At 45.2% G+C, this 57,671-nt stretch carries 37 protein-coding genes and 1 pseudogene; 35 read left to right on the forward strand and 3 right to left on the reverse strand.

Annotated elements, in window-relative coordinates; all coding sequences use genetic code 11:
- Nucleotides 1-2 precede the first annotated feature (2 nt).
- Entirely contained in the window at nucleotides 3-1,433 is a 1,431-nt protein-coding gene (locus tag BO26_RS02825; protein WP_072023204.1) for an MFS transporter, read from the reverse strand.
- A gap of 619 nt (nucleotides 1,434-2,052) precedes the next feature.
- Between BO26_RS02825 and BO26_RS02830 the strand changes: the two genes are divergently transcribed.
- The 8 genes from BO26_RS02830 (at nucleotide 2,053) to BO26_RS02865 (ending at nucleotide 14,680) form a co-directional block, all read left to right on the forward strand.
- Nucleotides 2,053-5,412, forward strand: coding sequence for a non-ribosomal peptide synthetase (locus BO26_RS02830; protein WP_036768587.1), 3,360 nt, complete (start codon nucleotides 2,053-2,055; stop codon nucleotides 5,410-5,412).
- 11 nt (nucleotides 5,413-5,423) lie between these two features.
- Nucleotides 5,424-7,055, forward strand: a complete 1,632-nt coding sequence (locus BO26_RS02835; RefSeq protein ID WP_036768589.1) for a GMC family oxidoreductase — start codon at nucleotides 5,424-5,426, stop codon at nucleotides 7,053-7,055.
- Nucleotides 7,055-7,798 carry a thioesterase II family protein gene (locus BO26_RS02840; protein WP_036768590.1) on the forward strand — a complete coding sequence of 248 codons (744 nt, stop codon included), beginning with the start codon at nucleotides 7,055-7,057 and terminating at the stop codon, nucleotides 7,796-7,798. The genes BO26_RS02835 and BO26_RS02840 overlap by 1 nt, the downstream gene beginning before the upstream one ends.
- Before the next feature lie 24 nt (nucleotides 7,799-7,822).
- Nucleotides 7,823-8,953, forward strand: a complete 1,131-nt coding sequence (locus BO26_RS02845) for an acyl-CoA dehydrogenase family protein (protein ID WP_036768592.1) — start codon at nucleotides 7,823-7,825, stop codon at nucleotides 8,951-8,953.
- Between the two features lie 31 nt (nucleotides 8,954-8,984).
- Nucleotides 8,985-9,854 carry a GNAT family N-acetyltransferase gene (locus tag BO26_RS02850; RefSeq protein ID WP_036768594.1) on the forward strand — a complete coding sequence of 290 codons (870 nt, stop codon included), beginning with the start codon at nucleotides 8,985-8,987 and terminating at the stop codon, nucleotides 9,852-9,854.
- 50 nt (nucleotides 9,855-9,904) lie between these two features.
- Entirely contained in the window at nucleotides 9,905-10,369 is a 465-nt protein-coding gene (locus tag BO26_RS02855) for a group II truncated hemoglobin (protein ID WP_036768595.1), read from the forward strand.
- A gap of 116 nt (nucleotides 10,370-10,485) precedes the next feature.
- Nucleotides 10,486-11,037, forward strand: coding sequence for a flavoprotein (locus BO26_RS02860; RefSeq protein WP_036768597.1), 552 nt, complete (start codon nucleotides 10,486-10,488; stop codon nucleotides 11,035-11,037).
- Between the two features lie 457 nt (nucleotides 11,038-11,494).
- On the forward strand, nucleotides 11,495-14,680 hold the full coding sequence (locus BO26_RS02865) for an AMP-binding protein (RefSeq protein ID WP_036768599.1): 3,186 nt from the start codon (nucleotides 11,495-11,497) through the stop codon (nucleotides 14,678-14,680).
- 519 nt (nucleotides 14,681-15,199) lie between these two features.
- On the opposite strand, the gene BO26_RS02870 is transcribed toward BO26_RS02865, so the two are convergent.
- Together BO26_RS02870 and BO26_RS02875 are read right to left on the reverse strand one after the other, a co-directional pair.
- Nucleotides 15,200-15,601: a M15 family metallopeptidase gene (locus tag BO26_RS02870; RefSeq protein ID WP_036768600.1), complete on the reverse strand. Its 402-nt coding sequence runs from the start codon at nucleotides 15,599-15,601 to the stop codon at nucleotides 15,200-15,202.
- On the reverse strand, nucleotides 15,598-15,906 hold the full coding sequence (locus tag BO26_RS02875; protein ID WP_036768602.1) for a phage holin family protein: 309 nt from the start codon (nucleotides 15,904-15,906) through the stop codon (nucleotides 15,598-15,600). Before BO26_RS02875 ends, BO26_RS02870 begins: the two co-directional genes overlap by 4 nt.
- Before the next feature lie 375 nt (nucleotides 15,907-16,281).
- Between BO26_RS02875 and BO26_RS02880 the strand changes: the two genes are divergently transcribed.
- The 27 genes and pseudogenes from BO26_RS02880 to BO26_RS03010 all read left to right on the forward strand — a co-directional run bounded on the left by BO26_RS02880 (nucleotide 16,282) and on the right by BO26_RS03010 (nucleotide 57,508).
- Nucleotides 16,282-16,731 (forward strand): phage tail protein, encoded by a 450-nt coding sequence (locus BO26_RS02880; RefSeq protein WP_036768603.1) that lies wholly within the window; start codon nucleotides 16,282-16,284, stop codon nucleotides 16,729-16,731.
- Nucleotides 16,732-16,770: 39 nt separating this feature from the next.
- Nucleotides 16,771-17,835, forward strand: a complete 1,065-nt coding sequence (locus BO26_RS02885; RefSeq protein WP_036768605.1) for a phage tail sheath family protein — start codon at nucleotides 16,771-16,773, stop codon at nucleotides 17,833-17,835.
- Nucleotides 17,836-17,858: 23 nt separating this feature from the next.
- Nucleotides 17,859-19,190: a phage tail sheath family protein gene (locus tag BO26_RS02890; RefSeq protein WP_036768606.1), complete on the forward strand. Its 1,332-nt coding sequence runs from the start codon at nucleotides 17,859-17,861 to the stop codon at nucleotides 19,188-19,190.
- A 70-nt stretch (nucleotides 19,191-19,260) separates the two neighbouring features.
- Complete coding sequence (locus BO26_RS02895; RefSeq protein ID WP_036768670.1) at nucleotides 19,261-20,469, forward strand: phage tail sheath C-terminal domain-containing protein; 1,209 nt, start codon at nucleotides 19,261-19,263, stop codon at nucleotides 20,467-20,469.
- Between the two features lie 15 nt (nucleotides 20,470-20,484).
- Nucleotides 20,485-20,943 (forward strand): phage tail protein, encoded by a 459-nt coding sequence (locus BO26_RS02900; protein WP_036768608.1) that lies wholly within the window; start codon nucleotides 20,485-20,487, stop codon nucleotides 20,941-20,943.
- A complete protein-coding gene (locus BO26_RS02905; RefSeq protein ID WP_015835467.1) occupies nucleotides 20,940-21,122 on the forward strand; it encodes a DUF5908 family protein in 183 nt (60 codons plus the stop codon). Before BO26_RS02900 ends, BO26_RS02905 begins: the two co-directional genes overlap by 4 nt.
- A complete protein-coding gene (locus tag BO26_RS02910) occupies nucleotides 21,119-21,808 on the forward strand; it encodes a CIS tube protein (protein ID WP_036768609.1) in 690 nt (229 codons plus the stop codon). Before BO26_RS02905 ends, BO26_RS02910 begins: the two co-directional genes overlap by 4 nt.
- Nucleotides 21,805-23,421: a phage baseplate assembly protein V gene (locus tag BO26_RS02915; RefSeq protein WP_036768611.1), complete on the forward strand. Its 1,617-nt coding sequence runs from the start codon at nucleotides 21,805-21,807 to the stop codon at nucleotides 23,419-23,421. Before BO26_RS02910 ends, BO26_RS02915 begins: the two co-directional genes overlap by 4 nt.
- 13 nt (nucleotides 23,422-23,434) lie before the next feature.
- On the forward strand, nucleotides 23,435-23,857 hold the full coding sequence (locus tag BO26_RS02920; RefSeq protein WP_036768612.1) for a GPW/gp25 family protein: 423 nt from the start codon (nucleotides 23,435-23,437) through the stop codon (nucleotides 23,855-23,857).
- Nucleotides 23,854-24,279 (forward strand): hypothetical protein, encoded by a 426-nt coding sequence (locus BO26_RS02925; RefSeq protein ID WP_036768614.1) that lies wholly within the window; start codon nucleotides 23,854-23,856, stop codon nucleotides 24,277-24,279. Before BO26_RS02920 ends, BO26_RS02925 begins: the two co-directional genes overlap by 4 nt.
- A gap of 91 nt (nucleotides 24,280-24,370) precedes the next feature.
- On the forward strand, nucleotides 24,371-26,527 hold the full coding sequence (locus tag BO26_RS02930; RefSeq protein ID WP_036768615.1) for a baseplate J/gp47 family protein: 2,157 nt from the start codon (nucleotides 24,371-24,373) through the stop codon (nucleotides 26,525-26,527).
- Between the two features lie 23 nt (nucleotides 26,528-26,550).
- Nucleotides 26,551-29,883, forward strand: coding sequence for a hypothetical protein (locus BO26_RS02935; RefSeq protein ID WP_036768616.1), 3,333 nt, complete (start codon nucleotides 26,551-26,553; stop codon nucleotides 29,881-29,883).
- A gap of 106 nt (nucleotides 29,884-29,989) precedes the next feature.
- Nucleotides 29,990-31,201: a tail fiber protein gene (locus BO26_RS02940; RefSeq protein WP_036768618.1), complete on the forward strand. Its 1,212-nt coding sequence runs from the start codon at nucleotides 29,990-29,992 to the stop codon at nucleotides 31,199-31,201.
- A 43-nt stretch (nucleotides 31,202-31,244) separates the two neighbouring features.
- Nucleotides 31,245-32,825, forward strand: coding sequence for a contractile injection system tape measure protein (locus BO26_RS02945; RefSeq protein ID WP_036768619.1), 1,581 nt, complete (start codon nucleotides 31,245-31,247; stop codon nucleotides 32,823-32,825).
- Nucleotides 32,826-32,861: 36 nt separating this feature from the next.
- Nucleotides 32,862-34,958 carry an ATP-binding protein gene (locus tag BO26_RS02950; protein ID WP_036768621.1) on the forward strand — a complete coding sequence of 699 codons (2,097 nt, stop codon included), beginning with the start codon at nucleotides 32,862-32,864 and terminating at the stop codon, nucleotides 34,956-34,958.
- A 158-nt stretch (nucleotides 34,959-35,116) separates the two neighbouring features.
- Nucleotides 35,117-35,998, forward strand: a complete 882-nt coding sequence (locus tag BO26_RS02955; protein WP_036768623.1) for a Pvc16 family protein — start codon at nucleotides 35,117-35,119, stop codon at nucleotides 35,996-35,998.
- 1,293 nt (nucleotides 35,999-37,291) lie between these two features.
- A complete protein-coding gene (locus BO26_RS02960; RefSeq protein ID WP_051690848.1) occupies nucleotides 37,292-37,555 on the forward strand; it encodes a hypothetical protein in 264 nt (87 codons plus the stop codon).
- A 96-nt stretch (nucleotides 37,556-37,651) separates the two neighbouring features.
- Nucleotides 37,652-37,948 carry a helix-turn-helix domain-containing protein gene (locus BO26_RS02965; protein ID WP_036768626.1) on the forward strand — a complete coding sequence of 99 codons (297 nt, stop codon included), beginning with the start codon at nucleotides 37,652-37,654 and terminating at the stop codon, nucleotides 37,946-37,948.
- Between the two features lie 381 nt (nucleotides 37,949-38,329).
- Complete coding sequence (locus BO26_RS02970; RefSeq protein WP_036768627.1) at nucleotides 38,330-39,415, forward strand: TcdA/TcdB catalytic glycosyltransferase domain-containing protein; 1,086 nt, start codon at nucleotides 38,330-38,332, stop codon at nucleotides 39,413-39,415.
- 418 nt (nucleotides 39,416-39,833) lie between these two features.
- A pseudogene (locus tag BO26_RS02975) lies at nucleotides 39,834-40,263 on the forward strand (lysozyme).
- A 140-nt stretch (nucleotides 40,264-40,403) separates the two neighbouring features.
- Nucleotides 40,404-40,871, forward strand: coding sequence for a lysis protein (locus BO26_RS23015; protein ID WP_051690849.1), 468 nt, complete (start codon nucleotides 40,404-40,406; stop codon nucleotides 40,869-40,871).
- Between the two features lie 511 nt (nucleotides 40,872-41,382).
- Nucleotides 41,383-41,814 (forward strand): lysozyme, encoded by a 432-nt coding sequence (locus BO26_RS02985; RefSeq protein WP_036768629.1) that lies wholly within the window; start codon nucleotides 41,383-41,385, stop codon nucleotides 41,812-41,814.
- A gap of 142 nt (nucleotides 41,815-41,956) precedes the next feature.
- Nucleotides 41,957-49,597 (forward strand): Tc toxin subunit A-related protein, encoded by a 7,641-nt coding sequence (locus tag BO26_RS02990; protein WP_036768631.1) that lies wholly within the window; start codon nucleotides 41,957-41,959, stop codon nucleotides 49,595-49,597.
- A gap of 54 nt (nucleotides 49,598-49,651) precedes the next feature.
- Entirely contained in the window at nucleotides 49,652-53,941 is a 4,290-nt protein-coding gene (locus BO26_RS02995) for a SpvB/TcaC N-terminal domain-containing protein (protein WP_036768633.1), read from the forward strand.
- A gap of 71 nt (nucleotides 53,942-54,012) precedes the next feature.
- A complete protein-coding gene (locus tag BO26_RS03000; protein ID WP_036768634.1) occupies nucleotides 54,013-54,291 on the forward strand; it encodes a lysis system spanin subunit in 279 nt (92 codons plus the stop codon).
- A gap of 25 nt (nucleotides 54,292-54,316) precedes the next feature.
- A complete protein-coding gene (rz1, locus tag BO26_RS23020) occupies nucleotides 54,317-54,514 on the forward strand; it encodes a lysis system o-spanin lipoprotein Rz1 (RefSeq protein ID WP_236637241.1) in 198 nt (65 codons plus the stop codon).
- Nucleotides 54,515-54,565: 51 nt separating this feature from the next.
- Nucleotides 54,566-57,508 (forward strand): RHS repeat-associated core domain-containing protein, encoded by a 2,943-nt coding sequence (locus tag BO26_RS03010; protein WP_081861824.1) that lies wholly within the window; start codon nucleotides 54,566-54,568, stop codon nucleotides 57,506-57,508.
- The last annotated feature ends 163 nt before the right edge of the window (nucleotides 57,509-57,671 follow it).

Raw genomic sequence — 57,671 nt, forward strand, 5'->3', positions numbered from 1 at the left:
TTTCATTTTCTTAGGTAAAACAGTGCGCCAAGAGCGGCTAGTAAATAAGCCCCACCGGCGGTACCAAATGCCCAGGCATATCCATTGATAACATCGACTCTGCTAGCTGCAACGGCCATTAATGTTGCCAGTCCCACTGTTGGTCCTAACTCCATTGAGGTATTCATCACACCGCCTGCAAGCCCTGCCTGTCTTAAGGGAACATTAGCCGTAGAAAGTACGGCGCTGCCGGAAAACACCAAGGATGCGCCAGCAGGCAGTATAAACAGTCCAGGAAGCAAGCCCATCGTATAGGTGGTTTTGTCATCGATCATTGCCAGTAAAAATAGCCCGGCGGCACCAATCAGTAAGCCAGCTATTGTGATATGAAATGCACCATAGCGCATTACCAGAGGTCCTGCGGCGCGATTTATGATTAGAAGACCGAGAGTGTAGGGAATAAAAGCCATAGAAGTGGCGAATGATGACCAGCCGCGGAATTGTTGTAGATACAGAGAAAGTAAAAATGTGATCAATCCCATTCCAGCCGCAGCCATCAGAATACCTACCAGGCCGGTAATACGCATAGGGTCGCGGATAAAGTTTAAGGGTAACAGAGGAGAAGTTGCCCGTTTTTCAGCAATCAAGAAGGAAATAATCAATAGAACACCGACGATTACTGGTACCGATACCTGCGGTGTTAGCCAGGAATATTCTCCACTCATAATAAGGCCGAAGCTGAATATTGAAATACCGCTGGTTGCCAGTAACGCGCCCAATAAATCCAGATCTGGTGAATCGGTACTGTTGAGTGATGTAGGCTTCATCATTTTACGAACCAGTATTAGGCCGATGAAAGCAACTAAAACTGGAACGATAAACATCCAGCGCCAGGATAGCCATGTGGTGATCACACCGGAAGATAGAAACCCGATGGCACCGCCCAGAACGGATACTCCCCCCCAGGTTGCCATTGCTTGGTTGAACTGATTGGGGGCGTGGTAAAGTTGGCGTAATAGCGCCATCAACGCTGGAGCGGTGAGAGCAGCGCCAATACCTTGGATAAAACGGATAGTAACTAATGCCCAGTAAGTTGGGGCAAACATACCGGCCAGAGACGCAAGGCCAAATATTAGCAGACCAAGGGTGAACATTTTTCTGCCGCTATAACGGTCAGTCAGTCGTCCTCCAAACAACAATAGGCCACTGAAGGGAAGACCATAGGCGGCGCTAACCAATACCAATTCAGCTTGAAATAACTTGAACTCAAGACCAATAGCGGGCATGGGCACGCCGATCATCACGATCGTAAAAATCAATGTTGCTTGTATTACGGCAAGGATAGTAAATACTCGGGAGCTGTTGGTTGATATTTGGTCGTTGATTGTCGATTGAACGTCGATTTTTTCAAGTTCGGTCAATTTTTTGCTCTTTATCACGATACCTTCACTCATTTCCGCTTCCTATGTCATTCAATTGAATAATTGAATGATATTCCCGTTGTTTTTACTTTGTCAAGATGAATAACTAAGTGGAATGATTTACATTATTTTTTGTGGGTTTTCATTACAATAAGTACTACGTAGATCAAGCTATATATTGGGAATCATATTGATAATAGAATTTAATTAGTTATTGTGAATCATTCTGCTGGTTATATCTTCATTAGCGATAGGGATATATGGTTGTATTATTTAATTAATTTTGATGAAAAACCTTATATTCATGCTTTAAACGAGAGGTTATTATTATTGCATGAGATTGCTGACTTTCTATACCCAATAGATTTCAGGATGGATCGCGACGGCAAGGGAGCGAATCCCCGGGAGCATAGATAACGATGTGACCGGGGTGAGTGAGAGCAGCCAACAAAGAGGCAACTTGAAAGATAACAGGTATATATTAATTAGCCATGGAGTTAACTTGGTGATTGTTTTACTTAACTTAAAGTATCTTTAATACAAATCTTCCTTTAAAAATTACGGTTCTGGTTTTTTGTTCTGCTCAATGTGTGGCTATTTTTCACATTATTGAATTTTTAGTGATTACTTAATATTTTCACAGGGGTCCATTATGTATATAGTGCAGAAATCTGCAGATAAAATTGGTTTAAATAATTTAGTGATAGAAGAGAGTTATATTACTGAGCATACTGAAAATGCGACTAGTCAATATGCTATAAAAATACATGATCTTCTCAATGGGAAATTACCTGTTGATGATTTACTGCCTTTTAATATAGAGGATAAAAGAGAAGTATCTGAGCCATTTTCACTTACTGACATCCAATATGCTTATCTGATTGGTCGTAATGCCGGTATGACTTTGGGGGGGATTGCAACCCACTACTATTTTGAAACTGAAATATTTAACCCTGATCTGCAAAAGCTCGATGAAGCATTGAATCAGACAATTGCTTTTCATCCTATGCTTAGCGCTGAGCTGACTGACAGTGGCAGACAAAGGGTGTCGCTTACCCCTAAACGTTATGAGATCGCCATAACTGACTGTGCTTCAATGAATGAGAAGGCACAGCAAGATTTTATTAAACAGACGCGAAATGAAATGGAAACTCATCTTCGTTCTTTAGAAACGTCTCCTCCGTTCGATATTAGAGCTACATTATTAAATAATAATGTGGTTCGTTTGCATCTGTGTTTTGAATTGATGTTTCTTGATCTGCATAGCGTAAAAATATTGATGAAAGATTGGTGGGGGTTTTATAAAAATGCCAAAGCATTAAATGAATTACCTGAGTTTGGTTTTGCTGATTATATCTATGCGGAAAAAAAACTCATGCATAGCGAACAGGGCATTAGAGATAAAGACTATTGGATTAGAAAATTAGATAATATGCCTGCTGCGCCAGAATTACCGCTTCAGCAGTCACCGGAGTTCATTAAGAAACCGATATTCAAAACGATTTCTCATAAAATCACTTTTGAATTGTTGAGTAAACTCCGCCAGATCGCTACAGCGCAAGGCATTACTATGGAAACGCTGTTTCTAGGGGCTTATGTAGAAACGTTACGGCAGTGGTCACGTCATCAGACTTTTACTTTGACATTAACTCAACATATCCGACGCCCACATTTTTCCCTTGTTCAATCGTGTGTTGGGAATTTTCTGCAGTCAAGTTTGCTCTGTGTTGACGACAACAAATCGGATTCTTTTATCAATCGGCTGACTATGCTGCAAACAGAGCTGTTCATGAATCGATGGCACTCTTCGTTTAACGGTATCCAGGTGCTGAGAGAACTGAATCGTCGTGGTAGCAATGGACGCGCACTTTCCATGCCGATTGTGTTTAGTAATACGCTTGATGTCGAGCTGCGAGATATTGTCACCGATTATACCTGGGAGGGTACTGCACCGGTGATTTACAGTAGTACACAGACGCCAGGGGTTTGGCTTGAGAATCAGCTATTGAATGTCAACGGCAACTTAGTCATGAACTGGAATTATGTTGATGGCTTGTTCCCACAAGGCATGCTGGAAATGATGTTTGATGCTTCTGTAACGCTTTTGGAGCAGTGTGCTGATAACCCGGAAATCTGGGACCAAAAAGGCTCGATGGTTGTTCTGTCACCACATGATTTATGGGAAAGGCAAGTAGCGAACGCTACTGCGAATGATGCTCCACCAGAGTTATTGCAAAATCTTATCCTGAATAGTGCACGTCAATTCCCGCACAAAACGGCAATTATCCAGGGGGAACGTCAGGTTAGCTATGGTGAGCTAGTCACTAGCGCTAATAACGTGGCTGATCGACTGAGAGCGTCTGTGTCGATTAAACCCGGCGACATTATCGCTGTCTCACTTCCGCAGGGACCGGAAATGATTGCTGCGATTCTGGGGGTATTAATCGCCGGAGCTGCTTACGTTTCTATCGATCCGACGTTGCCGAGGCAGCGTAAATCGCGATTGATAGAACGCTGTTCAGCCAAGGCGATGGTTACTCATGCTTGTGCTGATGAGTCAGATTGGCTGGTGAGAATCAATGTGGATATTGATAGCCGCGCCCCTGTGAGATTTCCTGAACCGGTCGCGTTTCAAACGTTGGATGATCTGGCTTATGTAATCTTTACCTCTGGCTCCACAGGTGAACCGAAGGGAGTGATGATTACCCACCGTAATGCGTCTAATACAGTTTTGGATATTAATCGTCGTTTTGGTGTAAGCGAAGATGACGGGGTTTTTTCCATTGCGCCAGCAGGTTTTGATCTTTCCGTTTATGACTATTTTGGCGTATTGGGTACAGGTGGCAAGATACTGTTTCCTTCAGAAGAGGAAGTTAACGATCCTAAAGCCTGGGCCAGACAAATAATTAAACACCAAATAACGCTCTGGAACAGTGTGCCGGCGCCGGTCAAGGCACTGATTGAACATGCTGGGCCTCAACTCTCCACCAGCGCCTTGCGTTTGGTTTTGATGAGTGGCGACTGGATACCCGTTAATTTGCCGGACCAGATCAAAGCAGCAATAGACGGTATTGAGGTGGTGAGTCTTGGTGGGGCAACCGAAGGTTCGATTTGGTCAATTTTTTATCCCATCCAGGAGGTTGATGCGAATTGGAAAAGTATTCCCTATGGCAAACCGCTCGCTAACCAGAGATTCCACGTACTCAATAACTGGCTTGAACCTTGCCCTAAATGGGTAACTGGTGAACTTTTTATTGCCGGAGAGGGTGTTGCACAAGGCTATCTCTGCGACGAGGAAAAAACCCGCGAGCGTTTTATTATCCATCCTGTCACTGGTGAACGGTTGTATAAAACGGGTGATTTAGGACGCTATATTGATCAGGGATTAATTGAAATTCTTGGGAGGGAAGATAGCCAGATAAAAATTAACGGATATCGTATTGAACTGGGAGAAATTGAAGCCTGTTTGCTATCACATCAACAGGCTAACCATGTGGTAATCAATGCGGCAATCCATCCGAAAACTGGCCAGAAGCAGTTGGCTGCGTATATCGTTGCAGCAAAAGGAAGTAACGATAGCGATAACGGGTTATTAGAGAATGAATTGCGGGGGATTGCTCAAGACAATCTTCCTTCCTACATGGTACCTACCTGGTTTGTATTACTGGATAGCATGCCACTGACCACCAACGGAAAAATTGATCGTAAAGCTTTACCAAATCCTTGGGGTGAAGCGGTAGCCGAAAAAAGTAAAAGTTTACCGTCCAATGATATTGAATCCCGTTTATTCGATGTCTGGCATAAGCAATTGAAACATAACGATTTTGATGTCAATGACGGCTTTTTTGATATCGGTGGAGATTCATTACATGCAGTTGGTATTCTCAGTGCTGTGCGTGAATCCTTTAATGTCAGCCCGACAAGCGAGCAGGACATGATTGAAAGTTTATTTATGAATGCTTCTGTTCGTGATTTTTCAAAGATTCTTGCCACTGTGTCGGATAATGGTTAGGAGCAGCATGTATGAGTAATCATTCTACTGCAGCCCATACGCCTATTCAGTTTGATTTTATCGTCGTAGGGGGTGGAACATCCGGTTGCGTTATGGCATCGCGTCTTTCAGAGAACGGTAAATATTCGGTCATGCTGATTGAAGCTGGACAGGATTCCGATGTGGGCTGGCCTGACAGCCCATTGTTGGATGCTTCGCGGTTGGTTCTGGCAGGATATAATTGGCAGTACGAAGCAAATGTTCATGGTGCAGACAGATTCTCACGATTTGTTCAGGCTGATGATATCTCTCCCGTAGGGAGAGATAGACGTAAACAATTCGGTTACAGCTTAGGGAAAGTGATGGGGGGATCGTCGGCCATTAATGGCGCCGTTGCATTAAGAGCTTTTCCCAGTGACTTCGAATGTTGGGTAAAAATGGGCTGTGAGAAATGGTCGTGGCAGGATGTTTTGCCGTGGTACAAATTTCTTGAAAATGATTGTGATCGACAGAACCCTTCATTGCATGGTCACAATGGTCCGTTGAGATTGCGTAGGCCGGGTGATGCTGAAATTCTGCCTTTAGAAAAGGCTTTTTCTGTGGCGTGCCAAGATCACGGCATTCCTTTTGTGGATGATCTGAATGAAGGAGAGGGGCCTGCGGTTGGCGCTGTTCCAGCCAATGTGGTGCAGGGTGCGGAACGGTTTGATCTTTATCGAGCCTACCTTTCCACTGCCCGGGAGCGGAAAAACTTACATATTCTCACCAATGTGATGGTTGAAAGAGTGCTGTTTTCCGCCAGCAGGGCGACAGGTGTCGAAGTGATTGAAAATGGGGAACAGACAACTTATCAGGCTGAACAGGTCGTGCTCTGTGCTGGGGCTGTGGGATCAGCTGCTATATTGCAACGTTCTGGCGTCGGAGATGGAAGATTGTTGCATAAGCTGGATATCCCAGTAGTTGCTGATCTTCCTGCTGTTGGTAAGAGCTTGTCTGATCATGCCTCTGTTGTGTTATGGGCATTACCGAGAATAGAAAACAGCATTACAGAAACGCCGTGGCGTCAAACCGCTGCGCGTCTCAGTAGTGGCTATGATGCACAGATTGATGTGCAGCTGGGGTTGATGAACAACGTCGCCAGCCGGACGGTTCCAGGCTTTCAGAATCGTACTGACTACCCACGTTTGGTCGGTGCTTCGGTAATGCTAATGCGTCCAAACGCAAAAGGACGGGTATTTATTCAATCCAAGAGCAGTCAACAGCTACCCTTGATTGACCTTCCTTTATCAAAAGATCCTGAAGACATTGCTCGTTTGGTCGGTGGTGTACGGAAGATGTGGCAACTGATAAATCATCCTGAGGTAGTCAGCTATCTGGATGGTATCCAGTTCTGGTCAAATGCGATGATAAACAACGATGATGTTATGTATAACGCTGTCAAAAATCTGGTTAGCCCCGGTTGGCACGCATCTGGCACTATTCGCATGGGAAGTGAAAATGACCCGGATACAGCCGCAGACGAAAAGGGAAACCTTCATGGGTTAAGCCATATCACCGTGGCGGATGCCTCACTTTTCCCGGTGATCCCTTCTTTACCCACTAACCTGACCACCGTGATGGTGGCGGAGCGCATAGCTTCCTTTTTACTAGAGAGAAATGTGTGATGACAACAATGCCTAAACGAATTATTTATGCTTTTCCACATGCAGGGGCCAGTGCTAGCGTTTATCGAGGTTGGGAAGATCGTCTGAAGGAAGATGGTGAGCTTCTGTTCAAACCGATTGAAATACCTGGACGCGATTCTTTAAGCAGGGAAAAGGTTATTGATGATCTTCATCAACTGTCGGAGCGGATCTGTGAGGAAATTTGCGCGGATTTTGCTCATAGGCAGAAAAGTGGAGTCACTGAATGGGCAACGTTTGGCCATAGCTTTGGCGGAGTATTGAGTTTTATCGTCAGCGCTACTCTGGCGGATAAATATGATATGCGGCCTCTGTTTTCTGTGATTTCAGGCTCCATAGCGCCAAGTGTGCAACCGAATGATGACCGGCATTTGTGGACGGATGAGCAGATCATTTCCAAAATGCGAGCAGATAACGGAACGCCAGAGGCTATTCTTAATGAACCTTCTTTTGCACGTCGGCTTGTTACTCAGCTTCGGACAGATTATATCCTGCGACGTCAGTTCCTGGCATTTTCTGACAGAAAGGTAAAACACCCTTTGATCATGGTTTCGGCGGATAACGACGAGCACGTCAGCGACGAAATGCAACTGGAGTGGCAAAACCATACTACTTCAACTACTCGATTAATATCTATTGTGGGGGGCCATTTTGCTGTCTATAGCCATTTTGACGAGATGAAGGCCCTTTTTCTCCAAACCCGTGATGAATACAAGTGTCATTAATGGTGGAGTCTGCCAGAGGAAAAAATGGAAAATAATGATTTAGCGCTGTTCCGGCAATCCTGCCGTGATTTTTTGCAACGTGAAGCAAAACCCTATCTGACAGAATGGGAAAAAAACGGGCTGATTAGCCGGGACTTTTGGCGTCATGCAGGTAAAGCAGGTTTATTGGGGTTGGGAGTTGCTAGAAAATTTGGTGGCGCACAGCAACCTGACTTTCATTATGCTTCTGTACTGACAGAGGAATTAATCCGTGCCGAGATGACGGCTCCGGTAATTATCTCTCATAATGATGTGATTGCCAGCTATATAGATAGCCATGGAACAGATGATCAGCGTGATCGTTGGTTACCAAAGCTGTGTAGTGGTGAGCTTATTGCAGCGATTGCGGTCACGGAACCTAATGGAGGATCTGACTCGGCAGATCTTGAAACTATAGCGGTAAAACAAGGGCAGCATTATGTTGTCAATGGCCATAAACGTTATATCACCAACGGTATCAATGCCGATCTTATTTTAACAGCGGTTAAGACTTCTGAAGCCCAACGGGGGCAGGGTATCAGTTTGATTATTATTGAGCGCGGTACAGCTGGTTTTGAACGTGGTCCGTTACTGAAAAAAATTGGCTGGCATGCTAGTGATACCGCTGATCTCTATTTTTCCGATTGCCACGTACCTTGTGAAAACCTCATTGGCCGTGAAAATATGGGGAATTTATATTTTATGGGCGGTATGCCACGTGAAAGGTTAAGTATTGCTACTGTGGCTGTTTCTACAGCAGAGTATTTGCTGGAAAAAACATTGGAGTGGGCAAAAAGCCGTAAAGCCTTTGGGCAACCAGTGGGATCATTTCAATATAATAGGTTTGATTTAGCTGAATTAGATACGGAAGTGAAGATCGCCAGACTTTATTTGAATGATGCCATAACTAAATTTAATCAAAAAAGTCTCAATATTATTGATGCTGCCAGAATTAAATTGTGGACCACTGAATTGCAAATAAAAGTAGCGGATCGTTGCCTGCAACTTCATGGTGGTGCAGGATATATGAGTGACTCCTTTATTGGAAAATCCTGGGCAAATAGTCGTGTACAAACTATTTATGGTGGTACCAGCGAAATTCTTAAAGAGTTTATTAGTAAATCGATGGGTTTGTGAGTATTACGTTTTAATCTGACCGCGAGAAAATATGAATACGATAAGTGAACTATCTGAAAATAATTTTCAGGTAAAGATTGCTACACCTGAAATATGGTTGCCTGCCATCGATATGGCCCGCCGGGAGTGTTGGGATTTGGGGAGGGAAGATGTCCAAAGATTTTTTAATGTTGATGCAGACGGCTTCTATATCGGCTATTTGAATGGACAACCTGTGTCATCGGTGTCTGTGGTGAATTACGCTCAAAATTACTCGCATCTCGGTCATTATATTGTTAACTCTGCTTTTCGTGGCAAAGGGCTGGGGCTTAATACATGGCGTGTGGCGATTGAACATGCTGAAGGGCGTTGTATTGGGTTGGATGGTATGCCGGCCCAGGAGAAAAATTATCAAAAATGGGGTTTTGTAACGCATTATCAGACGTTGAGAGTTTTGGGAACAGCCAGTAAACAAATGATCAATTTCCAGAATATTGAAACAGTGAATCAAGAAAATATTTTGGCGGTGGTAGAGTATGACTCTCGTTTTATGGGCTATTCACGCCTGAATTTACTCTCGACTTGGTTTTTTGGCGACGGTAGAAAAGGTTTTATTATTACCGGACAAAACGGCATCGAGGGTTTAATTGGTTTGCGACCTTCCGATGAGGGGTATCGTATCGGACCTTTTTATGCTGGAAATAAACAGGACATGAGAATTCTGATGTCAGTGGCGCTGAATGAAATACATGAGAATACGAAAGTAACATTAGATATTCCTGAATATGCTCATGATGCAATAGCTCTTGTCAATTCCTTAGGATTTAAACCACTTTTTTATACGTGCAGGATGTATCGCGGGGATCCGCCTGTTCATTATCATCCAGAGATTAATGCATTGGCTTCTCTGGAATTGGGCTAAACAACATTAATTCATTTGAATCGTAGCTGATTAAGCTTAATGGAGAAATTATGTCTGACAGTACACCAACATTATTTGAATGGATGGGGGGCAGGGAAGTGCTGATGAAATTAATGACAACCTTTTACGCTAAAGTTGAAAAGGATGAATTATTAGCACCCATGTTTTCCCGTATGTCATCCGATCATCCAGAACATGTGGCAATTTGGCTGGAGGAGGTGTTAGGGGGCGAACCGAATTATACGGCTCATAGGGGCGGTTTTAAGGGCATGATTTCTAAACACCGGGGTAGAAATATTCAGCCTGAACAGCGTAAGCGTTGGGTGGATTTAATGATGGAATGTGCTGATGAAGTTAATCTTCCTTCTGATCCAGAATTTCGCTCTGCTTTTGCGGCTTATATTGAGTGGGGATCTCGTCGTGCGCAGGCCAACTCGCAACCTAAAGCTCCATGCTCCAAACGTGAAACGATTAAAAAATGGGGATGGGGAGAAGCGCCTCCCGGAACACTTTAATTATTGATGTTAATACTTAAGTGAAAGTGAAAGTGAAAGTGAAAGTGAAAGTGAAGGCTTTGGCTTTTACTTTCACAATGACGACGGCTAAATATTTTTGCCCTGTGGAATATATAATGGTGAAAAAAAGAATTTTAATAGGCGCCTGTGGCTCGGTAGATATCACTTATCTTCCGGAATATTTGAAGGCCATTAAGGCGAATATTGACTGTTCATTAACGGTATTAATGACCAAACAGGCAACTCAATTTATCCCGGCTGAAACCCTGAGATTGTGGTCTGATCGTATTATCGCGGATGAAAATCCGGCTGATTGGCCAACAGATAAACCCTCAAAAATTGTTGCCGATCACGACATTATGGCGGTGATACCCGCAACGGCTAATACCCTGGCTTCAGTAGCACAGGGGGCGGCTCCTAATCGCCTAACGACGGTGATTCTTGCAGCAGATTTCCCAGTCTTGTTTTTTCCTGCTATGGGGGCGGTAATGTGGAAGAAATCTGCTGTGTGTAGAAATGTTCGTCAAATTTGCGAGGATAATTATGAGGTTATTCAACCTGTATGGCATGAAAACTACGATGCTGCGCTGCAACAGATAGTCGGTCACCCTTCCTTGCCCCCAGTTAGCGAAGTTGTGGAGTTGTTGAGAGCCAGATTAGCGGGGTAAATTCAGGGCAACATTTATAATAAAGCGCTTGCCTATTGTTGGAGCCAGCGCATTCAGATCTTCTACGACTGTTTTTATGACAACTGATGCCTTCCGTTCACACCGGGCGTCAGTTTGTTGCAGCTCATTCCTCTGCCTGTACTGAAAGGGGAGTCTTTCCCTCCAGGATTACCTGAAATAACACCCAGCGAAAATAGAATAACAGTTTTTCAGTAATGGTTTGCATTTGCAGGTTGTAGAGAAATATACGATGCTGAATTATTTTCGGGAAATATCATTTCCCCAATAATTAGTATCATCAACAAGTAATAGCATTTTTAATAGCAATTGCTAAGTAAAATTTAAGACGAACTATAATAGAAATTGGAGCAGATGGTTTGTGATCTGCTGATCATAGAATGAAAGGCTGAATGGGTTAAAAGGGGCACTAATTATTTTTTTAGGAGTAGTATCGTAAATGTATAAAGAAAATAAATTAATTAATGGAATATTTGTTCACGAAAACTTTGTGGAAGTTATTCAGGAAAGCGGAAATACGCCAATTGATGGATACAAAAACGTAGAATTTCAATGCATTAATAAGAAAAAATTAGATGATGAAGGTTATATTGATTTATTGTCCAGAGTTGATAGTAACGTTAGAAATGGAGTTAAAAATTACGATAAGGTATTTAAATTATTGAAAGAAATTTCTAAGTATTATGAAAGCCTGGATTGTAAAATTAATGGTGATGGTAAAAGTAAAATATCCTTATTTATTTCTTACCTGAGACAAGGTAACGATAAATTTGATAATTTCCTTGTTGAGTTGGATAAACAAAATAAGTTGATGTTGGTAATATGCTCTTACTTATTTATATCTCACAAAATAGTCTGTTTACCTGAAAATGACAACTCAAAAAACATAATAATCAATATTACAGACGACCTTACATTGTCACAGGTAGAGGTAGTGCAGCATTCGATGGAAATACTATTTGAAATCATTTCATTGAAACGAAGTAATAAATTGCTTGCTCATGTTGCTTATGACAGACTCGTGGAGGATGATTTCGCATATATACGTCCTGAAATACCAAATAAAAAAGTGTTGGCATGCAATCATAAGCAAAAAATTACGTGTTTCGTTTATCCTAATGTTATAACAGATATAAAAAAGTGGGATGTAAACCTGATGGTTTTTAGTGAAAATGAGCTGGTAGAAATATGGCATTATCTTTGCGAAATATTATCTCCATTTTTTCTATGTAGTTATAATATTGTGAAAACTTGCACGCAGGTTGATGTAATTGTGTTGCCGACCTTCTATGAAAAACTGATGAATGGAGGAAAACAATATTCTGAGGCATTGCTAAATTGTGAAGGGAAATATATTGATAAAGCAGAAGCGTTTGTAGTGCCTCCCGTGATAGAAAACATTCTTGGCAGGAGCGAATTAGAAAATAAATTGAAAAAAATTTTTTCTTGGTGGGATTCATTTTTAGTTATACAAATAAAGGAAATTTTAACGCAAATATCTCGAAACATTCAAAATGGTGCTAATCGTATTAAAATTACTGCGTTAGGTGAGGATCGTGTGGTAAGTTATGTGCTACCGTTAATGGAGCAATATGATTGTTTTGACTTGGTGGTAGGACAGAAGGCATATTGTGCAAATATTGTAATCATTTTGCCGGGAGAAAAGTTGTGGGATATCAGAGAATTTGATCAAGTTTCAATATTGGTTGATATGCAAGGAAATGTACTTAACAAATATCATCTTATTTGTCAGAGAGCTAATTTGTTAATTATAAACGATGTTTATTTTGAAATACATGAGGAAGATTGTCGTCGTGCTATTTCCAAACTGTCCTGTTCGATTATTTACGAATCGATTTTATTATCGATGATTATTGAGAAGTTTTTCGATGTTTCCAATGATTTACTATTAAACAATAAGATAATTAATGATATCGAAACATATCTTGCTTTAAAAGATAATTGTAATTCCATCTTAATTAGTCAATATGGACCCGTAGTACCATATGAAATTGAAAATATTCTATATCTTCATGGCGTATTAACCAGACCTTACGGAGATGGTCTCGATAATTATTTCGGGGCTATTCAAGCCAGAGCCGCACTAAAAACGCTCAAGGGGGATAGAATTAATCTGTGTAATTTTATTTTCAAACCAGGTAGAGGAATAGCGTTGCTTGATCCTAATACGGGTGAACATCTGACTTACGATCAGCTCAATCAGAATACAAAGAAATATTCTCAAAAATTCGATGCTCTTGGGTTGAATATTGGTGACGTTGTGGCATTAGCCGCGGTTGATAGCTTTCAAAGTATAATAATTATGTTGGCATGTTTTTGGCGGGGGTTGGTCTTTTGTCCAATAAATTATTTTGTTTCGGCAGAAAATATAGAGAAAATGCTGCATGCAGCGAATCCGTTTGTATTGATATGCGATGAAACTGCTCATCAGGATGTAAACTTACGAGCTTTTTTCAATGGTCTTATCATTAATTTTCATGAATTTACATCAGGTTTTGTAGGTGAGAGCAATAACATAACCGATGAAGCTGTTTTATTGCCTGAAGAACACCCGGCTGTAATATTGTTTACATCTGGATCAACAGGCTCGCCAAGGGCATTAATACATGAGCATAAAGATTTTGTGCTATGCAATATGAATTATACTCCTGTTGTTGTTGGCTTACGTGAAGGGGAATGCGTATATACTCCATCGAGAATATTTTTTGCGTATGGTTTGAATGGCATATTGATTTCGCTTTTTTCGGGGGCATCACATGTAATTGCGGCTCCTCTGGCTAAGGGAAAAAGTTATACCGAAATTCTCAAACGCTTTTCAGTGAATGTTTTTTTTACTGTACCTATGGTATTAAAAATGATTTTGCTGAATGAAATTAAAAATAATGACTTACCTAATCTAAGACTTTGTATTTCTTCTGGTGAGATTTTACCAGAAGCTCTTTATATTGAAGCAAAGCAAAAGATGGGAACAGATATTATTGATGGCATAGGCACGACAGAAGTGCTTTCTACCTTTATTTCAAATCGTGATGGTTATAGTCGTCCGGGTTCTAGTGGGGTGTTGGTTCCCGGCTTTGTGGTTAAATTGGTAAATAGTGATGGAAGAATATGTAGCGTCGGTGAGGTTGGGGTATTGTGGGTGAAAGGAAATACCTTAGCTAAAGGGTATATAAATGATGCTAAAGGTGAAAACTCGAATTCCTTTGTCGATGGCTGGTTTAATACTCGAGATCTATATTTCGTGGATGCAGAAGGTTTTTACTATCATGTTGGGAGATCAGGAGCGACGTTAAAAATAAATGGCTGTTGGTTTTCACCACAAGTTCTTGAACAGGTTTTAATGAAGCATCCTCAGGTAAAAGAAAGTGCTGTATGGTTTAGTAAAGATGAATTTGAACTTATAAGACCTTATGCATTAATCGTTCTGGCTGAAGAAGTCTCTGATTTACCAAAGCTATGGTCTGAGCTGAAGGAATATGCACGTAGTAAATTAGGCAAATCTCACTACCCTCACTTTTTCTGTTCTGTCAATGCACTTCCTAAGACAAGTAGTGGGAAGTTGATTAGATACGCTTTATCAGATCTTGCCTGGAAAAATGGCTAAGATTTTTTTTCTCTTGATACGATATTATATCTTTAAATTCAGTAGTCTTAACGGTATGAACTTCTTCTGTGAATAACAGGGCGGGATATCCGTATTTCGTCATTGTTTTCTATTTTCATGACGATGTAGTATTAATCTAACCTATGGATTTCAGGATGCATCGCGATGGTAAGGGAGCGAATCCCCGGGAGCATAGATAAACTCTGTGACCGGGGTGAGAGCAGCCAACAAAGAGGCAACTTGAAAGATGACGGGTATATAAATTCCATCTATTTGACGTGAACGATCTCAATAACAAATGACCTGCTCACGGGCTTAGTCAAGATTATCAATAACGTTCAGGTGGTCTGCATTGGAAATTATCATTGAGAAGTTGAATTCTTATATCACTGATGGGATCAAGGGCAAACTAAGAACCTGTCATTTGCCCTGTTTATTGGAGAAGCACTTCTGCATTACAGCTAGCCTTCCACGAGTAAAAGGAGAAACATGAGGATCTGACCAGAATTGAAAAGTTTTTCATGGGTAATATTGGCGAGGCAATTCAAAATGTGGGCCGTCTTTTAGTGACTTCCAGTCTCCACCCCAAATAATAGGAATATGCAAACGCTGGGCAGCTTGCTTGACAGTTGTTGCAAGTTCGATAAAGGCTTGCCAATTATCCCAGGGAATAATGCCATTGATTAATGGCGCTATATCTACAGCGTGTCCGGTTAAATGGCGGCTGTTCAATGTTTGGCTATGCCCATCAGCAAACATTTGCCGTTGGCGTTCGGCTGTTCTTCGCCCCTCAATAACACAAAAATCGGTATGGGAAAGCTGTAGAGCTAAACGGGTAACCTTCACCAGATCAGGATGCACACCAAGTAAATTCTGTTCACTTCTTTTGCTGAAAAAGTAGGAGGTATTATTGGTACTCATTTTTTGTCTCCAACATTGAAAAATCTTTTCCATAGATAACTAATCCCGGTGCTTCCCATCGTTCCAAACAGTCCGGAAATAACGAAAGTCATGTAAAGGCTGACGCCGCTCTCAAAGCTGAGAAATCCACCAAGAAATCCCGTAAAACTGGATACAATCATTTGACTTGTTGCTTCTTTACAATCCCAACGTATCTTGTCCTTTTTCATATCAATAATGTATCGGACAACCCCGCCCCATGTAGAAAATGTACCTATAATTATCCAAATAATTACATCTTCATCATTCGGTATTTTAAATGACATATAGCCTCCTTCCGAATAGCTTTAATAGTGATATTGATTAAGCAGTATTTCCCATCATTAAGATCTTATTTATCTTTTAAGTATCACATCATGTCTGATAACAGATTGATGTTTATTAGGATCGGCATAATAGCTTTGCCTTTGCTTCTCTGTAAATAAAGTTGCATAAAAGGCAATTTGCATCATTGCAATGTACTTATTCTGGCTTTTTCGGCACGATAAATTATTGATGTAAGTTTTATATTATGAGTAAAAAAATCGGAATGATATTCCTGTCATTTTGTGGCGGTAGCGTTACTCAAACATTATTAACTTCCATCATATATTGATTAATTGTAATCAATCAAGCTATTTTTATTTAAAAAAGGGGTTGTTATGTCCACAAGTACATCTCAAATCGCGGTTGAATATCCTATTCCTGTTTATCGTTTTATCGTTTCTATCGGGGATGATCAAATTCCATTTAATAGTGTTTCAGGATTAGATATTAACTATGACACTATCGAATATCGAGATGGTATCGGTAATTGGTTCAAAATGCCGGGCCAGAGACAGCTTGTTAATATTACTTTGCGTAAGGGTGTCTTCCCGGGGAAAACAGAATTATTTGACTGGGTTAACTCTATTCAACTTAATCAGGTCGAGAAAAAGGATATCACCATCAGTTTAACCAACGATGCAGGTACTGAATTATTGATGACCTGGAATGTTTCTAATGCTTTTCCCACCTCATTGACTTCACCTTCATTTGATGCCACCAGTAATGATATTGCAGTACAGGAAATTACTCTGACAGCAGACAGGGTGATTATGCAGGCTGTTTGAAGCATTGATATTTAATCGTCTCATATAAGGGAACTTTTTATGACAACCGATACTAGTTATCCTGGCGTTTATATTGAAGAATTAAATAGCCTGGCTTTGTCAGTTTCAAATAGCGCCACAGCGGTTCCTGTTTTTGCTGTGGGTGATCGAACAAATATCAGCGAAGATAATGCAATCCGTATTAATTCGTGGATGGATTATCTTAATCTTATTGGTGATTTTGATAATGAAGATAAATTAGATGTTTCTGTGCGTGCTTATTTTGCTAATGGAGGTGGGTATTGTTATCTCGTCAAAACAACGAGTTTAGAAAAAATTATCCCAACCCTGGATGATGTAACCTTACTGGTTGCTGCAGGCGAAGATATTAAAACGACAACAGATGTTTTATGTCAGCCAGGAAAAGGGTTATTTGCTGTCTTGGATGGCCCTGCAACAGAGTTGACTATCAATGGTGCAGAAGAGGCAAAACAAGCCTATACCGCCACACCATTCGCTGCAGTTTATTACCCCTGGTTGAAAGCGGATTGGGCTAAAGCAGATATTCCACCCAGTGCAGTTATGGCGGGAGTCTACGCATCTGTTGATTTATCCCGTGGTGTGTGGAAAGCGCCTGCCAATGTTGCGTTGAAAGGGGGCCTGGAACCTAAATTTTTAGTCACGGATGCATTGCAGGGTGTGTATAACACTGATCGCGCTATCAATATGATTCGCAATTTCAGTAACACCGGCACTACGGTTTGGGGAGCAAGGACCCTGGAAGATAGTGACAATTGGCGCTATGTCCCTGTACGACGCTTGTTTAATTCTGTGGAGCGGGATATCAAGCGTGCCATGAGCTTTGCTATGTTCGAGCCTAATAATCAGCCTACCTGGGAACGGGTACGGGCGGCGATTAGCAACTACCTTTATAGCCTGTGGCAACAGGGGGGATTAGCTGGCAGCAAAGAGGAAGATGCCTATTTTGTGCAGATTGGCAAAGGAATCACGATGACACAGGAGCAGATTGATGCGGGGCAAATGATTGTTAAAGTCGGTTTGGCCGCTGTACGGCCTGCGGAATTTATCATTCTCCAGTTTACGCAAGATGTAGAACAGCGTTAATCGTATGATTATGAGGAGTTATCATGTCTGCTATTCTGAAAGCGCCTGGTGTTTATATTGAAGAGGATGCCTCCCTGGCGTTGTCTGTCAGTAACAGCGCGACTGCCGTGCCTGTTTTTATCGGAAAATTTACTCCGACAGTAGTTGATTCAGCCCAAGTCTGTACCCGTATCAGCAACTGGCTTGAATTCACTTCCTCTTTTTCCCTGGCTCCAACAGTTGAGATTATTGTCCAATCTAACACTGAACCTGAACCTGAACCTGAATCTAAATCTGAAACTTACTATATTGGGACAATCAATTTATCTCCAGCGGTGGAAGCATTGCGGCTCTATTTTCAAAATGGTGGAGGAGCTTGCTATATCTACCCATTAAATGATGCTGAAGATGAATTGGTTTTGGCGGCCATACCCGAAGTCATTGAACAGAAAGGTGATATTACTCTGTTGGTTTGCCCGGAAATCGATCTGGATTATAAAACCAAGATCTATGGTGCGGTGAGCTCACTGTTGAGTGATGACAAAGTGGGCTATTTTCTGATTGCGGACAGCAATGATGGAGAATCTGTGTCAGGAGTAGGGAATAGCGCTAAGGCCGCCGCCTACTATCCCCAGTTGGAAACTAACCTAAAATTTTCCACGTTGCCTGAGGATAAGGCCATTCGTATCAGTGGCTATGAGGTTGATAAGGAAACGGGTAAGCCAACGAATTTGGACGAGCTTAGGACGATCAATGAAGGGTTGGCACAGGAGATTGATGAAAGGTTGCTCCAGGAGAAACAACGCGCTGTCATCATTCCGCCAAGTGCTGCCATTGCGGGTATTTATTGCCAAACGGATAATCGTCGCGGTGTCTGGAAAGCGCCAGCCAACGTTGCGCTCACAGGGATCGGGAGTCTGCTTGATAAGGTAGATGACGCACGGCAGGGAGATATGAATGACAAGGGCATCAATGTCATCCGTTCGTTTACCGACCGTGGTTTTATGGTCTGGGGAGCCCGTACTTGTGTGGAAGCTGCCAACATCAGTTGGCGTTATATTCCTGTCCGTCGTCTATTCAATTCCGTTGAGCGAGATATCCGCCAGGCGCTGCGTGCTGTATTGTTTGAAACTAATAGCCAGCCTACTTGGGTACGCGCTAAGGCTGCCGTTGATCAATATCTTTATACCCTTTGGCAGAAAAATGCATTGATGGGCGCTCGCCCGGAAGAGGCTTATTTTGTGCAAATTGGTCAGGATATCACCATGTCCGAGGCTGATATTAAACAGGGTAAGATGATTATGACTGTCGGTTTGGCAGCAGTGCGGCCAGCTGAATTCATCATTCTGCAATTTACGCAGGATGTTGTTCAGTAATCTCCATAACTAAACGCCAGGCACTGTATTGACAGTGCCTACTCTAACCATCTTGGAGGAGGTGACGATGATGGAGAGACTCCAACCGGGTGTGACTTTAACAGAAAGTATAATCACAATGGGTCAGCAGGAAATACCCAGTGCTGTGCCGGTGTTTATTGGTTACACCGCTCGTTATCCGGAACAATCGGAAGCAGCAGTCCGTATCGACAGTTTGGCCGAGTATACCAGCCTGTTTGGTGACGACCATGTGCTGATGTTTGCTGTCAGACACTATTTTGATAATGGCGGGCAACAGGCATTTGTTTTACCCCTGAAGGACAATATGCCATCAGTGGAGATGACCACAGCTGAAGCGGAAAGTCTGATAGCAGCATTGCGCTCTGCTACGGTTAGCGAAGCCATTGGTGGGCAGAGTCAGATTACACTGATTTTGGTACCGGATATGGCTCGGCTTAATGACAGTGATATTGATGACTCCTCAACCAAAATAAGTCTGTGGTCTCAAGGCTGGGGAGCACTGTTGCAACTGAGTCAGGTCAGGCCCAATCTCTTTGTGTTGTTGGATGCGCCGGATAATGTTGACCAGGCACAGCAGTGTATGACAAAGCTGTCATCGGATTATCGTCAGTGGGGGGCGGCATATTGGCCTCGTCTGGAAACGACTTATCAGGAAAATCAATCTATTTCCCGGAGTGTTGTGCTGTCACCCACCGCCGCAGTCGCGGCGGTAATTCAACGTACGGATAACGACGTGGGTGTTTGGAAAGCACCGGCCAATATTGCCTTATCCCAGGTTATTCGACCGGTTAAATCTTATCTTCAGGGAAGTGTACTGTTTAACAGCAGCGGCACTTCGCTCAACGTGATTCGCAGTTTCCCTGGTAAGGGCATACGGGTATGGGGATGCCGCACTCTGGAAAACACGGATAGCACACCGTGGCGCTATCTGCAAACACGTCGGCTGGTTTCTTATGTGACAGCGCATTTGACTCAATTGGCTCGCATGTATGTCTTTGAGCCAAATAATGAACTTACTTGGATGAAGTTAAAAGGACAAAGTTACAACTGGTTACGGCAATTATGGTTGCAGGGTGGCTTGTATGGTTCACAGGAAGATGAGGCATTTAACATTCTGTTAGGTGTAAACGAGACGATGACTGAGGATGATGTTCGTGCAGGAAAAATGATCATGAAAGTTGAGTTGGCCGTGTTGTTTCCTGCCGAATTTATTGAGATCAGTTTGGTGTTTAATACCCAAACAGAGGCGCTGTCTTAAGAAGGAAAAAGCACAATGAACGATTATTACACACCCGTGGTATCCCATCGTTTTATGGCGAGTTTTATTTTTAACCGCATTCCCGATCCGCTGGATATTCGTTTTCAGCGCATCTCTGGCCTTAGTCGGGAACTACAGGTGACTCAGTACAGTGAGGGGGGAGAAAATGCCCGTAATAACTATTTAGCTGAGAAAATCCAACACGGTACGCTGACTTTGGAACGGGGCGTGATGACGGTCTCGCCATTGACCTGGATGTTTGATCAGGTATTGAGTGGTGAAAAAATCGCTTATGCCGATGTGGTGGTGATGCTGTTGAATGAAAATTCACTGCCATTGTCCAGTTGGACGTTGAGCAATGCGTTGCCGGTACGCTGGCAAACCAGCGATTTTGACGCTAACAGTAACGCCATATTGGTGAATACCCTTGAATTGCGTTACCAGGATATGCGTTGGCTTGGAGTCAAAATATGACAGTAGAAATCAGAGAGTTACTTATTCAGGCAAAGGTAGTGCCATCAACACGACCGACTGAATCAGAACGGCAAAACCATTCTTTGATACAGGAAAGTCTGGATGAGGCGACTTGGGTTGAAACGATAAAACGCGAAGTGTTGGCCGCATTACGCGATGAGGAAGGGTGGCGTCCATGAGTCTGATTGAACGTGGTTTAGCTAAGCTGACAATTAATGCTTATAAGGATAGGGAAGGGAAAATACGGGCAGGAACGTTGCAGGCCATGTATAACCCTGACTCCTTGCAACTGGATTACCAAACGGATTATCAGCAATCCCAGGCGATTAATAGCGAAAAGCAAAGTAGCATTTATGTACAGGCCAAACCCGCAGGGTTATCACTTGAATTGATTTTTGATGCCACGATGCCGGGTAACAAAACCCCCATTGAAGAACAGCTCATGCAGCTCAAACAACTGTGCAGTGTGGATGCAACCAGTAACGAGACGCGCTTCCTGCAAGTTAAATGGGGCAAAATGCGTTGGGAAAGTCGGGGTTACTTTGCTGGCAGGGCCAAGAGTTTGTCTGTGAATTACACCTTGTTTGATCGTGATGCGACTCCCTTGCGGGTGCGGGTAATACTGACATTGGTAGCTGATGAAAGTCTGGTGTTGCAGGAGACTGAACAAAATCTGCAATCTCCGTCAAAAATCGCATTACGCATACAGGATGGGGTATCTCTGGCTCTGATGGCAGCCAGTACGGCATCAACACTGTCAGGTGGTGTAGATTATCTGACGCTGGCCTGGCAAAACGGCCTGGATAATCTCAATGGATTTGTCCCGGGTGAAATATTGCAGGCTGCCAGGGGAGACGAATCATGAGCCACCAACTGAAAATTGTTGCAGATGGTAAGGCACTATCAATTTTGGCCGCAGTGGATGTGGACACCTGTTATCGGGTTAACAGCATACCTTCTGCGACGCTGAAACTGAGTGTACCGGACAGACCACTCTCGTCTTTCAGCCAGACGGATGTTCAGACAGAACTGGCCCATTGTCAGGTAGGGAAAACCCTGCGTCTGGAATTGATTGATGGTAGCAAAAAATGGGTGCTGTTTAATGGTCTTATTACCCGTAAGGCCCTGCGTATTAAGAATAAGCAATTATTGCTCACTCTGGTCGTCAAGCATCGGTTGCAACTGATGGTGGATACCCAGCATTCACAGCTGTTTAAAGACAAAAGTGAAAAAGCGATCTTAAGCGCTTTATTGAATCAAGCCGGAATTAATGCTCGTTTTGGACAGATAGCGGCGTTAGATCAAAAGCATGAACAGATGGTGCAATTTCGTTGTTCAGACTGGCATTTTCTGTTGTGCCGACTGTCGGCAACAGGTGCATGGTTGTTACCTGCTATAGAGGACGTTCAGTTTGTTCAACCTGATGCCCTGAAATCAAACTCAGCCTATACCTTGAAGAGCCGGGGGGATGAGAATAAAGACATCGTTGTCAAGGATGCTTACTGGCAGTTTGACAATCAGATCAACCCCGCTTTGCTGGAAGTCAGTGGTTGGGATATTAATAAGCAGCAGGTGCAGTCAGGTGGTCGCTACGGAAAAGTCTCGGTGGGTAAGCAGGCACTCTCTCCTGATGGATTAGCATCCCTTAATAAAGCGGGTTGGGACATTTGTTATAGCAGTCCGTTAACAACCCAGGAAAGCGGCTATCTGGCACAGGGATTATTGCTTAACCAGCGCATTTCCGGGGTAACAGGAGAATTCTTGCTCAAAGGAGATGGGCGTTACCAGCTGGGAGACAACATTCAGCTGACTGGATTTGGTTCACAGTTAGATGGTACGGCAAGCATTACTGAGGTTCGCCACCGTCTTAATCGGCGAATTGATTGGGAAACCACGGTGAGCATTGGTTTACAACATGAATATTTGCCGATATTACCTGATGCTCCTGAACTGCATATTGCAACAGTAGCGAAATATCAGCAGGACAGTGCTGTGCTAAACCGTATTCCCATTATTCTGCCGGTGTTGAATCGTCCCAATGAATTTTTGTGGGCCAGATTGGGGAAACCTTACGCTAGCCATGAAAGCGGTTTCTGTTTTTACCCAGAGCCGGGTGACGAAGTTATTATCGGCTTTTTTGAAAATGATCCGCGTTATCCGGTTATTCTGGGGGCAATGCATAATCCGAAAAATAAGGCACCTCTTGAACCGACCCAGGATAATAGAGAAAAAGTACTGGTCGTTAAAAAAGGTGAAACACAACAACAATTAATCATTGATGGCAAAGAGAAAATGATCCGAATTAATGCGGGTGAAAATCAAATAACGCTTCAGCAAGATAAAGACATTTCTCTGTCAACGAAAAAAGAGTTAACACTGAAAGCGCAGACAATGAATGCCACGATTGATAAATCATTGTCAATGTCTGGGAAAAACAGTGTTGAAATCAAAGGTGCCAAAATTAATCTTACCCAGTGAAAGGTGATGATGAATGGAAAATCAAATACTGACACAACTCTATGGTCGTGGTTGGGCTTTTCCACCGGTCTTTTCCCTTGAAAAAGGGGTTGAGATGGCGGAAGGGGCGGAAGATGTGCGACAAAGTTTACAGATTCTGTTTAGCACTGAGCCGGGGGAACGTCTGATGCGTGAAAATTATGGCTGCGGATTAAATGATTTTATGTTTGAAAATATCCGCAATGAACTTATTGCTGAAATTGAATCCCGTATACATGACAGCGTATTACGGTATGAATCCCGGGCTGATATGACTGATATTCAGGTTCGTCAATCCTCTGGCATGGGGAATACCTTGCAAGTACAGGTCATGTATCGCCTGCGAGGGAGTGATATCAATCAACAAATCCAGGGAACATTTGCGCTAAGTGAAGGCCGGGTGATGGAGGTGGTATGAGTGAAGCGATTGTGGTGGATGGTGACTTGTTACAGTTTGATCCCAACTTTGGCAATCGGCAGGTGACGGTTCCCAACCCAGGAAAAATTAGTGGCACAGGACATGCGCAGGTCAGTGGAAAAAAAGTGTGTATTCTGGGGGATGAGGGACAGGTCCGGGTTTCTGCAACCTATATCACAGCAACACATACAACGCCGGGAACAGGAACCATTACCATCAGCGCCCTGGATGCCAGCCAGCAGGCCCTTCAGTGTACCAGCGGGGCGGCTTTAATTATCAAGGGGCAGCAATTTACGGCGATGTTTACGCCTGAATCGCCAGCCATAAATAATACAGTGAGTCCGCCACAATCGGATGTTACGACACCTTCATCAGGAAAAGGACGTTTTATCACCCAACAAGGCTTTGCTACCGTAAATTAGAGTATTAACTGAATTAAATAGAATTAACGAAGATGTAAATAATTATTTATTTGCTGATAAATCGCTGTGACAGATAAACACAGGTGATATTATGGAATTAACCGAATTAAATAATAAATTGTCAAATCTGGTGCCGACGACTGATTTTAGATTAGATAATCGAGCCAGTTTGCAATTGCTTAAATATATTGAAGCGTATACCAGGATAATACCCTTTAACTCTGGCGATAAATATTGGAATGATTTTTTCTTTATGTCAGAAAATACGCCAGAAAAACTTGCAAAATTATATCAGGAAGAAATAGAACCCAATGGGGAATTATTACCTCATCAGGCTTTTCTGTTAGCGGTTTTGCGTTTATTTGAAACACCAATATCCTTATTAAATGCATTACCCGCTGCCCATCGTGAACTCTATTATCGGGAGCTTTTAGGCTTATCTCCCCATTCTGCACAGCCTGATCAGGTTGCCTTATCTGTGGAACTGAATTCGACAGTGACGGAGCAGCTACTCCCGGAAGGAACTCTGTTTGAGGCTGGTCAGGATGACCAGGGCAATGCATTGCAATATGCCCTGGATGCCAGTTTGCTGGCTAATCGTGGATATATCAGTGACTTGCGCTGGTTACGGAATGACGGGGAAAAGCAATGGGTTACCTCCGCTCCATGGGATTTACAGGCACAGGTGTCACTGCCGTCTGATGGGATACGATTATTTGGTGAGACAAATAGTGATCAGCTGGTATTTGGTGGCGTGTTGATAACTTCATCGCTTCTGGCGATGGAAGAGGGTACAAGGGTGATCACTGTCACCTTTGCACAAGATATAAGTACTCAGGAGCTGGTGGCACAGGTCAGCAGTGGAAATCAATGGCTAACGTTGACATCTGAGGTAAATAAGAAAGAGGTCACACTGACACTGTCAGACAAAGAACCGGCAATCAGTGCACCAGAAGATTTGGATAATCTCCTTTTCACGCAACCGGTACTCAGGCTACAGGGAAAGGACAGTCAGGCACTGCCGGAGGTGACGGGTATCAGAGTTTCGGAAAAGGATGATGCTAAGGACACCTCTTTTGAGAGGTATCACTTAACACCATTTGGTTATAGCCGTGATCCAGAGCCATTGGGGGAAAATCCAGCGTTATATTTAGGTTTTACTGATGTAAAACCGGGGCAGACACTGGCGCTGTACTGGAAATTAAAATCCCCGCAGCAACCAACAATTTCCTGGTATTACCTGAATCAAAATAATCAATGGGCTGAATTGGATGCATGGGTCAATGATGGAACCCAGAACCTGTATCAGGATGGTATCTGGCACGTTGAGTTGCCTGTGGATGCGTCCAGTCAGGCAGAACAGATGCCAGCCGGGCGCTATTGGTTGCGGGCGGTGGTAGAGGTGGATTCCCATGAGGAATCATGGGGGAATGCCCCCTGGCTATACGGCTTGATCTATAACGCGATGACGGCAACTCTGGTTAATGTGGATAGCATCAGTGACAGCCATTTCTCAACCCCTTTGCCTGCCAGCAGCATACAGCGGCCGGTTGAACCCATCATTGTGCTGGCATCGGTCAACCAGCCCTGGGCATCATGGGGTGGACGTATACCTGAATCCTATAGCGCATTTTTTGAACGGACGGCTCAGGGTCTGTCCCATCGTAACCGTGCCTTGACCTGGGGCAATATGGCAACACTACTAAAAGAGCGCTATATCAGCATCTTCGATGTCAGGTATCCCGGCAATGATGAACTCACCAGGGTGCCAGCATTGGAGCAGCAACAACTAACCGTGATTCCAGCAAACCGATACAACGATAGCGATGATCCTCTGCGTCCGGTACTGAATCCGGCACGTTTGCAAGAGATGGCTGACTGGCTACAACAGAAAGACTCTCCCTGGGCCGCTATTAAGATTAGAAACCCAGAATACATAGATGTAAAAATCTATTACGAGGTGATTTTTAAACCTGATGTGAACGAAGATTTTGGCTATCGCCAGCTATGGCAGAAGCTGTGTGGGGAGTATATGCCCTGGAGCGTGGATGAGCAGCGGCCCGTTGTGTTGAATAACAGCATTAATTATTTTCAGTTGTTAGCCACCATTCAACAACAACCACTGGTTGAACGCGTTACTCGTTTGACGCTACAGCGGGATGATTCTTCTGGTGAGAGTGATAACACCGCCTCTGTGGAAGCCAAAGATAATGAGGTGCTTATTTTAGTCTGGGAAGAGGCCCGATAACCCGCAATACCGAGGAAATGATTATGAGTAATCAGGATGCACTGTTTCATAGCGTTAAAGACGATATTCACTTTGATACCTTGCTGGAACAGGCTCATCAGGTGATTGAAAAACAGGCCGAAAAACTGTGGAGTGATACGGCAGAGCATGATCCAGGTATCACATTCTTGCAGGGAATCAGTTACGGTGTGTCAGACCTGGCCTACCGACATACACTTCCCCTGAAAGATTTACTGACTCCTGCGTTGAATGAGCAGGAGCAGAAAGAGGGAATTTTTCCAGCCGAATTTGGCCCACATAATGCACTGACTTGTGGACCGGTGACAGCCGATGATTATCGCAAGGCATTATTGGATCTACACAGTAGCGACTGGACACAGGATGAGGGGGATTTTCTGTTTCGGAGTGTACAACTGGTGCGTGAACCGGAGGAGCATCGTTATACCTATTGGTATGATGCAACCAGAAGGGAATACAGCTTTGTCAGTAGTGAAGGTGCGAAAGAGTTTACCCTGCGGGGAAATTACTGGCTGTATCTGGAACCTACCCGCTGGACGCAGAGTAATAAGGAAATAGCTACCGAGCAACTAACAGATTTTTTGACCAAAAATCGTAATATTGGTGAATCTGTCAGCAACATTATCTGGCTACAACCGGTTGATATGCCACTGTTGCTGGATGTTGAATTGGATGATGATGTAGGTGTACAGGATATCGCCGGTATTTTTGCAGCGGTATATAGCACCGCAGAACAGTATCTGATGCCTGGAGCACTGCGTTACAGTACGGAAACATTGCAAAATGCCGGGATGAGCAATGATGAAATCTTCGAAGGACCACGATTGGAACATGGCTGGATACCAGAGCTGCCGGCAGCCCGTGATTATACGCAAAGGCTTATTCTCAATCTTAGCCGGTTGGTAAATAGTCTGCTTGAGATTGAGGGTATCAAACATGTGAATCGCCTTCGTCTGGATGATAGCTTCGATAAAACCCTGATTGAACCGGTTGAGGGGGATACCTGGTCGTGGTCGATCAAGGAGGGGTATTATCCACGCCTTTGGGGAGAGGACCCACTCAATCAATTGGCGCAACCAAATGGCCCGCTTAGGGTGATAGCTAAAGGGGGGATTAGCGTCAGTGTGAGTAAGGAGCAAATCCAGGCCAGTTTACCCAGTCAATCACTGATTCAAAATGAACCGGTAATATTGGCTTATGGCCAGCATCGTGACGTTGGCAGCTATTACCCCGTTAGTGATACTTTGCCGCCTTGCTATGGGCTACAACATGCTTTGTCTGCAAGTGAACACCTATTGCCACTTCATCAGTTTATGTTGCCATTTGAACAACTATTGTCCTGTGGCTGTCAACAGATAGCTATGCTTCCGCGGTTACTGGCTTTTCAGCGCGAAGGCTATGAGGTTTGGGGTACTCAGTGGCCCTTTAAACCGGGTTCAATTAATGATGACGCTCATCAAGATTATGCATCTCAGTTAAAGGAATTGTTAAAACAGATTGCGCAGGATAGTGATCATGAATTGGATATTGTTAATTATCTGTTGGGTTATTTTGGTACTCAGCGGGCGCCGCGTACCTTTACGACACTACCCGACGATTTTCGGGTGGTTCAACAGGGTTATCTGGCTCAACAACCGACATTGACTTACCACCGATCTAATATTCGTATCGATCAGGTATCGTCGCTACAAAAACGTATTGCTGCTCGCATGGGGTTGGGAGGTGAGTTGTTTAAACCTCAACCAGACCTAAGCCAACTGCCTTTTTATTTGATTGAACATCGAGCGTTGCTGCCAGTCAAACCCAATAGTGAGTTTGATAAGGAACAGAAACCAGACCTAGTGACAACAGAGGGAGACGGCCAATATGTGGTCATTGAGCAGAAGGGTATTGATGGCAAGCTGACACAGGGGCAAGTGATCAATTTAATTCTCTATGAAGGCGAGCAGGGGGAAACCCAATTTACGATACGTGGTCAGATGGTATTCAAAACCGAGGGGGATAAGTTTTGGCTGGATGTGAGTAATAGTGCGCAACTGGAACATAATCTGGCGCGGGTAATGGTAGCAGCCGGGGCAAACAAACTCTTCTGGCAGAACAGCCCGGTATGGATGGAAGATATGGGCTATCGTCTGGCTTATGCGAGTGACCAATCTCAGAATGGTCTCCCATTGCCTGAGAATCAACGGCGCCTGACCCGTACTGTGCAAACGCCATTCCCGCCGATGGTTGTTGCAGGTAGCGAAATCACCCTGTTAAAACAGGTGGGGGTCGTCAATTTAAAAAAAGCGGAGTCAGAAAAACTTTATGCAAAAGTCGTCAGCTTTGATCGCATTGAAGGGACCTTAGTTATTGAACGTTTGGGTAATTCCTCTTTGGCTTTTCCTGCACCGGAAGAGGCGTGGCGGTATAGTTGGTATTTTTCGGGGGTGGAATATGAAAGGACTGACCGCTTTTCATTTGTGATTAGCGTAGTCGTGAACAGTGACCTAATTAAATTGCCCGGTGTTGATCCCTATAAATTGGAAGAATGGGTTAAAGAAACGATTCTTACCGAATTTCCAGCTCATATTTCTATGATTATCCATTGGATGGATCGGGACGCTTTTTTAAATTTTTCTAATACCTATCAGCGTTGGCAAAATAATGGTGCGCCACTGGGGGATGCGGCTTATTCCATTCTGGAAAGTTTGACGTTGGGTAAATTACCATCCGCCTTAAAAGGTATTGGCACAATGCGTATTGCCACGGAGCAGCAGCGTATTGAGGTCATTGGTGAGTCTGGAGAAGAATGGAATACTGAGGTCATCATTAGCAATGAATTAATGTATGTGCCTTATGATAAAGGTATATTACGGGTAGATATTGATCTTAATAAGGAGAATAATGGTGTTACTACTGTCTCAGAATTTCTATATCAGCCCGTAAATAATAAAGGTAAGCTGGTATTTTTAACGGAAGATGATCAAATGGGACCTGAATATGCAGTGATGGAATCAAGTAATGCGTGGTCAGATTATTATGTTAAAGTGAAGAAAAATAAAAATGGTGTTATTACCGATGAAGTACTGCATCTTAAAGGAAGGAAGAAAGTAGGACTTAATTTGTCATGGAAAGCAATGAATTTATATGATCCTCCTGCAGGAAATACCTGGTCATTTTATTATGGATTTGTATTTTCACCAGGTGATAACCCAGATCTTTCTGGCGCATCATTTTATACCGAAGAACCTCTTGTTTTATCACTAAATTACATATCTGATATTAATGACAGTGAAAAAGGAGAGGTACGTACAAGATTCGGTTTCTATTTCAGCTATGATGGAAATAAATTTTAAAAGCATAGAATAGATATCTCATTTATCCTAATATCAGAGCATTCAAAAAATGCTATTGTTTGAATATGATTTATTATAATGGCATATATAATATAAGGTGATAAAAATGGAAAATAAATACAATCTCTCCAATGCAGAGAATGTCAGAACTAAATCAATTGGTTCTTCGACTGATGATTTAAAAAAACGTTTTAAAGAAGGAAGTATTCCTCTGCAAACCGATTTTAGTGAATTAATTGATATTGCTGATATTGGGCGTAAAGCTTGTGGTCAGTCACCAGAACAAAATGGCCCAGGAAAAGGATTGAAACTGGACGATGACGGTACTTTATCTGTAGACATTAGTAATGGTCTGATTAATCAAACTAATGCAATATGTGTTGGTCAAGGTAATGGTATTGTTGTTTCTAGTACTAATGTTGCAGTTAAAGCCGGTAATGGAATTAGCGTTGATACTAATGGAGTTGCAGTAAAGGCTTATAATGGAATTAGCGTTGATAGTGATGGTGTTAGAGTAAAGGCTTATAATGGAATTAGCGTTGATAGTAATGGTGTTGGAGTAAAGGCTTATAATGGAATTGACGTTACTAGTAGTGGTGTTGCAGTTAAAGTTAGTGCTAATAAGGGACTTAGCGTTGATAGTACGGGTATTGCAGTTAAAGTTAATGCTAGTAAGGGAATTAACGTTGATAGTAGTGGTGTTGCAGTTAAAGTTAAAGCTAATGGTGGAATTAAAGTAGACGCTAATGGTGTTGCAATTGATCCTAATAATGTACTCCCTAAGGGAGTGATCGTGATGTTTTCTGGTAGTACTGCACCAACTGGTTGGGCGTTGTGTGATGGTACTAATGGCACACCTAATCTAATTAACAGATTTATATTAAGTGGGACAATTTCCGATATTGGAGGGAAAAGTACAAAGACTGCTACAGGACAAAAAGATGCTAAATCTTTTATTGTTGATAGCAAAGTAAACTTAACGACAGCAATTAGTGTTACGGTAAATAATACTACATTAAACATTGATCAAATACCAAGTCACAAGCATATACAGGGTGGTGGGTTTACTTATAACTCTGGTCTTAGATACAGCGCAGAGCTTAATAATACTAATCTTTCAAACTATCGTACAATATACAATCAATCGGGGGCAGCATGGACAAAAAGTACCGACCATGATCATTATTGGCCTTATACCAGTACAGCTGGCAGCGGAAAAGGTCATAATCATTCCGCATCAGCTACTCTTCCGGCGCATACACATCAAGTCGATGCTATATCACCTTACTATATTTTGGCATTTATTATGAAATTATAATTTTTTTACCGTGGGCGTTAATATTTTCCGCCCATTGGATTTAATGATAAGTTATGAAGTGAACATTATTGTGGAAAAAAATCACGAAATTAATTTAAAGAGTGTAATTAATAGATTATCTATATCACTTGATGTTGATGAATGTCATAGCAAAAAAATAATTGAAAAGTGTTCTGAATTATTTAAATTAAAGTTACACAGTTTAATTAATGAAGAAATTAGGCAATGGTCAACCCATAGTGGAAACTTCTCATTGGATAAAATAGTTTTGGATATTGGAGAGATAATCTTTGAAGATTTTGAATATGAATTTATTTATCGATTGACAAGAAGATTAAAAAATGAAGCGAGTAAGTTTAAACCAAATAAAAAACAGCATCTTGAAAGTGACTTACCTATTCCATGGGAAATTAAACCTATGGGGCCGGTTTTATCAATGGTTCAGTGCGATCTATCTGCAACCAATACCTTATATTCAGAGCAATTTGTACTAGAGAATGTTGATCATTATTTACAGCATGGTGACTGGAAATCTATTGTCTCATGGCAACAGGTGACAGGTGTTGAAGTTAGACGCCATTGGTTAATTGAATATGTTAACCACCAGCCACAACAATGGTTGCCTGTGCTAGCTAAACATTGTTTGCAATCGGAGGGAATAGGTCGTCTGATTCAGATTAGTCAACCAGAGGTTCTGCGTTTGCTTTGCCAGTTATTTACTGAGAGCACAACCCAAAAACTCTCTGGTTCGGTGTGGCAGGTAACCACAGATATAAAAGTGACGTCAGAGAGATTGAAGGCAGCGGCTGAATATTATCTTCAACATCAGATGACATATATCAATGCTGCACAACAAGCGAGGACGGAATTACAGGTTCAAAATGGCCTGACACCAGTAAAGAATACTGCTGAGAATGGCAGCAACTTATTAAAACCAGCGATTGGCGAAGTTAATACGTTGATTGAGATTAATGATGCAGAACCGCCGTTTTCACAACCGCCCATGCAGCCTATACAAACGCATCATCAACCAGATCCCAGACAATTACGTTATGGCCTGATTCAGGAGGCTGGAGAACCAGGACATATACAACCTGATAGTGCTATTCCAGCCCCATCGGCGCAATCGGTTTTATCTGTCAGTAATGCTGGTTGCATGATTTTATGGCCGCTACTTCCGACATTTTTCAGTGCCCTGGGTTTATTGGATAAAAACCGATTTATCAGCCTTGAGGCGCAAAGAGAGGCCGTCTGTTTACTTGACTGGTTGATTTGGGCTGAGGATGAAATACCGGTATGGCGACTGACACTGAATAAAATCATTTGTGGTTTACCCATGAATGATAATGGGTTATGGCGAGCACCTGAACCAGAACAGCAAACCGTAATTAGCCAATGGCTGGAAAAAATCATTATGCAACTTCCAGCATGGAAAAAAATGGGAGTAAGCGATGTACGTTATTTATTTTTGCAACGATCTGGGGAATTAAGTGGGTTAGAGAGTGGCATAAAAATCCATGTTAAACCCGAAATTTATGATGCTCTGTTAACCGATTGGCCGTGGCCAATGAATATGGCTTGTTTTAGCTGGTTAAATCAACCATTAACTATTACGTGGTTATAACCATTGACCACAATAACTTAGTCTGAGTAAAAAAATATGAATATAGCGCCTGTTTTTTATGATTTATTTAATCAGGATGACGACCGTAATCTGGCATTTTTATTTAGCGAACTGGAACGAATAGATCTCGCTCTTCAACACCATTTCTATCACATAGAAAATCAGCGAAGTGATCTGCTGGATGAGTTTTTGCTCACTGAAGCGGAAGTAGCAGCCAGGCTGGATAAACCACTTGGCAAACCCCATTGGATAAATGATGACTATCTGGCCATATCGCAAAAAGGCAATGTGAGCCCAATGGCAGCATCCAGATTAACGGATCTGATCGAACGTTTTGAACTGACTGATTTTGAGCGAGATGTTTTACTATTAGGCTTATTGCCCCATTTTGATAGCCGCTACTATCGTCTGTTTTCGCTTATTCAGGGGGGGCAACAGTGTCGATTACCTTCTTTTGCTTTGGCATTGGAACTGTTTTGCCACTCAGAGCTGGAGAAACAGGCACAGCAAGCGAGTTTTCTGCATCGGGCGCCTTTGATGAGTTGTCAGCTATTATCCATCGATACCAGCCAAAAAACGCCGGCCTGGCTCCAGACTCCTTTTATTACTGACAGCGGGGTATATCACTTTTTACTGGGGCATCACTACATTATGCCGGCTTTAGAACATTGTGCTGAGTGGTTAACGCCTGCAGGGATCGACTGTTATCCAGAAGGATTAAAACAAGCATTGGGTAACGTATTGTTATCTGACAACGATAATATTCGACCGATTGTCTTATTACGGGGAATTGCCGGCAGTGCCAGAGCCTATACCGTTGCTAATATGATGGCTTCAGAAGGGCGACAAACACTGCTGCTGGATATATCCAAACTTGCTGACAGCGATGAGAAAACCATTGTCCTTCAGATAAGGCATATTTTGCGGGAAACCCGCATGCATGGAGCATGTTTACTATTACGGAATTTGGGCTTATTAGCGGAGCAGAATAAACAACTACTGGACTCCCTGTCAGAGTTATTGAATCAACCTGAATTAAGAGTTGTTTGCCTGATTGAGCCTTATTCCCCATTGATATGGCTGAAAAAGATACCGGTATTACTGATTGAGATGCCACTTTTAACACCAGCGGAAAAAGCCAGATTATTAATTGCCAGCTTACCGGATAATTGTTCAGAGAATATTGATGCGATAACTTTAAGCCAGCGTTACACTTTTAACCCAGAAACCCTGCCATTAATTTTGCAAGAGGCCCGGCTTTATCAACAGCAGCGAGATCCGCTGGATATTTTGCAGCAATGCGATATACGTAAAGCATTAAATTTACGTGCTCAGCAAAATTTCGGTCAATTAGCTCAGCGGATTATCCCTAAGCGTTCATTAAAGGATTTATTGGTATCTGATGAAATTGCTCAGCAGTTACGAGAAATACTCATCGCAATTAAGTATCGGGAACAGGTTTTGGCGGGAGGGTTTAAAGATAAAATTGCCTATGGCACTGGTATCAGCGCTCTATTTTATGGTGATTCAGGTACTGGAAAAACCATGGCAGCAGAAGTAATTGCTGAACACATTGGCGTTGACTTAATAAAAGTTGATTTATCTACTGTAGTGAATAAATACATTGGTGAAACAGAAAAAAACTTATCCCGTATTTTCGATTTAGCAGAACAGGATGCAGGGGTATTATTCTTTGATGAAGCTGATGCACTGTTTGGTAAACGCAGTGAAACGAAAGATTCCCAGGATAGACATGCCAATATTGAAGTCTCTTATTTATTACAGCGTCTGGAGAACTATCCGGGTCTGGTCATTTTATCCACCAACAATCGCGGCCATTTAGACAGCGCATTTAATCGCCGTTTTACCTTTATTACCCGCTTTACTTACCCGGATGAAAAAATCCGTAAAAAAATGTGGCAGGAAATTTGGCCAAAAAATATAAAAATATCGGAAGATATAGATTTGAATAAATTAGCTCAACGAACAAGCGTGACTGGAGCAAATATCCGCAATATTGCTTTGTTGGCTTCATTCTTTGCTTCAGAGAATGGTAATGATGCAGTCAGCAATGAAAATATTGAAATCGCACTGAAACGTGAATTAGCTAAAGTCGGGCGATTAACATTTTAAAAGTTATAGCAATGAAAGCATTGAAATATTAAATAAACTTATTACCAAATAGTTATCACTATACCCAATAGATTTCATATTGCAGCGCGGCGGCAAGTGAAAGCAGCCAACAAAGCAGCAACTTGAAAAAAGGTATATATAATTTAAGAGAGGCTCTTATGTTAAACACGCAGACTATTATTGATGTCAATAAGGCAATGGATACCATGCTGCGCGCATATCTGAATCAAGATATTGCCATTCGTTTTGATCTGCCTGAATTAGATACTATGCAACCTGATGCGATGGTCAGTGTCTTTCTTTATGACATTCATGAAGATTTGCAGCTTCGCTCGGCAGAATCGAGAGGGTTTAATGTTTCTGCCGGGAGGTTATTGCCTGGTTGGGTAAATATTAAATGTAACTATCTGATTACCTATTGGGAAGCTTCCAAGCCAGCGACTGATGCCAGCAGCCCTGATAGTCAACCCGATAACCAGGCAATACAAGTGATGTCACAAGTATTGAATGCCTTGATTAATAATCGTCAATTAGCAGGTATTCCTGGTGCTTATACTCAGGTTGTACCGCCTAAAGAGAGTTTAAATAGCCTGGGGAATTTCTGGCAATCACTGGGGAATCGTCCACGGCTTTCTCTCAATTATTCGGTGACAGTACCTGTTAGTCTAAACGATGGTCAGGATAGCGCGACTCCGGTTACCGAGGTTTCTTCCACTGTGGAACAAACGGCATTGCTCAGTCAGGAAGCGGTTAATCATGCTTTACGCGAATTACTCATTACGGAATTAGGAGGAGGAGAGAATAACCGGTTGGCATTGAGTAAAGTCGAATTATCCGCAGTGAAAGAGACGATGACTCAAGACAGTCCGGCACAGATGATTATATCGTTATCTGCTTCAGGGATTACACGACAGGAATATCTGGCAAAAATTAATGATATCTTTGATCGTTGGGTAAATAATGCGGCAGTTATTACTACTATTGATGATTGGAGGGTTAGAATTGAAAGGATAGAGAGAAATGATCTTGTGGGAATCTGAATTTTCTTAATTAAATAAATGAGTTAATGTTAATTTAATAGAACATATAATCAATAATTTCAATGAAAATGTTGAGAAATCAAAAAATAATACACATAAGATTTTAGCTTATAATCAAATTTTTAAAGGAGATGATGATTACGATCTGAATGGAAATAAGGATGATTAGTCACCATATAAAGGGAATCCTGGTCATTTTTCAGGAAATCCGAAAAAATCTTATGGTCTTTAAAATAAATGGTTAACTGGGACAATGCCAAAATTAATCTTTAGAGGGGTATTGTCCATTTTACCTGTTATTCACCATCATTTATATCAAGAGATGATGTAAAGAAAATGTAAAGAAAGGTTAACTTTATTATCAAATGGATGAGCTAAAAATATAGAATGTTACTTATAGAAGATGATCGAAAAATTGATAATGAATCTAGTTCCTGTATTTGGTGTTTTTTTAATCTGGATATATTCTGAGTGTATATTTTTAGTGTGATGGTGCTTAATGTAAATGAAACTTATGAATGATAATTTATATTCATTAATAATGAATGAATATTTGACCATTATTTTATTAGATTTTTTAATTTATCGATTATTTATGCATGGCGATAATTCATGTAATCAATCGTTGACAAATAATTATACCTATATATGATTGTTATGCGGGTAATAATGATGTGCTGATAAATTTCTTTATGAATAATGTGTTAAAAAATAAAAACACAAGCTGGACTTAACTAATCAATATAATTATTCAGAATAACGGCCAATTGAAAATAGACCAGGAAATAAAAAGATATTATTTGGAATAGGTCCATCTTTAGATGCTTTCTCGCTGTCATTTTGCTAAGAAAACCATAAAAGTAACCAAATAAATAAAGGAATGGATAAAACAGTTAATTTTTCAGGGTTGAAGTCCAGAACAAGTAGTTGATTTCCTTAAAAGGTATAAAGGATATCTTTGCATTATGAGACCATTTACAGATTGATTTATAGACGAAGGTGATTTATGGCGACATCTCAGAATTCCAGTAAACGGTATAGTTGTTATAAAAGAGAGGAAGAAAAAAGTCAGTATTAATGAATATCTGTAAGTTGTTGATAGAAAATAATATATTGTAGACTGGAAAGGAGATACGATAATCGGAAAAAAATAAGAGGAGCGAGTTATTAATATTGGCTGAATGCAAAATGCTATATACGATAAATTATTAAACTGAACAGAAGACACAGACATCAGAAGTTGCGTAAACCACAGTGAAGGCTTTATGCCTGTTTAAACAAGAGGTTAAAACAATGGCGTTTGACAACAGTTTAGAGTTCGTAAATGATGAAATTATCAGAGAAAGATTAGATACGAAAATTAACTTTTCTAATCCTTATACTTCCTGGAAAAGAGAGATAAATGAATTAATTAAACGATATTCTCTAAGAGGGCCAGAGTTTAATAAAGTCTCTAACCGTAAGATAAATTTTTTTGCGAATGGAATAAAAAATCGCAATGGCGAACAGCCTAATGAATTATTTAAAGGAATAAGAATTTATTTACTCGCAACATAATAATGTTGCACTTAATATGCTAAATTTTTCAGTAAAATTATTAACTATTTTTGCATCGCCAGTGAATAAGTCTATTGTATTAAATAAGGAGTTCGTGTGTTTATTTCAAAAGAATTATCAAACTTCATTGCTGTAGCTAAGAATAAATCAATAAATAAAGCAACAGCGGAACTTTTTATCACTCAATCACCAATTTGCCGGAGTTTAAAAAAACTGGAATTTTCATTAGGTGTAAAACTCTTTGTGAGGAAAAGCCAGGGATTGATTTTAACAGAAGAAGGGGAATGTTTATATAATAAAGTTTTGTCAATTTGTGAACGACTTAAAGAAATAGAAGGGGACTATAAGAATGACAAATCAACATACCATGATCTATATCAAAAAAATGTATGATGCTCTAATATAATAAGCAGTTCTGGATAACTAAAGTCATCTATTACCTGCATTTGTATACTTAGTGAAAGTTTTGTCTTCTGGATAAGTTTTCATAATGGTGATGCTCCTTATTTTCCATCTGGCATTGCTTATTCAGAAGAATGATTAATATGATTGAAATAACTCAGTCCGTTTTGTGGTTTACGATTTCGGTGGAGCGCAAAATAGGCTGGGTTTTCTTCAGGTGAGCTATTGTTTTGAAATATACAGTTATGTAATTTTTATATTCTGTTTTGTTTTAACGATATTGTTTAAATATTTATATTCATGACATTGGGTTATTATAATAGATAATTTCAGGTAAACGTAATTAATTCAACCATCACGGAGAGTTTATCAATGTTAAAATATGCTAATCCTCAGGCAGTACCTACACAACGTACTAAAAATACTGCGAAGAAACCGTCATCATCAAGTTCCTTTGATGGGCAGCTTGAACTTTCAAATGGTGAGTGGTCTAAGCACTCAGAAATGGGCCTGAAAAGAGGTGGACTTATTAACAGCATAAGAAGGCGTATTGCAAGAAATGGCAATATAGGACGATTCAATGAGCTAATTGATTCTGAGGCTAAAAAATGGCCATCGGAACCGGTTGATAAAAATATCCATATGATTTGGATTGGCACAAGAAATATATCCGAGAAAAATATTAAACTATCAATCGATACGGCCAAAAAAAATCCGGATTATAATACCAGTATTATTTACGATAGTGGTATTAGTGGACATGAAGGTGCCAGGAATTTTATGTTAGAAAAGTTTGAAGGCAGCAACGTTAACATCATCGATTTTCGTAAAAAAAGTTATTTCCCTCAATTAAAACAAGAGCCTTCATTCGTCTATTATGAACAAGCGATTGCAGAAAAGAAATATGCACAAGCGAGTGATATTTTAAGATTATTAGTCTTAAAATTTGAAGGGGGAATCTATAAAGATATTGATGATATACAGGTAAAAGGTTTTGGTTCATTAGCGTTTCCAAAAGGAATCGGAGTGATGAGAGAATATGCACCTGAGGCAGGTAAAGCGACGGCATTTCCAAATACGCCCATCGCTGTAACGAAAAATAATCCCATTATTAACAAAACATTAGATCTTGCTGTAGGTAATTATCAACGCGGCGAAAAAAATGTATTAAAACTGGCAGGTCCGGATGTATTTACACAAGCCTTATATCAGGAAATTCCAGGTCTTAATTCTAAGGTTTTAAATGCACAGTTAGATCAATTTGAATTAGCAAAACGGCAAGCGTTAGGGCTTCCATTAGAGAAACCGAAAAGTTTTGCGGATGAGAAACTCACTTCTGTGGAAAAAGAAAAAATTAATCGACCTTATCAATCAATGCGTGGGCTTTCAGGCCATGTTATGAATGGCGCTGATCACTCCTGGGCTGTGGATACCGAAGTACTCGGACATCAACAATAGTAATGCTTCTGGCGCCACCAATGTCATCGCATAGTCAGAAGCCAAAAGCAGTAACGCTTCCGCCGATGTTATCATCGAGCGCAAAACCATCGATATCAGCTAATTAGTTGTGAGGAAAATAAAATTGGTGGTGCATTTGAAAACTTTACAATTGATGTTGCACAAATGGTTCTGAGAAATTTCAATCTCAATGAATGATGACAATCGTACCATGAATATTATGGTGGAAATAATAGCTTTAAATATATCATGCAAACGAAATTGTTATTTTTTCTTAATGAAATTACTTCGGTAAACGAGAGATCCTTTATTGATCTGCATATTGTATTTTTTTATCAAATAATTTCTCATTTATTTGTTGGAATAAAGTCCTGAGACATTTCTCTATTTATAGTCAATGAATAGGTATTGTTATTTAATGAAACTGAGCGAAAAAGGGTTTGAGCTGATAAAACATTTTGAAGGTCTTCGCCTGCACGCCTATCAGTGTTCGGCGAACGTTTGGACTACTGGTTACGGACATACCGCTGATGTGCGTCCCGGCGATGTTATCAGCGCTGAAGAGGCGGATTTTTCTGCACCAGGATGTGGCTGATGCTGAACGCACGGTAAACAATGCTGTCAGTGTTTCGATTAACCAATATCAGTTCGATGCACTGGTCTCCTTTGTTTTCAATCTGGGGGCAGGGAATTTCCGTCCCTCAACGTTACTAAAAAAATTGAACGCCGGCGATTATGCCGGCGCGGCAGGTGAATTGTTGCGTTGGGTGAATGCCGGTGGGCAAAAGCTGGTTGGACTGGAACGTCGGCGCGAAGCCGAAAAAATGTTGTTTGAAACACCGGTGTAACCAGTATCCGGACAAAATCATGACGTATTTTTTAGGGTAAGACTCTGCTATGGAGCAGGCTGTCGACTCAGCCATAACATCAGCCCTTATTAATAATATGAATGCCCATCATTTATGGTTGAACAGCGATGGAAACTGGAATGAATTTACGAACGTATCCTTATTTAGCACTGGTGATAGTCCTGTTGGCACTGAGCTGGGCAGCTGATCATTATCACAGTAAAGCCGTAGTCTGGCGTGACAAGGCACAACAGGCTGAAAAGATGGCCAGACAGCAAGCCGCGATCCTTACCGAAATGAACATGCGCCAAAAACAGCTAACTGAACTGGATAGGCAGCATATGGAGAAACTGAACAATGCTGAAAGCGAAAATAATACTCTGCGCACTCAACTTGCCACTGGCACTCACCGGATGTATGTCGCAGGCAAGTGTCCCGTGTCCGGAGCCAGCGAAAGTACAACCGCCCGCCGCGTGGGCCATGATGCCTCCATCGAACTCGCTACAGATGCTGGACAAAACATTCTCGCTGTCCGAGAGGGGATCATCCGTGATCAACAAAAACTAAAATACTTGCAGGAGTATGTTCGCACGGAATGTCTGCGTTAGTGATCCGGCTTTCTGAAAATATTACTTATATTCGAATTCCGTTCTATACCCAATGGATTTCAAGATGCATCGCGACGGCAAGGGAGCGAATCCCCGGGAGCATAGAGAAAACTATGTGACCGGGGTGAGTGAGTGCAGCCAACAAAGAGGCAACTTGAAAGATGACAGGTATATAAAAGGCTGCTTGGTATTTCACTTTGCTCAGTGAAGCCAATATAGCAGCAAAAAATTTCGGCGCTTATTGCAGCGAAATAAAATTATCCAGAGTGTGGGTCTCAGGGAGAGCAACTGTCTGATAACGCCCTAATAAAAATCTCGATTTCTCAGTAAGTTTGCCAATCATATGTAAAAAAATAAATAACCATATAAATTATAAGGGTTAGTAAAAGCCAATACGTTGATTATTATTTCCCACCTTAATTATGTCATAAGACATAGTTTTCTATGCATTGATATCTCTGTGTATTTTTTGTTCCCGGCGTAAAAAGTCACCTGTTTAACGGAGGGGAGAATGAAGCTGAGTGAAAAAGGGCTTGAGCTGATAAAACAGTTTGAAGGTCTTCGCCTTCATGCCTATCAGTGTTCGGCGAACGTTTGGACTATTGGTTACGGACATACTGCTGGCGTTCGTTCTGGAGATGTTATCAGCGCTGAAAAGGCAGATGCTTTTCTGCGCCAGGATGTGGCTGATGCTGAATGCACGATAAACAATGCGGTCAGGGTTTCGATTAACCAGCATCAGTTCGATGCACTGGTCTCCTTTGTTTTCAATCTGGGGGCAGGGAATTTCCGCTCTTCAACGTTGCTGAAAAAACTGAACGCCGGAGATTATGCCGGTGCGGGCAGTGAGCTGCTGCGCTGGGTGAATGCCGGTGGGCAAAGACTGGCCGGTCTGGTGCGTCGGCGGGAAGCCGAAAAAATGTTGTTTGAAACACCCGTGTAATTGGTATCCGGACAAAATCATAACGCATTTTGTTCAGGGAGCAATTCTGCTAGGAGCTGGATGCGGTCTGCATTCGTCACGGATGAATAACCAACGTTGCTTATCGGCAACTGAACTGAAACGATGATGAGAGGTAATTACTATGTATCATACTGATGACATATTGGAAAAACTGAACAACCACGAAAAGACCCCAAACGGCCTGAAATCAGGCGATAACCGGCCAGTCACCCTGCCTGATATTATGGTGCGCTCGTTTGCCGAGGTGAAAGCGCTGGCCGGCGACAGCCTGACCTGGGGGGAAACCAACTTCCTGTATAAACAGGCACAGCAGGAACTGAAAGAAAATAAAATGACCGAATCCCGGATTCTGAGCCGGGCCAACCCGCAGTTGGCTAATGCTGTACGTCTGGGCATTCGTCAATCATCTATGCTGCGCAGCTATGATGACCTGTTCGGAGGGCGTGCCAGTAAATTTGTTAAGCCGGGTTCGGTGGCCTCGATGTTCTCCCCAGCCGGTTACCTGACCGAGCTCTATCGCGAAGCCAGAAAACTGCACCCGGATGATTCAGAGTATAACCTGGATAAACGCCGTCCGGACTTGGCCTCCCTGTCGCTGTCCCAGAACAATATGGATGACGAGCTGTCCACGCTGTCCCTTTCCAATGAATTGCTGCTGAATACCCTTCAGACAAAAGAAAATAACAATTATGACGGTGTGATGGAGATGCTCTCTGCCTACCGCCAGACGGGAATGACGCCGTTCCATCTGCCTTATGAAACCGTCCGGCAAGCCATTATGCTGCAGGATGCCGAGTTTGCTGCCTTCCGGCGCAATCCGGCTGTGGCCCAGAAAATGGATACTGCTTCCCTGCTCAGTATAAACGCGGATATCTCGCCGGAACTGTATGAAATCCTCACTGAAGAAATTACGGAAGCCAATGTTGATGAGCTGATAAAGAAAAACTTTGGGGAAAATACGAATACCAGCATTTTCCAGAACATCGCCTATCTCGCCCGGTACTATGGCTTGACGTATGATGAGCTCACCTCGCTTCTGGGAATGGTATCGGTTAGCAGTGACGTTAAACCGGGCGTTCAGTATTATAAAAATGACCAGTTGATAACTTTGCTCAACGATGATGGGCAGTTAAACGCGGTCCTCATTCGGCGGACTGAGGGAGGTAACGCTTATCAGTTTGGGTATGCCGAGCTGGTACCTACTGGATTAAATAACTATCTGTTTAATTTTACTATTGTAAATAACGCCAAGGCGGGTTCCATGCAGGTGGGGACCAGTGGATATGGTTCAAAGGACATATTTAGCAGTGAAAATATCGATGTCAAGAGCGGGGTACCAATCAGCCTGCCGGTTACGTTATCCGACGAGCAGATAAAAAAAACTGTTAATATCGGCGTTACCCGTGTGGGAGGAGGGTATTACGCCAATGTTAATTATGATATCAGCCAATATCCCTTCAGTGTCTTCCTGCTTAAATTAAACAAACTTATACGTCTCTACAAGGCGACCGGCATTGCCCCGTCCGATATCCGTACCGTCATTGAGAGCAGCAATCCCGACCTGACCCTCACCCGTGATGTGCTGAGTCAACTGTTCTGGGTTAATTACTATATGCAGACTTATGGCATTGACGTGTCTGCTGCCCTGGTGCTGTCCGGAGCGGCTATCAGTCAGATAAGCCACGACAATCAGGCAAGCGCATTCACTCGCCTGTTCAACAGTCCGCCGCTGAATAATCAGGAGTTTTCTGCTGACGGAGTAGTACTGAATCTGGAACCGGATACATCAAAAGATGCCTTCCGGCGGGCCGCTATAAAGCGTGCCCTGCAGGTTAACGATACGGAGCTGTACATCCTTTACACGCTTACCAGCACAGATAAAGATACGGAAGGCAAGGATATCGCCTTCACAACGACTATCGGCAACCTTTCAGCGCTTTACCGCACCCGCCTGCTGGCAGAGGTAAATAACCTTTCCGTCACCGAGCTTAGCATGCTGCTGTCTGTTTCACCTTATGCCGGCAGGAAGCTGGACACCCTGACCGGCTCTGACTTGTCAGGGTTGGTTAGCTTCATTACCCGGTATACACTCTGGCTAAAAGACCAGAACTGGACGGTCAGCGATGTGTATCTGATGACCACTGAGTATTACAATACCTCAATGACGACAGATATTGAAAGTCTGGTTACCGTTCTGAGGAATGATGTGCAGGTTCCCGATGGCGGCTGGCATACAGCTGACATGGCATGTCAAATTATGGCACCGGTTATTGCACCGGTTATGCAACTGGAGTCAGCTGAAATCGCCAAAACCACCCTTCTCTGGGTTGACCATTTGAAACCAGATGGATGGGCCGGGCGTTTCCTCAAGTTAGTTCTGGAGGGTCCCAGCCAAGGCAGTGAAACGGAAGAGATTGTCACTTTTTATCGGGTACTGGTGCAGATGGCGCTCATTGTGCATACTTTAGGTCTTACAGAGAACGAACTGCAATTGGCCGTAACACAACCCATAGAATTCCAAGGAGTATCACCGCTGCTGCATGATATTGCCACCGTGCGGAGTCTGGCGCGCTTTCATGGCTGGTTGCAGCAGTGCGGAACATCGGCCACGGAGGTGCTGTCTGCGCTGGGCGGGGGAACTCTGACCCCGGTACAACTGGCACAGGCAATGTGTCTGGATGAGCTGATAGTTGCACAGGGACTGGCGCAGCTCGACAGTACCGCCACCACTTTCAGCAGTTGGACGGAGGTGGACATCACATTGCAGTGGGTGGATATGGCCACCACGCTGGGTATCACGCCGGATGGCGTCAGCGCCCTGATTAAGGTGAAACTCTCTGCCACTGCCGGTCAGACCCCTTACAGCGAGTGGGTCTCCCTGAGTCATATGTTGCAAGCGGGACTCAGCAGCCGGCAGACCACGCAGCTGCAGGCCACACTGGATGAGGCCCTCAGTACCGCCATCAGTGCCTACGCCATTAAAAATATCGCGCCATCCGGGGTGACCGACCGCGACAAGCTTTACAGCTGGCTGCTGTTGGATAACCAGGTCTCCGCGCAGGTGAAAACCACCCGGCTGGCGGAGGCGATTGCCAGCGTGCAGTTGTACGTCAACCGGGCGCTGAGTGGCCAGGAAACTGGCGTGGACAACACGGTAAGAGCCCGTCCGTTCTTTACTGACTGGGACACTTACAACAAGCGCTACAGCACCTGGGCCGGGGTATCAGAGCTGGTTTACTATCCGGAAAACTACGTTGATCCGACCCTGCGCCTTGGACAGACCGGCATGATGAACGAGATGCTGCAATCGCTCAGCCAGAGCCAGCTGACCAGTGATTCGGTGGAAGAGGCGTTTAAAACCTACATGACCCGTTTTGAGGAGATTGCCAATCTTGACATTATCAGTGGTTATCATGACAGCGTCAGCGACCAGAAGGGAACGACGTATTTGATTGGGCGCTCCGCTATTGGCGATTATTACTGGCGCTCGGCGGATATCGGAAAAATGTCGTCGGACGGAAAATTACCTGCGAATGCCTGGTGCGAATGGAAGAAAATTACCGCAGCCATTTCCGCCGTCAATAATCTGGTGCGCCCGGTTATCTTTCAGTCAAGGCTGTATCTCGTCTGGGTGGAAGGTAAAGCGGTGGCTACCACCACAAATAACACCACGACAACCTCCACGGAATATGCGCTGAAATATGCGCATATCCTGCATGATGGGACATGGAGTGCACCGGTATCTATTACTCTGCAAAATGAAATCATCATGCCTGGCGAAACCAATATTGCCAATATTGGCATGTACAGTGCCCAGGATGTGGATGGTGAGCCGCTGGAAATCCTGTTTTATAAAAAACAAGACAGTTATAGCAAAGACAAATACCCATCGGATATATCCGGACTGCGCATTCTCTCCGACGGCAGTTCTAAGAATATTGACCCTAGCGTTGCCAGCGCAATGGCTGGTTATATTTATCCTCAGCTGGATACAACGACTGACGTGAGGCTGAACACGCCTTATGCCGGCGGGGAAACCCGTGTCAGCGTATCCGGCTGGAGGCAGAAGGATTACACGTGGGGATATAAATCTTACACCATCATGTTCGGTAGCAAACTGTCAGATATTACAGCCACATTTTTGAAAGATACTCAGCAGGTCAGTCTGAAGTTTAATGCGACCGCCAGAGTTGTTTATAACGGCGTGGGGGGATGTCGGAGCCGAACCCTGGTTGATATGATGAAAAGTGTTGGCAGTATTGGTGACGTTTTTTACCTGCCGCAAACGGTGGACAGAAGTAATATCGCACTCAGTAGCGGCAGAAACTTTGAGTGTGTCTTCAAAAATCGTTCAGACAATACCTATGATGCTGCGATTCTGGTAACTGATGGTATTTCCCCTGTATCCGGTGACAAAATTTATGGTTTTAATGATTCCTCAGCTGATAAATTAAATTCCGCATCAGCAGTCGCGGACCTTTACTCTTTTACTCTGGATACCAACCATAATAAATTATGGAGGCGCATTCAGACGAACTTTAAACCAGAAAACTACGTTTATGCTCTAATGTCACCTGTCACTGGCGTCATTGCTACATTGCCCATTTCATCGAATGAGCTAATGTTTAGCAATTTCGTCCAAATAAATACCCAGATAAATCCCGGAAATGTGAAGCTTGATGTTACGGAGGCGAGCAAAGCCTTCACGTCAGATAAGCGTTCAAAATATACATTTGATGAGTCATTGTTTGATTTCACCAATAAAGAGGTCTCTGTTCCCCTGAGCGCATTCAGTGGCAACACTGCTCAGGTTTCCTTCATGTTCAGAGCTAATGCTCCCACCGGAGATGAGCGCCCGCTGGGCAGCGAAACACTCAGCCTGACCCTGACCCGGGTCACAGAAACCTCACTGCCGGCCATCACGCTGAACCGTACAGAGGAGGGTGCCCAGTATTTACAGTACGGTGTTTACCGTATCCGGGTGAATACGCTTTTCGCAAAACAGCTGGTTGCCCGGGCCAATGCTGGGCTGGATACCGTCCTGTCGATGGCAACCCAGCAGATCGAGGAGCCCAAACTTGGTGAGGGTTTCTACGCGAATTTTGTTCTGTCCAAATACGATCCTGATATTCATGGTGATGAATGCTGGTTCCACATCAAAATTGGAAATATTGATGGTTCTGCTGAAATGCGTCCTTACTATCAGGGTGAGTTATCGGATACGGAAACCAGTGTAAGACTTTTTATTCCTTATGCTAAAGATTTTTACTGTCATGAAGGTGTACGGCTGGGGGTAGAGTATAAGAAAGCTAATTATTATGACAAAAGTTGGGAAGCAGCATTCTTCTATTTCGATGAAGAAACTAAAAAATTTGTTTTAATCAACGATGCAGATCACGATTCCGCTATGTCATTGGCCGGTAAGGTAAGTAACGTCAAAAAATATAAAGGTTTTGATGAGGTCTCAGTACTGAACAATCAGACAACCGAACCCATGGACTTCAATGGAGCCAATGCCCTCTATTTCTGGGAGATGTTCTACTACGTGCCGATGATGGTGTTTAAACGCCTGCTGCAGGAGAGCCGCTTCACTGAGGCCACACAGTGGATAAAATATATCTGGAACCCGGAAGGCTATTATCTGATGAATGGGCAACCTGCCCTCTATCAATGGAACGTCCGTCCGCTACAGGAGGAGACCACCTGGCACGCTAATCCCCTGGACTCGGTGGACCCGGATGCGGTGGCGCAGGCCGACCCGATGCATTACAAGGTGGCCACCTTTATGTCGTACCTCGACCTGCTGATTGCCCGCGGCGACGCGGCCTACCGCCAGCTGGAGCGTGACACCCTCAATGAAGCCAAAATGTGGTACGTGCAGGCGCTGGATGTTCTCGGCGATGAACCCTATCTGACACCGGGTACGGACTGGCGCAACCCGCGCCTGACCGATGCAGCCAACCAGACTGCCCAGAAAACCGCCCAGCAGGCGCTGCAGGCGGTGCGGCAGCAGATTACGGCAGGTAAGTTACGTACCGCAAATTCGCTGACCGCCCTGTTCCTGCCGCAGCAGAATGAAAAACTGCAGGGGTACTGGCAGACACTGGCCCAGCGCCTGTACAACCTGCGTCATAACCTCTCCATTGACGGTCAGCCACTGTTGCTGTCTGTTTATGCTAAACCGGCTGACCCAGCCGCTCTGCTCAGTGCAGCGGTCAATGCTTCACAGGGTGGCAGCGACCTGCCAGCGGCAGTCATGCCGCTGTACCGCTTCCCGGTGATGCTGGAGAGTGCGAAAGGGATGGTCAGTCAGTTGAGCCAGTTTGGCAGCACGCTACTGGGCATCACCGAGCGGCAGGATGCGGAGGCGCTGTCCGAGTTGCTGCAGACACAGGGTGCGGAGTTGGTCCGCCAGAGTATTGCGCTGCAGGAGAAGACCCTCGCCGAAATCGATGCCGACCAGATTGCCCTGCAGGAAAGCCGCAACGGTGCGCAGTCGCGGCTGGACAGCTACACTGCGCTGTATGATGAGCATATCAGTAGCCGTGAGCAGCATGCCTTGAACCTTAGTGTGTCTGCCGCGGCTCTTTCAACCACGTCCGGCGTGTCCTATTCCATTGCCGCCGGTCTGGATGCCGCACCCAATATTTACGGCATGGCATTCGGCGGCTGCCGGTATGGCGGCCTCGCAAGGGCGGTGGGGATATGTACTGAGATTGCTGCCGGTAGTACACGTGCAGCCGCAGACTATATCAGCCAGTCGGAAGCCTACCGCCGTCGCCGTCAGGAGTGGGACATCCAGCGTAACGCCGCCGAATCGGAAGTGAAACAGATTGACGCCCAGCTGGATGCGCTGACGGTGCGTCGTGAAGCCGCGGTGCTGCAGAAAACCTATCTGGAGACCCAGCAGAGCCAGACGCAGGCCCAGCTCACCTTCCTGCAAAATAAATTCAGCAATAAAGCGTTGTATAACTGGCTGCGTGGCAAACTGGCGGCGATTTACTATCAGTTCTATGACCTGACGGTTTCCCGCTGCTTGATGGCGCAGCAGGCATATCAATGGGAGTTCAACGATGAATCTGCCAGTTTTATCAAACCCGGTGCCTGGCAGGGCACCTACGGAGGCCTGCTGGCCGGGGAGACGCTGATGCTGAATTTGGCACAGATGGAAGAAGCTCACCTGAAACAAGGGCAGCGCGCATTGGAAGTAGAACGGACTCTTTCTCTGGCCGAATTCTATGGCGGATTATCCAGCGAATCATTCAATCTTGCGGAGAAAATCGTCGAACTAGTGGGTAAAGGCTCAGGCAATGCTGGCAATGACAGTAATACGCTGGCGTTTGGTACAGGTACGGATACTAAAACTTCGTTGCAAGCGTCTATATCATTATCAGACCTGAAGATTATGGATGATTACCCGGCATCCACGGGTAAGATCCGTCGTATCAAACAAATCAGTGTCTCTCTGCCCGCGTTGTTAGGACCATATCAGGATATACAGGCGATTCTGTCTTACGGTGGCGATGCCACCTCCAGGTTAGCCAAAGGTTGTCAGGCGCTGGCGGTGTCGCATGGCATGAATGACAGCGGTCAGTTCCAGCTCGATTTCAACGATGGTAAGTTCCTGCCATTTGAGGGTATTGCCATTGATGACAAGGGCGCACTGACCCTGAGCTTTCCGAATGCAACCGGCAAACAGAAAGCGCTGCTGCTCAGCCTGAGTGACATCATTCTGCATATCCGTTACACCATCATGAACTGAGTCCCCCTTTAACGTTACCAGGCGCCCCGCGAGGCGCCTGTCAGGAGCTTTATAATGCAAAATTCAGATGAACTGCGTCTGAACCCGCCGGCTCTGCCTGCCGGGGGTGGAGCGATAACCGGCCTGAAGGGTGAGATGGCCGGGGCCGGCCCGGATGGCGCTGCCGTACTCAGCCTCCCTCTGCCGGTCTCTGCCGGACGGGGTTATGCGCCCCCCTTGATGCTCAGCTACCACAGCCGGGCCGGTAACGGCCCCTTTGGCATCGGCTGGAACATGAACCTGCCTGCCGTGCGGCGGCGTACCCAAAAGGGTGTGCCGGCCTATGATGACACGGATGAATTTACCGGCCCGGATGGTGAGGTGCTGGTGCCGGTGCTGACCTCTGACGGCCCGGCGGTGCAGCGCCGCGCTGACACCCTGCTGGGAATTCAGCCGGGGGGCCACTTCACTGTCGGCACTTACCGCGCTCGCAGCGAAAGTAATTTTTCCCGGCTGGAATACTGGCAGCCGGAAGAAAACGGGACGGCAAACGATTTCTGGGTCCTGTATAGCCAGGACGGTCAGGTGCATCTGCTGGGCAGGAACGCGCAGGCGCGCCTCCATAACCCGGCTGACCCGGCACAGATTGCCGTCTGGTTGCTGGAGTCCTCGGTGTCGCTGACCGGCGAACAGATTTACTACCAGTACCGGGCTGAAAACGATGATGATTGCGATGCCGCTGAGACCCATTCCCATCCGTCAGCATTGGCACAGCGCTACCTGACGGCGGTGCACTACGGTAACCTGACTGCCGGACGCCACCTGCCTGGACTGGGGGGCGATGACCCACTGGCTGCCGGCTGGTTGTTTATTTTGGTTCTGGACTACGGTGAACGTCCCGCGTCATTGTCTGTTGTGCCTGACTGGCCGCCTGAAAGGGCGTGGGCGTGCCGTCAGGACTGCTTTTCTGGTTACGAGTACGGCTTTGACCTGCGCACCCGCCGCCTGTGTCGTCAGGTGCTGATGTTCCACCGGCTCAAGACGCTGGCCGGAACGGCATCGGGGGAAGATACCCCGGCACTGGTTACCTGCCTGCGACTTGAATATCACGAAAGCCCGTCCATCAGCACCCTGACGGCAGTACATCAGCAGGCGTATGAGCCGGATGGGACCGTGCGGGCCTTACCGCCGCTGACGTTCAGCTGGCAGACCTTCCCCCCGCAGGAAAAGGTCGAATGGCAGCCGCGTAATGACCTGGACAAAGTGAATCCCCGCCAGCCTTACCAGCTCATTGACCTGAACGGGGAGGGGCTGGCTGGCGTGCTGTATCAGGATAGAGGTGCCTGGTGGTATCGGGCGCCAGAGCGGCAGGACAGCGAAGATATTAACGCCGTCACCTGGGCGGATGCCACTCCGCTGCCGGTCATACCGTCACTGCGACAGGGGGCAACCCTGACTGACCTGAACGGCGACGGGCGGCTGGAGTGGGTGGTGACGGCACCCGGTATCGCCGGACATTATGACCGCACGCCGGAACGGACCTGGCGGCATTTCACGCCGCTGTCCGCCCTGCCAGTGGAGTATCCCCATCCGCAGGCCCAGCTGGCCGACATTCTGGGGGCGGGGCTGTCAGATATGGTGCTGATTGGCCCGCGCAGCGTACGGTTGTATGCCGGTGATGGGGATGGCTGGAAGACAGGCCAGACCGTTATCCAGTCTGCCGGGGTGACATTGCCGGTGCCCGGTGCGGATGACCGGACCCTGGTGGCTTTCAGCGACCTGCCGGGCAGCGGGCAGCAGCATCTGGTTCAGGTCAGGGCGGACGGCGTGGATTACTGGCCCAATCTGGGGCATGGCAAGTTTGGTCAGCCCATTAAGGTACCCGGCTTCTGCCAGCCGGCGGAAGCCTTTACCCCTGACCGGCTGTACCTGGCAGACATTGATGGTTCCGGCACCATGGACCTGATTTATGCGCAGTCAGACCGGTTGGCAATTTACCTGAACCAGAGTGGTAACCGGTTCGCTGACCCGTTTATTCTCCCGCTGCCGGATGGCGTGCGCTATGACCCTACCTGCAGCCTGCAGGTGGCCGATATTCAGGGATTGGGTGTTGCCAGCCTGCTGCTCAGCATACCGCATCCGGTCCCCCGCCACTGGGTCTGCCATCTGTCAGCCGATAAGCCCTGGCTGCTGAACGCAATGAATAACAATATGGGCGCCCGGCATACCCTGCATTATCGCAGTTCAGCACAGTGCTGGCTGGACGAAAAAGCCGCGGTCCGGGCGCGGGGAAATGACGAGCCCCCCTGTTACCTGCCGTTTGCCCTGCATACCCTGTGGCGCACGGAATCGGTGGATGAAATCACCGGTAACCGGTTAGTCAGCGAAATGCGTTATCAGCACGGTGTCTGGGACGGACAGGAACGGGAGTTTCGGGGTTTTGGTTATGCAGAACTGCGGGATACCGTGGTGACAGCCAGCCAGGGGAGTGCGCCGGAAACCGCTTTCCCGTCACTGACCCGCCGCTGGTATGCCACCGGCCTGCCGGCGGTGGATGAGCAGCTGCCTGGGGAATACTGGCCGGGTGACAAGGATGCTTTTACCGGCTTCACCCCGCGCTTCACCTTTGGCAGTGGAGAGGATGAAAAGGCGCACGTTCCGAATGACGCTACCACGTTCTGGATGAATCGGGCGCTGAAGGGAATATTGCTGCGCAGCGAGCTGTATGGGGAAGATAGCAGCCACCAAGCCGGCGTGCCGTACACCGTAACGGAAGCCCGTCCGCAAGTGCGGCTGATTGAGGCCCAGGGAGCGTATCCGGTGGTTTGGCCGGCGGTGGTGGAAAGCCGCACATATGGGTATGAACGGGTCAGCAGCGACCCGCAGTGCAGCCAGTCCGTCCTACTGGCTAGCGATGAATACGGCCAGCCGCTACGCCAGGTGAGCATCAACTACCCGCGTCGGGCTAAACCGGCGGTCAGCCCGTATCCGGACACGCTGCCGGAGACACTGTTTGCCAGCAGTTATGATGAACAGCAGCAGGCCCTGCGCCTGACACTGCAGCAGCGCTGCTGGCATTATCTGACCGATACCCAGACGGGAACCTGGATATTGGGGCTGCCGGATGGCATGCGCAGCGATGGGTTCATCTATTCATCCGAGGTTATACCTGCCGGCGGCCTGACCCTGGAAGTGTTGCAGCAGTCAGACAGATTGCTGGTAGATGATCAGGCTGACACGTTCGTGGGACAGCAACAAGTCTGGTATCTGGATGCACAGAATGAAGCTTCCACCGGCGTCCCGGCTCTGCCGCCCCGGGTAGCCTTTACCGACACGGCAGTGTTTGATGCGGATATCGTGCAGACGCTTGCCGGCAGTATCACGACAGAACATCTTCAGGCTGCTGGTTACCGGCAGACGGCTTATCTGTTTACCCGTCAAGACGAGTTACCATTGTGGACGGCCCGTCACGGGCACACCACATACGCCACAGCGGAACATTTTTGGTTGCCGGTGTCATACCGGGAAACCGAACTGACCGGGGCCGGTGTTGTCACCCGTGACCTCCATGACTGTGTGGTGACACAGTATCAGGATGCCGCCGGACTGATGACCGGCGCAGAATATGATTACCGTTTTCTGACGCCGGTGAAGGTGACTGACATAAATAACAATGTCCATACCGTGACCCTGGATGCGCTCGGGCGAGTGACCAGCCTGCGGATAAGCGGGACGGAGAATGGCGTACAGGCAGGGTACAGCGATGCTGCGCTGACGTTGCCGGGCACGGCAGATGAGATGTTCAGTCTGCTAGCGCCCCTCCCGGTGGCGCAGTGCATGCTGTACATCACGGACAGCTGGCAAGAGGGCCGAGGAATACCGCCACACGTGGTCACGCTCACCACCGACCGTTATGACAGTGAAAAGGAAAAGGCTTTCCAGCAGGTCCGCCAGCAGGTGGTCTTCAGTGATGGCTTCGGTCGCATTCTGCAGACCGCGGTGCGTCAGGCGGCCGGTGAAGCCTGGCAGCGCGCGGATGACGGCTCGCTGATGGTGGGGACGGACGGCACGCCACAAACGGCAGCTACGGATTTTCGCTGGGCCGTCACTGGACGCACAGAGTATGACAATAAGGGACAACCGGTGCGCACCTATCAGCCCTATTTTCTGAATGACTGGCGGTATGTCAGTGATGACAGCGCCCGTACGGATTTGTATGCCGACACGCATTATTACGACCCGGTCGGGCGCGAATATCAGGTGCTGACGGCAAAAGGCTGGCTGAAGCGTTCCCTGCTGACCCCGTGGTTTGCGGTCAGCGAAGATGAAAACGACACCGCATCAGACAACCGGATGGCCGGTTAAGACTGACGGCATCGTTAGTAACAGGCCGGCAGCCATTGCTGCCGGCTTAGCTATACAACCCGCCCCTGGTGATGACAGTCTTACCTGTCATTGATGGCCGAACGGGGATAAAAACAGGAATGAATTTACGCAAATATGTTTACTCTGCCCTGGGGTGGCCCGTTGAATATTATCACCGCCAGGTGGTCGTCTGGCGCGACAAAGCGCAGCTGGCTGACACGGTGGCCAGACAGCAGGCCGCGGCTCCCGGTGAAATGAAACAGCGTCAAAAACAGCTGACCGAACTGGACCTGCAGCATATGGAGGAACTGGCCCATGCAGAAAATGAAAATCATACTCTGCGTACTTAGCTTACTACTGGGACTCACCGGCTGTATGTCGCCGGCAAATGTCCGGTGTTCGAGACCGGCAAACCTCCCCCCACCCGCCGCGTGGGCTATGATGCCCCCATCGAATTCGCTGCAGACGAAACATTCTCACTGTCCGGGAGGGGATCCGTCGCGATCAGCAAAAACTGAAATTCCCGCAGGCATATATCCGGACGGCCTGTCTGCGTTAACTTTACCCGTTTAAGCAGCCGGAGGTTTGGTGACCGGCTTAACATAAGAATATAAGGAGGCTGCCATGAGCAGTACAGATTACTCACTCTTCAAGCACACCCCGACGGTTACGGTCCTCGACAACCGTGGTTTGGCGGTGCGCGATATCGCCTATCACCGCCATCCGGACACGCCGGCCATCACGGATGAGCGCATCACCCGCCATCAGCATGATGTGCGCGGTTTTCTGACACAGAGCACCGACCCGCGTCTGTATGACGCACAACAGACAGACAAACACGTAAAACCTAACTTCACCTACCTTACGGCCCTGACCGGTGAGGTACTGCAGACAAAAAGTGCAGATGCCGGTATCACCGTGGCCCTGAACGATATTGCCAGTCGCCCGTTTCTCGCTGTCACCGGTTTTGATGATGATAACAGGGGGAATACTGTCATCCGCACTTGGCAGTATGAGAGAGTCCCTCTGCCGGGCCGCCTGTTGAGTGTCACTGAACAGACCGCAGGTGAGCAGCCCCGTATCACGGAGCGCTTCGTGTATGCCGGTCACACTCAGCAGGAAAAAGACCGGAACCTCGCCGGGCAGTGCGTCAGCCATTACGACCCGGCGGGTTTGAATCGGGTGGACAGTATTGCGCTAAACGGTGTGCTGCTCTCCGTCACGCGTCGGCTGCTAAAAAATGCAGATGACGCAGGCATGGTTGCAGACTGGCAGGATGAGGATGACTCCGCCCGGAACGAACTGCTGGATGAAAAGGAGTACAAAACCCTGACCACGGCAGATGCCACCGGCGCGCCCCTGACCACCACGGATGCTGCAGGCAACATACAGCGCGTGGCGTATGATGTGGCCGGCCTGTTGACGGGCAGCTGGCTGACGGTGAAGGGAGGCACGGAACAGGTCATCGTGAAATCCCTGACGTACTCCGCCGCCGGCCAGAAGCTGCGCGAAGAGCACGGTAACGGCGTGGTGACCACGTATACGTACGAGCCGGAGACGCAGCGCCTGACAGGTATCAGAACGGAACGTCCGGCCGGACATGCGTCGGGCGCGAAGGTACTGCAGGACCTGCGCTATGCGTATGACCCGGTGGGTAACGTGCTGAAAATCAGCAATGATGCGGAAGAGACCCGCTTCTGGCGCAACCAGAAAGTGGTGCCGGAGAACACGTACGTCTATGACAGCCTGTACCAGCTGGTTTGCGCCACCGGGCGCGAGATGGCGAATATCGGCCAGCAGGGTAGCAGCTTACCGTCTGTCACCGTCCCTCTTCTCACCGACAGTTCTGCATATACCAGCTACACCCGAACTTACACCTATGACGCTGCCGGCAACCTGACGCAGGTACGCCATTCTCCGGCAACCGGCAGCGGTTACACAACAGAAATCACCGTAAGCGACCGCAGCAACCGAGCTGTGCTGAGTACCCTGACCGAAAACGCCGCAGACGTGGACGCGCTGTTCACGGCGGGCGGGCAACAAAAACAGCTGCAGCCGGGACAGAGTCTTGTCTGGACGCCGCGTAACGAGCTGCTGAAGGTGACGCCAGTGGTGCGCTACGGCACCACTGATGACCAGGAGAGTTACCGCTATGAGGGAGGCAGCCAGCGAATACTGAAAGTCAGCGTGCAGAAAACCGGTAACAGTACGCAGACGCAGCGGGCACTGTACCTGTCGGGACTTGAGCTGAGGAGTACAAAATCCGGCGATACGGAAACGGAGAGCCTGCAGGTGATTACCGTGGGTGAAGCCGGGCGGGCGCAGGTGCGCTTTCTGCACTGGGAGAGCGGCAGGCCGGATGGTATCAGCAATGACCAGATAAGATACAGTTACGATAACCTGACCGGCAGCAGCCAGCTTGAGCTGGGTGGAGACGGGAACGTCATCAGCATGGAGGAGTACTATCCGTATGGCGGCACGGCGGTATGGACAGTACGTAGCCAGATTGAGGCGAACTACAAGGCCGTGCGGTACTCGGGCAAGGAGCGGGATGCGACAGGGCTGTATTATTATGGCTACCGGTATTATCAGCCGTGGACAGGCCGCTGGCTAAGCGCTGACCCAGCGGGGACGGTGGACGGACTGAACCTGTTCAGGATGGTCAGGAATAATCCGGTGACGTTGTGGGATAATAATGGCTTAATTCCATCCCTTTCATGCTTCGGCCCCTCGGCTAAAAAACGTTTTAATACAAAGATGCAGGAAGCAGTTTCTTCATTAGGAGATATTAATATTCCGAAAAAAATACACATGATATGGATTGGGACAAACAATATATCGGATAAAAATGTAGGCTTATCGCTTGAAACAGCCAGTAAAAACCCGGATTACGAAACCAGTGTCATTTATGATAGTGGTATTAAAGGACATGAATCCGCAAGAGATTATTTGAAAAGTAAATTTGTTAATAGTGAGGTCAGTGTCACTGATTTAAGGGAGTTACCTTCTTTTTCAAGTATAAGTTCTCATCCTGCCTTTCAATATTATGAGAAGGTTATCAGTAATCAAAAATATGCGCAGGCAAGTGATTTATTACGCCTTCTTGTATTAGCAAATGAGGGGGGGATCTATAAGGATATAGATGACACACAGCAAAAGTCATTTGGAGAATTATCCTTTCCTGGTGGCATAGGATTTAAGCGTGAGTATGAACCAAACAGTTCCAAAGAAAGGGCCGTTCCTAATACCCCAATTGCTGTAATAAAAGAACACCCAGTAATCACCAGGACGCTTGAGCTTGCAGTAGAGAACTATCAGCGTGGTGAAGAAAATATTTTGAAACTTGCCGGACCTGATGTTTTTACACAGGCACTATACGAAAAAATTGATCTTTCTTCTCGTAACTTATCGGCTACTTGGGATAAAATGAAACAGGATACATTTAAAAACAAAAAACAGCAAATGACTGGACAAGAGCTGCTATTTATACAAGGGCCTCGCAATAAGATGCTTAAACTTGGTGAGTTTGTTGCTAATGGTTGTGATCATTCATGGGCTAATAGATGAGATGACAAAGTAACAATAATTTTTATTAAGTTGCCGTTGCAGGAACTGCTATTATTGCAGTTCCTGCAGGCGGGGAAGCTATTATTAATTTATAGACCTATTAAGTATGCACAATTGGGACGATATCCATTTATTCACCAGCTGACTGTAACGCGACCACGTC

This window comes from Photorhabdus australis DSM 17609 (assembly GCF_000711895.1).
Lineage (GTDB): Bacteria > Pseudomonadota > Gammaproteobacteria > Enterobacterales > Enterobacteriaceae > Photorhabdus > Photorhabdus australis.

Coding starts and splice junctions, on each gene's coding strand:
- BO26_RS03000 (WP_036768634.1), top strand. CDS start 54,013: ATGACAGTCTTACCTGTCATTGATGGCCGAACGGGGATAAAAACAGGA.
- BO26_RS02855 (WP_036768595.1), top strand. CDS start 9,905: ATGTCTGACAGTACACCAACATTATTTGAATGGATGGGGGGCAGGGAA.
- BO26_RS02935 (WP_036768616.1), top strand. CDS start 26,551: ATGAGTAATCAGGATGCACTGTTTCATAGCGTTAAAGACGATATTCAC.
- BO26_RS02960 (WP_051690848.1), top strand. CDS start 37,292: ATGGCGTTTGACAACAGTTTAGAGTTCGTAAATGATGAAATTATCAGA.
- BO26_RS02910 (WP_036768609.1), top strand. CDS start 21,119: ATGAGTCTGATTGAACGTGGTTTAGCTAAGCTGACAATTAATGCTTAT.
- BO26_RS02920 (WP_036768612.1), top strand. CDS start 23,435: ATGGAAAATCAAATACTGACACAACTCTATGGTCGTGGTTGGGCTTTT.
- BO26_RS02900 (WP_036768608.1), top strand. CDS start 20,485: ATGAACGATTATTACACACCCGTGGTATCCCATCGTTTTATGGCGAGT.
- BO26_RS02930 (WP_036768615.1), top strand. CDS start 24,371: ATGGAATTAACCGAATTAAATAATAAATTGTCAAATCTGGTGCCGACG.
- BO26_RS02970 (WP_036768627.1), top strand. CDS start 38,330: ATGTTAAAATATGCTAATCCTCAGGCAGTACCTACACAACGTACTAAA.
- BO26_RS02905 (WP_015835467.1), top strand. CDS start 20,940: ATGACAGTAGAAATCAGAGAGTTACTTATTCAGGCAAAGGTAGTGCCA.
- BO26_RS02950 (WP_036768621.1), top strand. CDS start 32,862: ATGAATATAGCGCCTGTTTTTTATGATTTATTTAATCAGGATGACGAC.
- BO26_RS02875 (WP_036768602.1), bottom strand. CDS start 15,906: ATGTCATTTAAAATACCGAATGATGAAGATGTAATTATTTGGATAATT.
- BO26_RS02955 (WP_036768623.1), top strand. CDS start 35,117: ATGTTAAACACGCAGACTATTATTGATGTCAATAAGGCAATGGATACC.
- BO26_RS02850 (WP_036768594.1), top strand. CDS start 8,985: ATGAATACGATAAGTGAACTATCTGAAAATAATTTTCAGGTAAAGATT.
- BO26_RS02865 (WP_036768599.1), top strand. CDS start 11,495: ATGTATAAAGAAAATAAATTAATTAATGGAATATTTGTTCACGAAAAC.
- BO26_RS02915 (WP_036768611.1), top strand. CDS start 21,805: ATGAGCCACCAACTGAAAATTGTTGCAGATGGTAAGGCACTATCAATT.
- BO26_RS02870 (WP_036768600.1), bottom strand. CDS start 15,601: ATGAGTACCAATAATACCTCCTACTTTTTCAGCAAAAGAAGTGAACAG.
- BO26_RS02925 (WP_036768614.1), top strand. CDS start 23,854: ATGAGTGAAGCGATTGTGGTGGATGGTGACTTGTTACAGTTTGATCCC.
- BO26_RS02860 (WP_036768597.1), top strand. CDS start 10,486: ATGGTGAAAAAAAGAATTTTAATAGGCGCCTGTGGCTCGGTAGATATC.
- BO26_RS23015 (WP_051690849.1), top strand. CDS start 40,404: ATGAATTTACGAACGTATCCTTATTTAGCACTGGTGATAGTCCTGTTG.
- BO26_RS02890 (WP_036768606.1), top strand. CDS start 17,859: ATGTCTGCTATTCTGAAAGCGCCTGGTGTTTATATTGAAGAGGATGCC.
- BO26_RS02940 (WP_036768618.1), top strand. CDS start 29,990: ATGGAAAATAAATACAATCTCTCCAATGCAGAGAATGTCAGAACTAAA.
- BO26_RS02990 (WP_036768631.1), top strand. CDS start 41,957: ATGTATCATACTGATGACATATTGGAAAAACTGAACAACCACGAAAAG.
- BO26_RS03010 (WP_081861824.1), top strand. CDS start 54,566: ATGAGCAGTACAGATTACTCACTCTTCAAGCACACCCCGACGGTTACG.
- BO26_RS02885 (WP_036768605.1), top strand. CDS start 16,771: ATGACAACCGATACTAGTTATCCTGGCGTTTATATTGAAGAATTAAAT.
- BO26_RS02845 (WP_036768592.1), top strand. CDS start 7,823: ATGGAAAATAATGATTTAGCGCTGTTCCGGCAATCCTGCCGTGATTTT.
- BO26_RS02995 (WP_036768633.1), top strand. CDS start 49,652: ATGCAAAATTCAGATGAACTGCGTCTGAACCCGCCGGCTCTGCCTGCC.
- BO26_RS02830 (WP_036768587.1), top strand. CDS start 2,053: ATGTATATAGTGCAGAAATCTGCAGATAAAATTGGTTTAAATAATTTA.
- BO26_RS02825 (WP_072023204.1), bottom strand. CDS start 1,433: ATGAGTGAAGGTATCGTGATAAAGAGCAAAAAATTGACCGAACTTGAA.
- BO26_RS02895 (WP_036768670.1), top strand. CDS start 19,261: ATGGAGAGACTCCAACCGGGTGTGACTTTAACAGAAAGTATAATCACA.
- BO26_RS02840 (WP_036768590.1), top strand. CDS start 7,055: ATGACAACAATGCCTAAACGAATTATTTATGCTTTTCCACATGCAGGG.
- BO26_RS02985 (WP_036768629.1), top strand. CDS start 41,383: ATGAAGCTGAGTGAAAAAGGGCTTGAGCTGATAAAACAGTTTGAAGGT.
- BO26_RS02880 (WP_036768603.1), top strand. CDS start 16,282: ATGTCCACAAGTACATCTCAAATCGCGGTTGAATATCCTATTCCTGTT.
- BO26_RS02945 (WP_036768619.1), top strand. CDS start 31,245: ATGATAAGTTATGAAGTGAACATTATTGTGGAAAAAAATCACGAAATT.
- rz1 (WP_236637241.1), top strand. CDS start 54,317: ATGTCGCCGGCAAATGTCCGGTGTTCGAGACCGGCAAACCTCCCCCCA.
- BO26_RS02835 (WP_036768589.1), top strand. CDS start 5,424: ATGAGTAATCATTCTACTGCAGCCCATACGCCTATTCAGTTTGATTTT.